The following is a 53,842-nucleotide window of genomic DNA, read 5'->3' on the forward strand; positions in this document are numbered from 1 at the left end:
AGGTTGATGGCGGTACGGAAAATGCGGTCTCGGCGACGCTGCTTTTGCCTTTCCCGAAGCGTGAGCATGGTGAGATTGTACCCGAGTACAATAAATTGCGCTAGTCGGCATCCAGTCGGAAATATCGCTTGCTGGGCACTTCTGTGGAATGTTTTTGAAAAACTTCCCACTTGCTAAATTTCACCATCGGGATGGCTCCTCCAGACCAGCTCCGGCCAACCTGCCCGTTCAGCGTTGTACAGTAGACATCTGCTATGCGCCGTGGTTCCACGTTCAATCGACTCTGGGCTGTGTGGGGCCTGCTCCGACCTCGAGGCCGCCGCAAAAGCGACCGGTTGTGGCTTTTTCTTCTATTTGTGGGCGTGGTGGGCTACCTGGCCTGGGAGACCTACCTTCGCCCGGTTCCACCGGTGTACAGATCGGCCGGTGGCCTCGAGCTGTACTTTGCTCCCCAGCAAGGCCCCACCGCCAAGAGCCGCCTGCTGGGCCTGATCAACACGGCCCAGCAGCAGGTTGAGGTGGCTGCCCTCGAGCTCGAAGACCGTGAAATAGGGCAGGCCCTTATACGTGCGGCGGCCCGCGGTGTGCGGGTGCGGATGCTCAACGACTCGGACTACCGCCGCGAAACCCGCGAGAGCCTGGGCGTGCGCAGCAGCAGCCGGGCCCGCTGCGAAACCTTACAGCGCGTGCAGGTCTGCTACGACAGCCGCCCCCACGCCCTCATGCACCACAAGTTCGTGCTCATCGATAACCTGGGGGTCTGGACGGGTAGCACCAACCTCACCTGGAACGCCTTTGAGCGCAACAACGAAAACAGCCTGTGGCTGCCGGTGCCGGGCCTGGTGCAGGTCTACCGGGCCGAGTTTGAAGCCCTGTTCGCGGGTCAGGAGAATGGGCTGGGCCGTTCTGCGCGCTTCCAAATCGGAAGCACCCTGGGCACGGTTTACTTTAGCCCCGCCGGTGGACAGGAAGCCCGCCGGGCCATCCTCGAGCGGCTGGGGCAGGCTCAGCGGGAAATTTGGGTGGCCGCTTATGTTCTGACCGATACCCGCATCGTGGAGGCCCTGGTCAAAGCCCACCGGCGCGGGGTGCGGGTGCGGGTCGTCATCGACACCCGCAACCTGGAGAACTCGCGGGATGAAACCCTGAAGCAGGCCGGGGTGGAGGTGCGCAAAGACGGCAACCCCTACACCATGCACCACAAAGTGATGGTAGTGGACGGGGAGTGGGTGATTACCGGCAGCTACAACTTCACCAACTCTGGGTTCGGCCGCAACAACGAAAACCTGCTGATCCTGCGGGACAGCACGCTGGCCCAGCGCTATCAGCGCGAGGTGGAAAGCATCTGGCGGGCAGGGAGCCGACTATGAAGAACCTTCCTACCCTGATCCTGGCCTCCGGAAGCCCGCGCCGGGCCGAGCTGCTTAGGCGGCTGGCCCTGCCCTTTGAGGCTCGTCCGGCTGATATAAACGAAGAAAGCCTCCGGCACCTCGAGCCCTCCCAGATGGCCCAGGAACTGGCCGTGCAGAAGGCCCAGGCCGTCTGGCAGCCAGGGCAGTGGGTGCTGGCGGCCGATACCGTGGTCGCGCTGGAAGGGCAGACCCTGGGCAAGCCCCATAACCCCCAGGAGAACAGGCGATTCCTGGAGCAGCTCTCGGGGCGGCGCCACACGGTGTACACCGGCTTTGCCATTCTCAAACCGGACGGGGCTGTGCACCGCGAGGTCGCCCTGGCGCAGGTCACCTTCCGCCCGCTCCAGGCCTGGGAGCTCGAGTGGTATGTGCAAAGCGGCGAGGGGCTGGACAAGGCCGGGGGCTACGGCGCCCAGGGGCTGGGCATGGTGCTGCTGGAGCGCATCGAGGGCGACTTTTACACCGTGATGGGCCTGCCCGTAAGCCGGGTCTGGCAGCGGTTGTATGAGCTGGGCTATTTTGGCCTCGAGCCCCACCGGCCAGACCCAAAGGAGCTGTAAATCCCCTACCCCAGCCGGGCCAGGTTTTCCCGGATGCGCTCGAGCTGGGCCTGGTTCTCGGCCAGCCGCTCGCGCTCGGCCTGCACCACACTGGGGTCGGCCCGCTCCACAAAACCTGGGTTGGCGAGTTTCTTCTGCCCTTGCTCAACCTGTTTTTCCAGCTCAGAAAGCCGCTTGCGCTGACGCTCCAGGAAGCTCGAGAGGTCGCCCTCGGGCTTGAGGTAGACGGTGGTGTTGGCGGTCACCTGGGCAATGGCTTTCTCGGGGCTACCGATAGAGGGCTCTGCTTTGCTGAGGAAGCGGAATAGCGCCCGGTTCTCCATCACCAGCGCGGCCCCCGGCCCATCCAGATAGACCTCGATGGCCTGCTGGGGTGGGATCCCCAGCTCAGCCCGCAGGTTGCGGGTGGCGGTGATGGTGGCCTGCAAGGTTTCGAAGGCTTTTTCGGCCTCGAGGTCGCGCGCGCCGGCCTGGGGCCAGTCCTGCAGGGCCAGCTGGGTGGCATCCCCGGTCAGGGCCTCGTACAGCTCCGAGGTGATGAAGGGCATGATGGGGTGCAGCAGCTTGAGCAGGGTCGCCAGGGTGGTCTTCAGGGTCTCCAGGGTGGCCGGGTTGCCCTCGCGCAGCGCGGGCTTGGCAGCCTCCAGGTACCAGTCGCAGAACTCGCTCCAGACCAGCTCGTAGACCAGCCGGGCGGCCCGGCCCAGGTCGAAGGCCTCGTAGGCCTCGGTAATCTCGGCGATGCCCCGGTTCAGGCGCGAGACCATCCAGCGGTCGGCCAGGGTGGGGGTGGCCGGGGCGCTGGAGAGGCCCACCTGCCGGTTCATCAGCACGAAGCGCGCGGCGTTGTAGAGCTTGTTGGCGAAGTTGCGCCCCTGCTCGTAGCGCCGTTCGTCGTGGCGGATGTCCTGCCCGCCCGTAGCCAGATAATCCCAGGCGAAGCGGCAGGCATCGGCCCCGTATTTATCAATCAGCTCGAGGGGGTCGATGCCGTTGCCCTTGCTCTTGGACATCTTCTGGCCCCTGGCGTCCAGGTACAGCCCGTGCAGCACGATGGTGTGGAAGGGGGCCCGACCGGTGAAGTGGTAGCCCGACATCTGCATGCGGGCCACCCAGAAAAAGATGATGTCGTAGCCGGTCACCAGGACATCGGTGGGGTAGTACTTCCGCAGATCCTCGGTATCGTCGGGCCAGCCCAGGGTGGAAAAGGGCCACAGGGCCGAGGAGAACCAGGTGTCGAAGACGTCCTCGTCGCGCCGCAGCTTGAGGTGGGCGTAGCGGGGATCCTGGTCGCAGTCGAGGTCGGGGTTGGAGGGGTCGGGCACGTAGACGTTGCCCTCCTCGTCGTACCAGGCCGGGATCTGGTGGCCCCACCAGAGCTGCCGGGCAATGGCCCAGTCCTTGATGTTTTCCAGCCAGTCGCGGTTAACCTTCTCCCAGCGCTCGGGCACGAAACGCATCTCGCCTTTATCCAGGCCTTCCAGCACCTTTTCGGCCACCGGCTTCATCCGCACGAACCACTGCTCGAGCAGGAGGGGCTCCACCGGGGCCTTGGTGCGGTCGGAGTAGCCCAGGGCGATGGTGTAGTCGCGGACATCCCGCAGGTGCCCGGCTTCTTCCAGGGCCTCCACCACCCGCCGGCGGGCCTCGAAGCGCTCCAGCCCCCGAAAGGGCTCGGGCACCCGCTCCCCATAGAGGCAGCCCTTCAGGTCGATCACGCTGGGCATCTCCAGGTTATGCCGCTGTCCGATCTCGAAGTCGGTGGGGTCGTGGGCGGGGGTAATCTTCAGGGCCCCGGTGCCGAAGTCCATCAACACCGCCTCATCGGCGATGATGGGAATGTAGCGCTCGGTGAGGGGGATGCGGGCCTTCCGGCCGATGAGGTGCCGGTAGCGCTCGTCGGCGGGGTTCACCGCAATGGCCACATCGGCAAAGATGGTCTCGGGGCGCACCGTGGCGATCTGGATCTCCCCGCCTTCCTCGAGGGGATAGGCCAGGGTGTAGAGCTTTCCGGGGGTGGGCTCGACGTTCACCTCGAGGTCGCTCACCACCGTCTGGGCCACCGGGTCCCAGTGCACGATGCGCTTACCGCGGTAGGCCAGCCCCTGGTGGTAGTACTCGATGAAGGCCCGCCGCACCGCGCGGGACAGCCCCTCGTCCATGGTGAAGCGCTCACGGCTCCAGTCGCAGGAAGCCCCGATGCGCCTAAGCTGGTGCAGGATGGCCCCGCCGTTTTTCTCCTTGAAGGCCCAGACCCGCTCTAAAAACTTCTCCCGGCCCAGGTCGTGGCGGGACAGCCCCTCCTGGGCCAGCTCTTTTTCCACCAGCACCTGGGTGGTGATGCCGGCGTGGTCGGTGCCGGGCAGGTACAAGGCCTCGTAGCCCTGCATGCGCTTGAAGCGGATGATGGTATCGATGATGGTGTTGTCCAGCGCGTGGCCCAGGTGCAGGTTGCCGGTCACGTTGGGCGGCGGGATCACAATGGTAAAGGGGCCCTTGCCCTTGTGGGCGTTGAGTTCGGGGCGAAGGGGATTCCTGGCCCACTCCTCCACCCAACGGGGCTCCACCGCCTGGGGGTCGTAGGCTTTGGGTAGTTCCTTAGGTTCGGTCATTGCTTCTCCTCACGAAAAGGTGGTAGCTTTTTTTCTCGTCATCAAAGACAGCCTCCTCGTAGGCCACCCCCGTGACCTCGGTGTTTTCATCAAAGGTACAGCTCCAGAAGCCCACGGTCAGGCGGTTGCCCTCGAGGCTCACCGGGCCCACCGCAATTTCCTGCCAATCCGGCTCTTCCTCCTCTTCAAATTCAAGGTCTTCATCGTCCTCCAGAAGCTCGAGGGGCTCGAGGTCGTCTTCATCCAGGTCGTCTAGGTCATCCGGGTAGTCCTCATCGAGCTGCGCGAAGTCCATCGCCCTAAGGGTACAGACCCGGCCCACCAGGCTGCGGATGGGGTTGTTGGGCTGGCCGAAGCGGGTGCTGAACTCCGGGCGGAAAGGGGTGTAATCGATGCTGGCGACCAATAGGTAGTCGCCCAGCTCCCATTTGCACGAAAGCAGGAGGAACGGCTCGTCCCGGTCGGGGTCGTAGTCGGGCGGGGGGGTGGCGATGGGGGCGTTGAGCAGATCGATGACCATCTGCTTACGAACACTCTTGCTAGCCTCAATGGGGGCCGGCCGGCCCAGCAGGTCTATCATGTTCCAGTGCTTGAGGCGAGACTTCAGAGCAGCAAGGGCCTCCTCGAGGCTATCCACAATTCGCATGGGTTCGCCGCGCTGAAGAAAGTACCAGCCGGGATACTCCACCGACTCTTTGGCCGGAAGTTCCTTGCCAAATAGCTTAATGGGCCGGGGTTCCCGGCTCAACCAGTAGAGGCCGGGTTCGTAATGGGGCTCGAGCTGCCATTCCTTGGGAATATCGTTCATAGCACCTCCTCAGCGTGGCCGGACAAAAGAGGATCCTCCACCGAAAACCCTCGAGCGTTTGGAATCCTTCATCCTCACCTCACTCTATAAACAAAAACGCCCCTGCAGGCTTTGCTGCACGGACGAGGAAAACCCCGCGGTACCACCGCGCTTCCTGAAGCGCCAGCAAGGGCTTCAGGCACTCAGATGTGCTATCACGGGCACCCCCGACAGGCTCTACTAGGCCAGCTGGCCGTTCTTCCTGCAGGCTCGCGGGCGACGTTCGGCTGGTGCGTTTCCAGGTGCCCTCTCAGCCGCTGGGGCACCCTTTCTGTGGGCGCAGGCAGCCTACTCTTCCCGGTCTACGCCAGAACCCAGTATATATCAGCCAGCGGCCATACAGCATACCGGAGAAAGGGTCATTCAAAGCAAAGACCTCCAGAGGCCATCTTTTGGCATCCCAGAACGCACCCCTCGCTACCCTTGGCGCAGAAAGCCTAGCCCTTCGGCCGCCTTCCGGCGATGAACCAACCGAAATCTGGTATCAAAAGGCCTGGATCAGTTCAAAAATAAGCCAGACCAAAAAGAGAAGCGCTGCAAAAACCGCTATAGTGTGGCGCACCACGGACTCAAGGCGACCAAGCATGCTCTTGAAAAGCTCTGGGGCACGGCCGAACACGCTTCCTCACCTCACTTCAGTAGTACATGCCGGGGAAGGTCTGGTTGCGGCCCGAGCTTTTGGCCTCGGCCTGGAAGTTTTTGGCTCGAGCCAGCACGGCCTGGGCAGTCGGTTGGCCATCGCGGCCGGCAAAGCCCAGGCTGATGGTGACCTTAAGTTCGGGGTGAAGCTGGCCCCAGGGGTACTTGAGCACCGCAACCCGCAACCGCTCGCAAACCCCCAAGGCCCGATCCCCGGTGATACCGCGCAGAATCAAGGCGAAGGAATCGCCCCCCAAACGTCCAGCGACGTCCGAGGCCCGCAGCGTCTTCTGCACCAGCTGCCCCACGCGACGCAAGATCTCATCGGCCAGGGCCTGGCCGAAGCGCTGTGTAATAGTTTGAAATTCGTCCAGATCGAAGGCAACTACAGTAAACGCCTCACCGCTGGCAAAAGCGCGCTCGAGGGCCTGTTCAAAAGCCAACTTAGCAGGCAAACCGGTCAGCGGATCGTCTGTTTCGCGGCCGTAGCCCTCCAGCCAGGGGCTGCGGTGGTTTAGCAGGTTGCGGTTCCGCTCCTCAACCAGGCGCTGCACCGATTCCAAAGCCTGTTTGAGCGAGTCGAGGTTATCGCTGGCTTGCGCTATCTGGCTGCGCATCTGTTCGAGCAGGTGCAGCAGTTTTAGGTCTTCTTCGCGCAGCTTTTCAGCACTCATCTTGTTGCGGATTATATGCATTCCACGGTCTAAACCCTGTGCAATTTGACCATCACTTATGGGCTGGATGTTCCACCAGTCCACCACCGGGCAAATTGTGTTGTCAGTCCCCTGTAATGTGATTCCAGCCCCGTTCATCAAAGCGTTTCCAGGGATATTCTTAATATGAGATGAGTGCGCTCAGCGAAGCCCAGGTACTGGAAGCCCTCAAAACCGTCCACGACCCCGAGCTACACAAGGATCTGGTATCGCTGGGGATGGTTGAGCAAATTGCCGTACAAGGCAGCAAAACCGCAATCAAGATCAACCTCACCACACCGGCCTGCCCCCTCAAAGAGAAAATCGAGGGGGATATACGCCAGGCCCTTAGCAAAATCGGCGCGACCGAGGTCGAGGTGCACTTTAGCGCCCAGGTACGTGGGCCGCAAAACCTACCCCTGCCCGGCATCAAACACATCGTAGCGGTTGGCTCGGGCAAAGGGGGCGTGGGTAAAAGCACGGTCGCGGCCAACCTGGCTGTAGCACTGGCCCAGGAAGGTGCCCGGGTGGGCCTGCTGGACGCCGATATCTACGGCCCCAGCCAGGCCCAGATGTTTGGTACCCAGGGCGAGAAGCTGCGCGTAGACGAGCAAAAGCGGATGGTGCCCTTGAAGCGCTACGGCGTTAAGCTCATCAGCATCGCCAATATCGTGCCACCGGGCCAGGCCATGGTCTGGCGCGGCCCCATCCTGCACGGCACCCTCAAGCAGTTCCTGCAGGAGGTGGCCTGGGGCGACCTCGACTATCTGATTGTGGATCTGCCGCCCGGCACAGGGGATGTGCAGCTTTCGCTTGCGCAGCTCACCCGGCTTTCGGGCGGCCTCATTGTGACCACCCCGCAGGACGTGGCCCGGATCGACGCCGAGCGGGCCCTGGATATGTTCAAGCGGGTACAGGTCAGCATCCTGGGCATCATCGAGAACATGTCGTTTTTTGAGCAAAACGGGCAAAAAACCTACATCTTTGGGCAGGGGGGCGGCCGCAAGATGGCCGAGGCCTACAACACCGCCTTTTTGGGTGAGATCCCCATTGCGCTCTCGGTGCGTGAAGGGGGCGACAACGGTGTGCCGGTGGTGATTGGGGCGCCCGATTCGCCCGAGGCGCTGGCCTTCCGCCAGGTCGCGCGCAATTTAGCAGGTCAGTTGTCGGTGCAGTCCTACATGCTGCTGCCGATGGCGTAGGAGCGTTATGGCTTTGGGGATGGGCGAGACCAAGCTGCGGATTCTGGAAACCCTGCGCTCGAGGGCCTGTTGCGCGGGCTCGCTGGCCGAGTCGCTGGGTATTTCAAAAGTAGCCGTGCACCGCCACCTGGAGGATCTCGAGCGGGAAGGGCTGGTGCGGGCCCGCCTGGAAAAGAACGAGGGCCGGGGCCGCCCCAAACAGGTCTACCAGGCCGTAGACGAGCAGGCCCCGTACGCCCGGATGTGCGCCGATGTGCTCACCCATCTCAAGGAGCTTTTCGGGGAAGGCCTGGTGCTGGAGGTGCTGGCCCGACGCAACAACAAGCTGCTCGAGGAGTTGGCCCCGCATATGGAAGGTCTGAGCCTCGAGCAAAAAATTTACCGCCTGGCCGAGTTTCTGACCCAGCAAGGCTACCAGGCCAGCTTTTACCAGGAAAACGGGGCCTGGTACCTGGAGCAGGCCCGCTGCCCCAAACTGGCGCTTTCCCTCGAGCACGGCGAGCTTTGCCAGAGCGAGCTCGAGCTATACCAGCAGCTCCTGGGGGTGCCGGTGATCCGCGAAGAGCGCATCTCAGCGGGGGGCCAGTGCTGCCGCTACCGCATCGAGGCCCAGGGTTAGACCGCCCAATCGAGCAAAGCTTTTTGGCAGGCCAATATAACCAGATGCCCATCGGTTGAAAAGCCTCGCAAGGGTTTTTGGGTTTCCTATAAAAAATGTTCAGATTCGGTTATTGATGGGAAATCGCTGGTTTTTCCCAAAAAATGCCCTGTGGCTGGCGCCTCTGCAAACATCGCTGCGCGGCTTCTGCAACGGTTCAGATAACCGAAGGGGCGTCATGGGTTTTGCTATCGTTGGATTAGCAGGGGATGGGTTGCATGGCAGCTGCAAGAATGAGGGGCGTTCAGTATGCCTGATTTGAATTTTCACATTAAGGCGAGCCCGGGCCTGGAACCGCTCGACCTATCCCAGGGCATTATGGTGCTACAGACCGACCTCGAGGGGCGTTTTGTCTATGCCAATCGGGCCTACCTGCAGTATATGGGGCTGCAAGCCCTGCCGATTGGGGCCAGCGCGCTGGAGCATACCGACCCCAGGGACGTACCGACGGTTATAGAGGTGGTGCATCGGGCCCTGGAGAACCCCCACCAGACCTTCTGGGTAGAGTTCAGCAAGCCAACCCGCAAACCCTGGAACCGCAGCCGCTGGGAGTTTATGGCGCTGCTGGATCAGCACGGAAAGCCGGTGGGCATACAGTGCATCGGTTTTGATATCAGCGATGCCTACCGCCGGGCCCGTTTCCAGGGGGCCTCGCTCGAGCTGCTGGCCTCGGGGCTCAAGGAGACGCTTTCCCCCGAAGAGGTGCTGCAACGGGCCCTGGAGGCTGCTTTCAAGGTTGTGCCGGTCGCCCAGGCCGGCAGCGCCACCCTGCTCCAGCCCGACGGATGCTTCCGCTTTGTGGCGGCCAAAGGCTACGACCTGGAAGCCCTGCAAAAGGTCTATCTGCACCCGCGGGAACCCCTTTCGCTGAGCCAGCACATCCAGGCCCGGGTGTTTACCCAGATCGACATCGCCCGCTTCAACCAACAGCTCGACCCCGAGCGGCGGGCCATCATAGAAGGCCCTGGGCGCGTCGGTAGCATCCAGGCCATGCTGGCAACCCCGGTGGTGGTTAAAGGGATGGCGCGCGCCTACCTGTACCTCGACCACTTTGAACGCCCCGACGCTTTCGACGAACTCGACCTGCGCCACCTGGAGGGGCTGGCCCACCACGTGGCCTGGCTGCTGTACGGGAACGAGCTGCGCAACGAAGTCCAGTACAGCCGCCAGCATGACCCCCAGACCGGTCTGCTCAATCTGTATGGTCTCAGAACCACGCTGGCCCTTTTATCGCCCGCCCCTCGAGCCCTGCTGGCGCTGCACTGCCGCTCCCTGGAACGCGTCCGGCGGCTCGAGGGCGAGGCCACCTGGCTGGCCGTGATTCACAGCCTCGCCGAGGCGATGCAGGCCGAGCTGCGGTCAACCGATCACCTGGCCTTCGAGCGGGGCATCTTCTGGCTGGTGCTGGAGGGGGTTGATAACCCCACCACCACCCAGGCCGTGCTAACGCGGCTACAGGTGCGCGTGCGCGAACAACTGGCGGCCCGCTGGCCCCAGCTCGACTTCAGCCCACGGGTGGGGGTGGCTTTTGCCCAGCCGGGCAGCACCCCGCTCGAACTTCCTCAAGCCGCCGAAATCGCCCTGGAGCAAGCCCAGCCCGGGCAGGTACGCTTTTACGATCCCGCGCTGGTAAAGAGCACCCTCGAAGAAGACTGGCTGCACCAGGCCCTGGGGCAGGCCCTGCGGCCGCTTAAGTCGGGGGGAACGCCCCTGGGCTTTTTTCTGCACTATCAGCCCATCCGCACCCTGGAGGATCGGCGCCTGCAGCACCTCGAGGCCCTGCTGCGCTGGCAGCACCCCAAGCGGGGCCCGATCTCACCGGCCCTGTTTTTACCCATCGCCGAGGAGGAGGGCTGGATGGTGGAGCTGGGGGGGTGGGTTTTAACCGAAGCCATCGCGCGCGCGGCCCAGTGGGGCATACCGATTGCGGTCAATCTGTCGGGCAGCCAGCTCGAGCCGAGTCTGCCCGAACGCATCGCCGGTCTGCTACAGCGCCACGGCCTGGCTCCCCAGCACCTGATCCTCGAGGTCACCGAGCAGGTAGCGCTGAACGAAACCAACCTTGCGGTGCTGCGCCAACTGGCCCGGCAGGGGCACCCCCTCTACCTCGACGATTTCGGCAGCGGGTTTTCCTCTCTGGAGCGCATCACCAGCCTACCCCTGGCGGCCATCAAGCTGGGCCAGGGATTCGTCAAAAACCTCGGCCCCAACCCCCGCGCCGATACCTCCGAGGCCCGCCTGATGCGCGCCGTGCAGGCCATAGGCAACAGCCTGAGGCTCAAGGTGATTGTAGAAGGCATCGAAACCGAGGCCCAGTATCGCTTTCTTTTAGCCGAGGGTTTTTCCCTTGGTCAGGGCTATCTGCTGGGCCGGCCTACCGCCATCGAATCCAGGGAACAGATATGGGCCATGCAAAGAGGGGATGCATGAACCGGGCCTTCAATTGGTCGGCGGTTAATCTAGTTTACGGCGTAATTGCCGTCTCTTCGCTGACTCTTACCATCTTTTCGGATTTCCTGGGTGCGCAGCCCTCGTACAAGCTCCCCTTCCTCATGATTTTTACAGCGACCACGGCCAGCATCTATGGCCTCAAATGGGGGTTCGCGGCCAGCGCACTGTCGGCCGTGCTGCTGGCCCGCCTCGCCGGGCTTCAGGCGTGGGATGGTTTGCTGCTGTTGCTATCGGTGCTCATCGCCAACGGCATCGGGGGGAGCCTGCGCAGGGCCCACCGCCACGCCAGAATGCTGGCCCGGAGCCATCAGCTTCTTGCAGAGGCCCTGGAGGTTTTGCCAGCCCTGGAACACCGGCAGGCTCTCCTGGCCAGCCTTCCCGAGCACCTTACCAAGTTTGTGTCGGGCGGCCACGCCAGCGTATGGCTGCCCCAAAAACACACCCTGCGCCTGCTCGCCAGCGTCCCGACGCTCGGCGCACAGGAGATCTCGGCCGAGGGGGTGGTGGGCCGGGCCTTCCGCGAAGGCCGGCCCCAGTACGTGCCCGACGTACGCCAGGAACCCAGTTTCATCGCAGCCCCTGGCATCAACACCCTGGCCGAGCTGGCCCTCCCGCTGTTCGAACGGGGCGAGGTGGTGGCGGTGTTCAACCTGGAAACCGAGCGGCCTTTCTGGCCGGAGGAGGTCGATGGGCTGATCCGTTTTGCCGAGACGGTGAGCCTGCACCTCGACCGCCTGGCCGACCTCGAGGCCCGTCGCCTGCTCTCCGACCTCTCGGTGGAGCTGCACAAGGTGACCTCCCTCGAGGAGGCCTCGGAGATGGCCCTTTCCCTCCTGCTGCAGGGCCTGTCGCTCAGGGCCGGGGTGGTCTGGGAGGTGCGGGGGGCGCGGATGCAGGCGCTGGCCCATGCAGGTGTAGACGAGCCCACCCTGCTGGAGGTTTTGCGGGAGGGCCTGCCCTACGGTCAGGGCCGGGCCTGGGACGTGTACGCCTCGGGTAAACCGTTCTTCACCCAGCGCTACGCGGAAGAACCGGGGGGGGTGCAGGCTTTGCAGGCCCTGGGCTGGCGCACCTTTGCGGCGCACCCCATCCCGACCCCTGGCTCCCCGCGCAGCCGCTACATCCTGGTGGTGGGCACACCCCCGGAAAGAAACTGGCGCAAGGCCGAGCAGGAGCTGCTCTTGCTCTTCTGTCGCACGCTGGGCATCGGGTTTGAACGCCTGATAGAGAAGGGCCGCCATGAAGGCGTCAGCCGTCTGGTGCAGGCCCTTTTGCAGCAGCCCTCGGAAAACCTTTACCAGATGGTGCTCGAAGAAGCCATCCAGCAGGTGCCGGGCAGTGAGGCCGGAAGCCTGATGGTGCTCGAGAACGGGCTATACCGCTATAAAGCGGCCGTGGGTTTCGACCTCGAGGGGTTGCAGGCCGCCCCCAGCACGGCCGCCGATATGCTCAACTGGTACGGCCTGGGTGAGGAGCGCTTGCACCAGGGCGAGCCCCGCATCCTGAGCGGCGAGACCACCCCCATTTACGAGGTCAGCCATCGGACTGCGCCGCCCGCAGTTGTGAATGGGGCCGGCAGGGTGCACGAGATTCAGGCCAACCTGTGCCTGCCCATCGTCTTTCGGGGTGAGGTGCTGGCCTACCTCAACCTGGACAACCTGCACGACCCACAGGCCTTCGGCGAGGATAGCCTGCGCGCCGCCCAGTTCTTTGCGGCTCCGCTAGCCACCCTTCTGCACGACAGCAAAACCCACCGCCTCCTGGAGGAGGCCGCCCTCACCGACCCCCTGACCAGACTGCCCAACCGCCGGGCCTTCGACAAAGCGCTGGCGGAAGAGCTCGAGCGGGCCCTCCGGTACGGCTACCCATTGTCTTTGATCGTGATGGATCTGAAAGGGTTCAAGGCGGTCAACGACCGGCTGGGCCACCCCACCGGGGATCTGGCCCTCATCCGGGTGGCCGAGCTGTTGGAAAAGGAGCGTCGCTCGGGCGACTACCTTTTCCGCTGGGGCGGCGACGAGTTCGCGGCCATCTTTCCACACACCGATAAGACCGAGGCGGTGGCGGTCACCACCCGCTACGCCCAGATCATCGAGTCCATCTGCTTCAACGGGCTGCGCCTGGGGGTCAACATCGGTCTGGCCGCCTACCCCGAAGACGGGGGTAGCCCGGAGAAGCTGCTCAGCACCGCGGACAACCGCATGTACGAGGCCAAAGCCATGGGTATCCCGTTGAAGTCCTGACGGGCCCCCGCTTACACGCATTTCGGTCGGCTTGAATCCTTCCCGACTGTGCCTGGCGGTGAAGGATTTATTGCGGGGCCGCTCATCCGTGCTATGCTGCATTTTGTTGGCTCGTCGGAAGACAGCATGAGGCGTGAATTCCAGCTATCGAACGGGGGCCGCCAGCGGCTGATAGGTCGCTGGAATGCCCTGCTCATCTCCCTTGGGCTTGATCCCGACCAGCATTTTTCTGTACTGGACGACCTGCTCATCCGGTATACCGAGCCCCAGCGGTACTACCACAACCTGGCCCATCTCGAGGCCCTGCTGGCGCTGCTGCCAGCCCAGCCGCACCTCGAGCTTGCAGCCTGGTTCCACGACGCGGTCTACGACCCCACCCGCACCGACAACGAGCTGCAAAGCGCCCGCCTGGCCGAACAAAGCCTCCAGCGCCTGGGGGTGGCCCCGGCGCTCATCCAGCGGGTGGTGGGCCTTATTCTTGCCACACAGCACCACCGCTCAGACGACCTCGAGACCGCGCTTTTTTTGGATGCGGATCTTTCCATCCTGGGCGCCGAGGCCAGAACCTATCGGGCCTATGCTCGAGCCGTCCGGCTGGAGTACGCCTGGCTGCCGGAGGCCGTATTCAGAGAACGGCGGGCTGGGGTGATTCGCCAATTTCTCTCGCGTGAGCGCATCTATCAGACCGCGGGGTTTGCCGGGCTGGAGCGGCCCGCCCGCGATAACCTGCAAGGTGAGTTAGAAACGTTGGTTCGTTCCTCATAGGGCCTGCCAGTAGCGCTCGAGGCTCTCCGCCAGCTGCGCCGCCAGCCCCAGGCGGTACGCTGTAGCCACCCGGCGGCCCAGGGCTTGCACCAGCGGATCGGGTGCGGCCTCCAAAGCCCGCAGGGCCTTCTCTGAAAGGGCGATGTAGACCCGCTGGGGATGGGTCGGCCGGGCTGGCAGGCTGAACCAGTATTCGGCCTCTTCGGGCTTCACCACCGAGGCCCCCCGCTCGATAAACCAGCCGGCCCCCTCAGGGTGCACATACACCTTGGCGGCCTGGGTGATGGCCTGGCGCACCGCCTCGGCAAATGGCAGTGGAATAGCCCACCCCGATAGCGGGGCGGCCGTTAATGGCCGGTAGGCCTGGGCCCTCAGCTCGATGCTCTGCTCGCCGTTCCAGCGGTTCAGCACCAGCCCTGCGGCCAGCTCGATGGCCTCGGGCAGGTGTTCGCCATTATCGCGCCATTTGACCACCCGGATCCCGTTCAAGCGGAACGATAGGTGCCTGCCTTCCCCCATGGTACGCACATATTCCGGCTTACCCTGGGCATAAAACAAAGGCTCGGGGTTGCCCTCCCCCACCGGCTCGAGCCGCTCTAAGGCCTGGTAGAGCTCCAGCAGGTCTTCCCCATCCAGCCATCCGTCTAGCACAATCTCGGGTTCTGGCACCGGGAACTGCGCAGCATAGCGATGGATGGCCTGGGTAAAGGCCGGGATCTGGCTTTCTTGAATGGCAAACCCCGCCGCCTGGGCATGGCCCCCAAAGCGCTCGAGGTAGGCCCTGGCAGACTGCAAGGCCCCTACCGCGCTGATACCGGGCGTGGAGCGCACCGAGCCCTTGCCCTCGGCGATGATAAACACCGGCTTGTAGTAGCGCTCGAGCACCCGGCTGGCCACAATGCCCATCACCCCAGGGTGCCCTTCGGCATCGTGGATGACCAGGGCTGGATGGGTGGGGTCGAGGGTGGGCCCGATACGTTCCAGCATGGCCTCCTCGATGCGCTGGCGCTGCACATTAAGCTGGTCTAGGCGCTCCGCCAGGGCATGGGCTTGCAAAACATCCTGGGTGGTGAGGAGCTCCAGGGCAATCCCAGCCTGCCCCAGCCGCGAGGCTGCATTAATACGGGGTGCGATGCGAAAGGCGATCTCGCTGGCGCTGAATTCCTGGCAGTGTTGCGCCGCCAGCACCCTGAGGCCCAGGTTGGCGGAATCGCGCAGGCGACGAAGCCCCTCCTGAACCAGGGCCCGATTAAAGCCCTGCAGAGGGGCTACGTCGGCCACCGTGCCAACAGCGGCCAGGTCGGCGTACTCCAAGGGTGGATCCCGACCCAGCAGCTCGTAAACCTGCCACAGCAGCAAGAAAGCCACCCCCGAGCCGGTGGGGTGCACCTGGCCTTGCAAACCAGGCGAGAGGGCCGGATGCACAATCAGACCTGGCGGCGGCGCAGCACCCGGCGAATGGTGGTCGGTGACCAGCACCGAGACCCCATTCTCCACCAGCGCGCGCAGTTCGGCGTGGTTGGTGATGCCGCAGTCTACTGTGATGAACAGGTCGCAGGCCTCGAGGTGCTCCGGCACCCGATCCATCAGCACCCCGTAGCCCTCCTCCAGGCGGTGAGGGATAAAGGCGTGAATCTCGGCCCCCAGTTTCCCCAAGCCATTCAGCAGCAGGGCCGTGCCGGTCAGGCCGTCGGCGTCGTAGTCGCCGTGAACCCGTATGCGCTCGCGTTTTTCCAAAGCTTCAATGATGCGCAAAGCCGCCCGCTGGAGGCCATCGATGGGAAGGCATACCAGGGGGGGCTCGAGGTCTTCCTTGCGCCGGAACCCCCGGTTCCAGAAAACCGCCGCCGCCAGCGGCGGTATACCCAGTTGTTCAATCAACGGCCGAAGCTCGGCCACATGGGGCCATGTACGGAGTGTCCACTTCATCCAGATCTCCTACCACCGCACACCCGATCAGCCCAGGGCCCCCAGTGGATAGGCGGGCTGGGTCTCACTCTCTGCCCATCGAGGGGGCTTGCCGGCATCTGAACGGCGCTTTTACTCAAGCTGGCCGGTCTGGTATGACCGGAGTTTCTTCAGGGTGCTGTTTTCTGAGGGCCTCGAGTTCAGCCCTAAGCTGACGCAGTTCCAGGTTGCGCTGGCGCAAAGCAGCCTGGGCCTGCATCCAGCCGGTCAGCACGTATAACCCCATCACGGCCAGGCCCAACCCGAAGGCCCCCACCCACAGCAGGCTCAGGTGAACCAGGCCCCAGGGTGTACCGATCAACAGCCCAGGCTGCAGCGCATACAGAACCCAGGCCACCGCCGCCACCCCCAGCACGATCGCGAAGGCCAGCGCACTCAGAACTTTCATGCTAGAAGTCTACCGCAGCCTTGGGTGAGAAAAGCGCCCTGGCCCGTGCAAACCCCTCCTGAACCCCGAGGGGGTCGAACGCTCGATTAGTTTACAAAAGTTGTAACTTATGCTAGCCTACCCTTCACCAGGCGGCCGTGCCTGGTATCAAGGCTCTAGGCCTTATCCAGAGCAGCGGACAGGGCAACTGCCCGACGGGAACGGCCCGATGAAGCTGCGGCAACCTGCCAAAGGCAAGGTGCCAATTCCGGCCCGGCCTCTGTGCTGGGAAAGATAAGGGGGTTTGAATATCTTGGAAAACTCGAGCGCCATCTCCTCAAGCCACACCACAGGTTATTCCGCTCCAGCCAGCAGCAGGAGACCCGGAGGGCAGCACCGCAAGCCATCGCTTGCATCGGGGGCTGTCATCTGGTTCACCGGGCTTTCTGGAGCCGGTAAAACCACCCTGGCCCGGGCCCTGGAGGTGCTCTTATACGAAGCCGGATACCCGGTGGAGCATCTCGATGGCGATGTGGTGCGGGAGCATTTATCGAAAGGCCTGGGCTTTAGCCGAGAAGACCGCGATACCAACATCCGCCGCATCGGTTATGTGGCCAACCTGCTGGCCAAACATGGGGTGCTGGTGCTGGTAAGCGCCATCAGCCCCTACCGTTCTACCCGCGAAGCCGTGCTGGCCGAAGCCCCCAGGAAGCTCGAGGTCTACGTGGACGCACCCCTGGAGGTGCTGATCCAGAGGGACGTAAAGGGCCTGTACGCCCGGGCCCTGCGCGGCGAGATAGCGCACTTTACCGGGATTTCAGACCCTTACGAGCCCCCTCTGAACCCCGATTTGCACCTGCGCACCGATCAGATGAGCCTGCAGGAGTGCCTCGACCGTCTGCTGGCAGCCCTGGCCCCTTTGGGTGTTAGGGAGGTGGGCAGGCGGTGATCCCTGAGCACTGGAACCCCCAGACCCCGCCCCTCGAGGTCATCCAGTGGGCCCTGGAGCACTACCCCGACCTTATCATCACCAGCGCCTTCAACCTCAATGGGGTGGTGCTGCTCGAGCTGGCCGCGCAGGCCGGCTATACCGGTGAGGTGGTGTTTGTGGACACCGGCTATCATTTCCCGGAAACCCTCGAGACCCGCGACCGCCTCTCGGCCCGCTACCCACAGATGCGCTTTGTGACCCTCAGCGCCGGGCTGCCGCCCGACCCCTGGGGAGAGGAGCGCTTCCGCAGCGACCCCGACGGCTGCTGCAACGTGCGCAAAGTGGCCCCCTTGCGCGCCTACCTTTCGGAAAAAAACCCCTCGGCGCTGCTAAACGCCCGCAGCCGGGATCAGGCCCCCACCCGCCAGGGGCTGGGGTTTCTGGAGCCCGGCCAGCGGCTGCGCATCAACCCGCTGGCCTACTGGCATCGCGCCCAGCTCGAGGCCTTCGCACAAACGCACCAGCTTTTCGTCAACCCTCTGTACTGGTCGGGCTTTCTCAGCATCGGTTGCTGGCCCTGCACCCGCGCCGTGCGCCCCGGCGAGGAGGCCCGGGCCGGCCGCTGGGCAGGCCGGGGCAAAACCGAGTGCGGCCTGTGGCAGGGTGAACAAGCTTTGTAGGAGTTTTTTTATGGCTGAAAAACTTACAAATGTTGTAAGCTTACCATCACCGCACGGGGGCACCCTGGTTGAACGCGTGTTGGAGGCGGATCCACAAGAGTTCGCCCACCTTCCGGCCCTCGAGCTAGACGCCCAGGGCTACGCCGACCTGGAGCTGATCGCCACCGGGGTCTACTCGCCCCTGCAGGGGTTCATGGGGGAGGCCGATTACCGGCGCGTGCTGGAGGAGATGCGGCTCTCTGGTGGCCTGCCCTGGAGCATTCCCATCACCCTGGCCGTCCCGCGCTCGCAGGCCGTTCTGTACCGCCGGCGCGTGCGCCTGGTCTGGAATGGGAAAACGGTGGGCCTGCTCGAGGTAGAGGAGCAGTATCAGCCCGACAAAAGGCAGGAAGCCCTGGCGGTCTACCGCACCGCCAACCCCGCCCACCCCGGGGTGGCGGCTTTGCTGGCTCGAGGCGAGGTCTACCTGGCCGGGGGCGTGTATTTGTTGCACCTGGATCGGGGGCCCTTCCCCGAGCACCACTACACCCCCCGCGAGACACGGCGCATTTTTGCCCAACGGGGCTGGAAAACGGTGGTCGCTTTTCAGACCCGCAACCCCATCCACCGGGCCCACGAATACCTGCACAAAGTAGCCCTGGAACAGCTCGACGGGCTGTTCCTCAACCCCCTGGTCGGTGCCACCAAGGCCGACGATGTCCCGGCTTCTGTGCGCATGGAGGCCTATAAGGTGCTCCTGGAGCACTACTACCCCAAGGAACGGGTTCTGCTGGGGGTCTATCCGGCAGCCATGCGCTACGCGGGGCCCCGCGAAGCGGTCTTGCATGCCATCAGCCGAAAAAATTACGGCTGCACCCATTTCATTGTGGGCCGCGACCATGCCGGCGTCGGCCAGTACTATGGCCCCTACGAAGCCCAGGAAATTTTCTCGGCCTTCAGGCCCGAGGAGATCGGCATTCAGATAGTCAAGTTTGAGCACTCTTTCTACTGCCGGGCCTGCCAGGCCATCGTCACGCCCCGCACCTGCCCCCACGACAGCCAGCACCACCTGGTGCTCTCCGGCACCCGCGTGCGCGAGCTGCTGCGCGCAGGGGCCCCGCTGCCTGCGGAGTTTACCCGGCCGGAGGTGGCGGCGGTGCTACGCTCCGCTTATCAGGCCAAGGCTGTAGAACATCGCTAAGGCTCTGGGGAGGTCTCGGCTTCTCAGATATCCGGGGGTCTCTACTCAAACCCCTCACCGGTATATATCCAGGCAGCTACCAGGCTGGAGGTAAGTTGGATGCTCGAGGTTGTCATAGGTTTCGTCATCGCCCTGTGCATCGGCCTGACCGGGGTCGGCGGGGGCACCCTCACCACCCCGCTGCTGATCCTGGCCCTGGGGGTTCCACCCGAGGTTGCCGTTGGCACAGCGCTGCTTTTCTCTATGCTGGCAAAGATTCCCGCCGGGTGGGTTTACTGGCAAAAACAAGGGGTCAACTGGCAAGCCCTGCGCCTTTTGCTAATCGGCGGGCTGCCAGCCGCCGCGGCCGGCAGCCTGCTGCTGCACTCCCTAAAGGTTCACAAAGAGGCGGTGCTGGTCGGCATAGGCTTGATTATTTTGCTCGTGGCGATCATCAACCTGGCCATCACCCTTAAGAGGCTACCCCCTCGGCCCCTGGCCCCCCAGTGGATCGTGGCCATCGCCGCCTTCATCGGCCTGGAGGTGGGCTTTTCCTCGGCAGGGGCCGGGGCCCTGGGTATTTTGCTGCTGATGAGCGGAACCCGCCTGCCCCCCAGGCAGATCGTGGGTACAGATCTCTGGTTTGGCCTTGGGCTATCCGCTTTTGCCGGTGGGCTGCACGCAGCGCTGGGCCAGACCGACGGGCTGCTGCTGGCCAAGCTGGCCTGCGGTGGTTTGCTCGGCTCTTTGCTGGGGGCCTGGCTGGGCCAGCGGGTCAACCAGCGGCCTTTTAGAATAGGCCTTTTGCTCTGGCTGATGCTGATTGGTTCGCACCTGATTCTGCGCGGCATACCCGCCCTGGCGAGGTGAGATGTGTATCCGGTAATGCTCAATCTGCAAGGCAAAAAAGTGCTCTTCATCGGGGGAGGCCTGGAGACGGCCAGCAAGGTACAAAAGCTTTTGGAGCAGGGGGCCTGGGTTCGCCTGATCTCGCCTCTGCATCACCCCGAACTGGAAGAGGCCCTTCGCCAGGGGCGGCTCGAGTGGCAGCAACGCAGCTACACCTACGGGGATCTGGCCGGCTTCGTGCTGTGCTTTTCCCATCCGGTGGATCCGAGCCTCAACTCAATCATCGCCCAGGAGGCAAGGGAGCGCGGCGTCTGGCTCAATGCGGTCGACGATCCCCCCCACTGCGACTTCATCCTGCCTTCGGTACACCGCCAGGGCGATCTGGTGCTGGCCGTCTCTACCAGCGGCGTTGCCCCGGCCTTGGCCGTGCGCATCAGGGAGCGCCTGGCCGCCGAGTACGGCCCCGAGTATGCCGAATACCTGGAGCTGCTGCGCTCTTTCCGCCCCCTGGTCAAACAGGCCTATCCCCATAGCTTCGAGGCCCGTAAGGCCGCCTGGTATCGCATGATTGACAGTGAGGCACTGGATCTGATTTTCCTGGGCGAGCACGAGCGGGCTCGAGCGGTTCTTTTACAATCCCTGTACGATCCAAACTCCGTTCGGCAGATGGGCAAACCAACCCCTAGCGTGGAGGTGGTATGAGTCCAGTTTACCTGGTGGGGGCCGGGCCCGGCAGCGCCGATCTTTTGACCCTGCGGGCCGCCCGGGTTCTGCAGGAAGCCGAGGTGGTTCTCTACGACCGCCTGGTAAGCCCGGAGGTGCTGGCTCTGGTCAACCCCCAGGCTGAGCTCATCTATGTGGGCAAAACCAAGGGTGAGCAGGATAAACAGCAACAGATTTTGCAGCTGCTCCTATCCCACGCACGGGCCGGGCGCAAGGTCGTGCGGCTCAAGGGGGGGGATCCCATGGTTTTTGGGCGTGGGGCGGAGGAATGGCTCCACCTGGCTCAAGCAGGCCTCCCGGTCGAGCTGGTGCCCGGCCTTAGCTCTGCTGTGGCTCTACCGGGGCTGTGGGGCATCCCTCTTACCATGCGGGGCCTGGCCAGCGGCTTTGCCGTCATCTCCGGGCAGATCCAAGAGGGGGCCGCCCCCAACCTGGCTGCCTATGCGCGGGTGGATACCTTGGTCATTCTCATGGGCGTCGAGCGGCGCGTAGAGCTGGCTCGAGCCCTTATCCGGGCCGGACGGCCGCCCCAGGAGCCGGCGGCCTTCATCGAAAACGGAACCACCCCCAGCGAGCGCCTTTTGCTCACGGATCTGCAGAGCATCGCCCAGGGCCGGGTAGAGGTGCAGGCCCCTGCGGTCTGGGTGCAAGGGGCGGTGGTAGGGGTTCACCAAAGGCTGCGCAAAACGAAGGAGGAGTATGTCGCCGCAATCTAAAATCTCCAAGGTAGAAAGCATCAAGCTGGCCAGCCGCAACCTGCGCGGGCCGGTGGATCTCGAGCTCAACAGCCCCAGCGACCACTTCAGCGAAGAAGGCTACCAGATCCTCAAGTTTCACGGCATCTACCAGCAAGACGACCGCGACGTGCGCAAGGCCCGCAAGGCCCAGGGCCTGGGGCCCGATTACTCTTTTATGATCCGGGTCGCCATACCCGGCGGTGTGCTGCAACCCGAGCAGTATCTAGCCCTCGACCGTCTGGCAGACCAGCTCGGAAACGCCACCTTACGCATCACCACCCGCCAGGCCATCCAGTTTCACGGTGTGCGCAAGGGGGGTCTGAAACCCCTGATCCAGGTGCTTAATCAGCATCTCCTAACCAGCCTATCGGCCTGTGGGGACGTGGTGCGCAATGTGGTGGCCTGCCCCGCTCCCTTTTCAGACCGCCAAAGAGCGGAGATATCGCAGTATGCCAAAGCCCTGTCCGACCGGCTCAAGCCCAGGAGCCGCGCTTACTACGAGATCTGGCTGGATGGCGAAAAGGCCGCCAGCCTGGAAGAAGAAGTCGAACCCCTGTACGGCCAGACCTATCTCCCGCGCAAGTTTAAGATCGCCTTTGCTTTCCCTGGCGACAACTGCGTGGACGTCTATACCCAGGATATCGGCATAGTGCCCTGGCTTGAAAAGGATGTGCTAAAGGGATTCACCCTCCTGGTAGGCGGTGGGCTGGGGCAGAGCCACGGGGCTAAGGATACCCATCCGGTGCTGGCCAAACCCCTCACCACCATCAAACCCGAGCAGCTGTTTGAGGTGGTGGAGGCCATTGTCCGGGTTCAGCGCGATCATGGCCGGCGCGACGAGCGCAAACTGGCCCGCATGAAATACCTGGTGGAGGCCTGGGGCCTGGAGCGCTTTAAGGCCGAGGTTGAGCGCTACGTGGGCTACAGCCTGCCCGAGGCCCAGCCCCTCACCTGGCAGTGCGCCGACGACCACCTGGGCTGGCATGAGCAGGGCGATGGGCAGCTTTTCTTCGGGCTTTTTGTGGAAAACGGGCGGGTCAAGGATCACCTTCGCGTAGCCATCCGCGAGGTGGTCAGGCGCCTCAACCCGGAAATACGCCTTACCCCTCAGCAAAACATCCTGTTCACCAACATCCGGCCGAGCGATCAGGCTACCCTCGAGGCCATCCTGCGCGAGCACGGTGTGGAACTACCTGGGAGCATCCCCCTGGTGGTGCAGCAAGCCATGGCATGCCCGGCCTTGCCCACCTGCGGCCTGGCTATTACCGAAAGCGAGCGGGTTATGCCCCAGGTGATCCGCGAGATTGACGCCCTGCTCTCCAGACTGGATCTGCAAACCGGCCCCGTTCCGCATGTGCGCATGACCGGCTGCCCCAACGGCTGCGCCCGCCCCTATACCGCTGAAATTGGCCTGGTGGGCCGAAGCCTCAACTCGTACACCATATACCTGGGCGGCAGCCCCCTGGGGGATCGGCTCGGCGAGGTGTACCTGGACAACGTCAAGCGCGAGGATATAGCCGCCCGCCTCGAGCCCGCCCTGATGGCCTACCGGCAGCAGCGACGGGAAAATGAAACCTTCGGTGAGTTTTGCCATCGAGTAGGGATCGAGTTTATACGCAGGCAGATCGACCCATCGGATCAGCCGACCCCTGCAGGCTGAGGCTTGTTGAGTGGCGCCAGGGCGGGCTTACAAACGCGGCCGCAGGTGTTGCGGGACAGCCTTCCTCATCAAGCGACCCTCGCTTTGTACCGGATTCCAGAGGCTATCTTTTGGCATCCTAGGGCACACCCCTCGCCACGCTCGGCGAAGAAAGCGTATCCCTTCGGTCGCCGGTATTACTTCACCCAGGACGACAGGCTGATCCGCCCTTCGTAGAGGGCCTTGCCGGTAATGGCCCCCTCCACACCCAGGGCTTGCAGTCCATGTAAATCGGCATCCGAAGCGATACCCCCTCCGGCGATCAGAAAGCCGGGCCAGGCAGCGCGCACCACCCGCACCACCTCGAGATCCAGCCCCGCCAGGGTTCCGTCCCGCCGCACATCGGTGTAGATCAGGGTACGAACGCCCATCTCCCATACCCGCGGGCCCAGTTCCTGCACCATCAGGCGGGTGCCCTCAGCCCAGCCCGAGACCACCACCTCCAGCCCCCGGGCGTCCAGGCTCACCACCACCCGCTCGGGGCCGAAATCATGGAGCATCTGGCCCAACACCTCTGGGGCCTTTACCGCTATGGTACCCACCACCACCCGGCTGGCCCCCAGGGCCAGGATTTCCCGGGCCACCCCCAGGCTGCGGATGCCGCCGCCCACCTCAAACGGGATATCGATAGAGGCAGCCACCTCGCGCAACACCGCACGGTTGTTCCCCCGACCCGTCGCCGCGTCCAGGTCAACCAGGTGCAGCATCCGGGCCCCTTGCTTTTGCCAGTGCAGGGCGGCCTCCACCGGGTTTTCGTAGTAGACGGTTTCCTGGTTGGGGTCGCCCTCATAAAGCCGGACGGCCCGTCCAGACTGGATATCCACCGCAGGAATGACCAACACCCGAGGATTGTATCAAGCCAGCCCGCACCGGGTCATCAGTAGATTTTCTTTCCCAACAGGCTGCTAGCCAGTTCCACCATTATCTTGGCAGTGCGGTTGGCGATATCCAGAATGGGGTTCACCTCAACCATATCGAGGCTGGTAACAATTTTTGCATCGGCCAGCAGTTCCATCAGAAGGTGTGCTTCGCGGTAGGTCAGCCCGCCAGGAACCGGGGTTCCAACCCCCGGGGCTATCTCCGGATCGAGCACGTCGGCATCCAGCGAGACATGCACCCTGGAAAAACCCTTGAACTTGGCGGCGACCTGCTGGGCAATGGCCGGAATTCCCTGTATATCCACCTCCTTCATGGTATAGACCATAACCCCACGCTCGCGTAAGAGTTGAACCTCGCCCGGATCCAGACTACGAATGCCAATTAGCACCACGTCCTCGGGCCGCACCTTAGCCCCAGGGCGGCCCAGGTGCACCAGACGCGGGTCGCCCAAGCCACACAGGTGGGCCAGGGGCATCCCGTGGATGTTGCCGCTGGGGCTGGTCTCGGGGGTGTTGAAGTCGGCGTGGGCATCCACCCAGATCACCCCGATGCGCTCCCCCCGGCTGGCCCCCGTAACCGAGCCCATGGCGATGGAGTGGTCGCCTCCCAGCACAATTGGAAACACCTCGGCGGGCATCTGATCGATGGCAGCTATGGTATCCAAACAGACCGTGCGAATGGCCTCGAGGTAGCCCATCCCCCCCGGTTCCTGCTGGGTGTGGCGCAGGCTCTCGACCACCGGCACCCGCACATCGCCGTAGTCGTGCACCCGGTGGCCCAGGCCCTCGAGCACCTCCTGCAAACGCCCATAGCGCATGGCGCTGGGCCCCATATCCACCCCGCGCCGCCCTTGACCCAAGTCCATCGGAACGCCCAAGATACCAATATCCTTCATACCCACACAGTCTACCGTTCGCGCAGGCCCATTGACCCCAAGCCTCCTCGAGGCTAATATGAAGAGCTACGCCTAAGGCGCAAGCATTGGGTAAAGATGAAGCAACGTCCAATACCAAGCATCAATCTCTCGCGGCTGATCCGCGAGGGTGGCAGCACCACTGCTAGAGATGAAATCTGGGATTACATCGCCCTGCCCAACGAGCGCATCCCGCTGGTAGGCCCGGCGGTCTGGAAGGTCAGCGTTGCCAAGATGGAGGGGGAGGGAGGGGTGGATTTCTGGCTTTCAGGCGAAATTGCCGGCAACGCCCTGATGGAGTGCCGCCGCTGCCTTGCCCCAACCCCCGCAGCCGTGCGGGCCCATTTTCAGTATCTGCTTCGCTATCAATCGGGCTTGGCGCACCTCGAGGCCATCGAGGAAAATGAAGAGGAAATCCTGCTTTTTGGTCATCCCGACCTGGACTTAGAGCCCCTGTTGAGCGAGGCTTTTGCCCTCGAGCTGCCCTACACCGTGCTGTGCAAAGAAGACTGCAAAGGCCTGTGCCCGGTCTGTGGGGCCAACCTCAACGAAGTAGACTGCGGCCACCAGACCAGAGCCCAGAGCAGGCTGGGCGCCGAGCTATCAAAGCTATTGGACGGCCTGAAGGACTGAGGCCGCCAGCTTGGGTTGAGGTAAGCCTCCCCGGCAGCGTGCAGGTGCTAGGCTGATGGCATGTCGACCATTGGCTTAGATCGCTGGCTGCAGCACCTGCGGGAGCACCTGCCCATCGCCAAAGAGGGCCGTGACCCCGAGGGCGTGCACCAGGTGCGGGTGGCGGTACGGCGGCTGCGGGTGTGGCTACGGCTGGCCGGGCTGCGGGTGTTGGAGGATGACCTGGCCTGGCTGGTGCGGGCAGCCGGGGAGGTGCGCGACCTCGAGGTGCTGCTTCAAAATAACCGCCTACCCAAAGCGTTCCGCAGATGGGCCGCGTCCAGGCTCAAAGAGGCTCGAGCCCGCTTTGAACCCCTGCTGGAGACACCCCGGCTGGCCGGATTGCTGCAAGCCCTTTCCAACCTGCCCCCGCTGGATACCACGCTGGCCCAAGCCCGGCTCAAACGCTTTTTTCACCAGGTTGAAGGAAAAGCCGAGGAGTGGCGTTACCAAGAAAGCCTCGAGAGCCTGCACGCCCTGCGCCGGGCCCTGCGGCGGCTGCGCTACGCCAGGGAGTGGCTCGGGCAGGAGAGCCAGCCCATCAAGCAGCTGCAGGAGGTCTTCGGTCGGGTGGGCGACCTGAGCTTCACCCTGCGCTACCTAGCCACCTACGAGTCCGAAGGGGGCCGGGGGGCCGCGCTCTATAAAAAGCAGCTCGAGACCCAGCTAAGGCAGGCCCTCGAGGCCGCCCGGGAAGCCTGGCAGGCCCACCAGGCCGGCCTGGGGTAGGCACAAAAAACCGGAGGAATCCCCTCCGGCAAAACACCGCAACGGATGTTACTTCTTGCGGGGACGGTATTTGCCGTAAGTCCCACGGAAAATTTTGCCGCGACGGGTACGACGGTCACCTTTGCCCATGCTGTACTCCTAGGCTTTAGCTCCGCTCAGAAGCTGGTGCACTTTGCTCATCAGGCGGGACTTGCGCCGGCTGGCCGCGTTCTTGTGCAGGGTCGAGCCCTTGGCGGCCTTGTCAATCAGGCTTTCGGCATAGCGCATAACCCGCACTGCCTCGCTGGCGTTGCCTTCTTTAGCCAAAGCCACCGCTTTCTTGCTAACGGTCTTGATGGCCGACATCTTGGACTTGTTGCGAGCCCGACGCTTGAGCGACTGGCGGTGGCGCTTCATGGCCGAGGGATTGCGTGCAGTTTTTTTCTGTGCCATAGTTCTCCAATATTGCCCAATTGGGGGGCTACCGCGTTCGCACCAATGGCGAAAGAGCAGCCTCGAGGCAAACCGCTCACAAGTCTAGCATAAGGCCCGCTTCCGTGCCTAGACCCTAAAACTCGTTGCGGGTCGCCACCCAGTCCATGCGCACCTGGCCCCGCGCATCCTTTATGCGGAAAATAACATCGTACAAATTGGCCTCAACCGGGTAGCGTATTTCCTCGGAGAAGCGGCCCCGGTAGCGCTTGACCAGGCCCGGATTGTTCTGCCCCGAGCGGCGAATCTCCACCTCGAAGCTCCCCTGCCGCAGCTCACCGCTCACCGTCACCTTGACAAAGGCCCGGATGCCCGTGGCCCGTACCTGGTTGCGCACCTCGCCACTGTAGTTCCAGTAAAAAACCGGGGTAAAAGGCGCGTAGCCCACCGCAAGACCGAAGCGCTCCGCGTAAAAGTACACCCCACCGGCAATGAGCGCCAGAATTAGAAGTGTTCGCACGGTTCAAGTATAAGCCAAGCCCGGATTGGCTCGAGCACACCGCTCACGCCCAGCCTGTCAGCCCCGGTCAAATCGGTATACTTGAGGGCATGACGGCGGAGGAAGCATTCAGCCTGCTGCGGATGGGGGCGGTGGAGATCATCCCCCAGGAAGACTTACTCAAAAAGTTGCAGTCGGGGAAAAAGCTCACAGTTAAGCTAGGCCTCGACCCCACCCGGCCCGACATTCACATCGGCCATGCCGTGGTGCTGCGCAAGATGCGGCAGTTCCAGGAGCTCGGCCACAAGGTCGTTCTCATCATCGGCGACTTTACCGCCATGATCGGCGACCCCTCGGGCCGCAGCAAGACCCGCCCACCCCTCACCCTGGAAGAAACCCGGGCCAACGCCAAAAGCTACGTGGAGCAGGTGGGGAAGATCCTGATCACCAACGACCCCGCGCGCTTCGAGCTGCGCTACAACTCGGAGTGGCTGGAAAACCTGGGCTTCAAAGAGGTCATCCGGCTCACCTCGCTTTTGACCGTGGCCCAGATGCTCGAGCGCGAAGACTTCAAAAAGCGCTACACCGAGGGGGTGCCCATCTCCATCCACGAGTTCCTCTATCCCTTTGCCCAGGGCTACGACTCGGTGCCCATCGCCTGCGATGTGGAGATGGGCGGCACCGACCAGAAGTTCAACCTGCTGGTAGGGCGCGAGGTGCAGGCGGCCTATGGCCTGGAAAAGCAGGTGGCCTTCCTGATGCCGCTTCTGGTGGGGGGCGACGGGCAGAAGATGTCCAAAAGCTACGACAACTACATCGGCATCACCGAGGAGCCCAGCGAGATCTTCCGCAAGCTGATGAAGGTGGAAGACCCCTACCTGCCGACCTACTTCGAACTCTGCACCGACCTTGCGCCGGAAGAAATTCAAGAGGTGCTGGAGCAAGGCGGGCCGGTGGGCGCCCACCGGGTGCTGGCCCGGCTGCTCACCGGGGCCTACGCCCAGCCGCTGATTCCCGCCCGACTGGACAAAGCCCTGTACGAGTCGCTGGGGTATAGCTGGGAAGCCCACGGGCACGACCAGGGCGGCGCGCCGGTGGTACAGCAGGCCGAGGCCCGCTACTACGAGATCGCCCACGGGGGCATCCCCGACGAGATGCCCGAAGTGACCCTGCACCCCGGCGAGCTGCAAGAGGGCAAAATTGCCGTGGTAAAGCTCTTCACCCTGGCCGGCCTGACCGCCTCCAACGGCGAGGCCCGGCGGCTGATCGAGCAAAAAGGCCTGCGGCTCGACGGTGCGGTGCTCACTGACCCCAAGCTGGAGGTGGTGCTGAGCCAGCCCGTGGTGCTGCAACGCGGCAAGGATAAGTTTGTGCGGGTGATACCGGGCTAACCCGGCTCGAGCGGGCGGAAGGGGGTCTCGTAGCCGGTGGCATAGAGCACCCCGTTCTCCTCCTCGAGGCGCAGGCGGGGCAACGGGAAGCGGGGCGGGCCGTACACCGCCTTGCCCCCTTGCAAAGGCTCGTAGGCCCCAAAGTGGCAGGGGCAGCCCAGGAAGGGGTGGTCGGTGCGGTAGTTGTAGGCGATGGAGCCCAGCTCGGGGTTGTCCACGTAGTTGACCACACAGCCCTGGTGGGTGCAGATGCGCGACAGGGCCAGAAAGTGGGCCTCCCCTACCGTGAGGCCCCCCACCACCGGTTGCGGAAGCCGGAAGACCACGGCCTTGAGGGGGCTGCCGCTGTACTCGTAATCGAAGTACTTGAAATGCCAGGGGGCCGCCAGCTCATCCAAAGTAGCCACCGCCCGGCGAGGCCCCTCGCGCCAGACAGGCTCACTCACACCGGCTTTGGTGAAGTGGATGAGGTAGGTACGCCAGGCCAGCCAGCCAAAAAAGCCGGTGGTGATGGCGCTCGGAACAATCCAAAGCAAATCCCGCCGGTTGATGCGGCGCAGGTTTTGCGGGTTGGGCTTGTCCATAGACCCTCTACAGCCCCCCCAGGTACTGCAACAAAGCCTGCATCTCGGCCTCGTTCAGGGCCACCGCCGGCATCTGGCCCCGGCCCTTGAGGACAATCTCCCGCACCGCCTCCGGCACCTTGCGGATGGGGTTGCCCTGCAGGCGCGGCCCCGTACCCCCCTGGGCCTGGGCCCCGTGGCAGGCCGCGCACCGGGCCAGGTAGACCTGCTGCCCCAAGGAGGTGGCGCCAAGCTGGTTTTTAGCAGTCTGGATCAGGTTCTGCACCTGCTCCCGGGCCTCGCCGCCGGCCTTCAGGTAGCCCTCCCAGGCCGCAATGGCCTGGGCCGGGCGGCCCAGTTGAAAGTAGGCGTTCCCCAGAAACAGCCAGCCCTCGGGCACCTCAGGCTCGGCCCGCACCGCGAGCTCGAGGGCCTGGGCCCCCTCCTCGGGCCGGCCGCTCATGAAGAGCAGGATGCCGATCCGGCGCACGGCGGTGGCGTTGCGGGGCTCGAGCTCGATCACCTTCAGGTAGCCCCGCACGGCCCGCTCGAAGTCCTGCAGCTCGTAGGCTTTGTTGGCGTAGGCCAGCCAGTCGGCGGCCTGGCCGCTCTGCTCGGCCCGGCGTTGCAGGCGGCCCAGCTCGCGGGCCTCGCCCCGGCTGGTGATGATGGTCTCGCCCGGCAGGCGCGGCACCGTGTAGGCCCACAGCCCCACCCCCAGGGCCAGCAGGCCCAGGGTCACGGCCCCCAGCGTGAGCGGGCTCAGGCGGCGCGGGGTGGGGTTTTCCTGGCCCAGCTCGGCCAGTTGGCGCTCGAGGCGCACCGCCTGGGCCAGGAGGCGCTTGCGCTCCTCCCCTTCGGCCTCCCGGGCCAGCGATTTGAGCACCTCGAGCTCGGCTCGCAGCTCCTCGGGCCGGGGGCTCTCGGGAAAGGGCTGGGCCGGGGTGCGGAAAAAGGGCCAGAGGGCATAGGCCAGGGCCAGTACAAAGAGCAGGGCAAGGATCAGGTAGGCCAACATCATGGTTGTCGCTCGGGGGATTGCAGCTCGGCCTCGAGACGGGCCATCTCTTCCTCGGAGACCTCGGAGGCAGCGGTAAGGGCTCGAGCCCGCACCCGCGCCAGGTAGCGCCACAGGCCAAAGCCCAGCAGGCCCAGCCCAAGGAGGGGCGAGAGCCAGACCCACAGGGTGAGGCCGCGGGCGGGCGGCTCGTAGAGAATCCAGTCGCCGTAGCGCTCTACAAAAAAGGCCCGGATCTCGGCCTCGCTTTTGCCCTGGGCCAGTTGCTCGGCGATGATGCGGCGCATCTCCACGGCAATGCCGGCGTTGGACTCCGCCGCCGACTCCCCCTGGCAGACCGGGCAGCGCAACTGGCCGGCAATTCTGAACACCTCGGGCGAAAAATCCGGGGGTGGGGTGTTGGGGCTGGGCTGGGCCAGGGCCCAGGCCAGCAGCAAGAGCCCGCCTACCCACCAGGTAATCGCTCGCTTCATCCTCATCGCAACACCTGCTCGATATAGCCCCGCAGCTGCGCCTCGCTCAGCTCGCCGGCATGCCGGGCCAGCACCACCCCGTGGCGGTCTATCACAAAGGTCTCGGGCACGCCGTAGTAGCCGTACTCGATGCCGATGCGCCCGCGCGCATCGTAGACGCTGGGGAAGGTCAGGCCATACTCCTGGACAAATTTCAGGGCCTCGGCCTCGCTGTCCTGCACATTAACCCCCAGGATGAGCACCTGGTCTTTGTACTGCTGGTGGAAGCGCTCCAGGAGCGGGGCCTCGCTGCGGCAGGGGATGCACCAGCTGGCCCAGATGTTGAGCAGCACCGGCTTACCCAGGCCTTCGCGGATCCCCATCTCGGCCCCGTACTGGGCCCGGTAAGGCGCTAGAAGCGGCAGGCTAAAGCTGGGCGCCGGCTTCCCCACCAGCACCGACTTCAGCTCGCTCTTGTCGGGGCGCTGCAGGCCCCAGTAGAACAGCCCCCCCAGCAGCAACACCCAAATCGGCCAGAATCTAAGCACAGCCCCCCTCTCCTCGCACCGGTATCAGTCCCCCGCCATGGGGGATGCCTGCCGGCTGGTTACCCTGGCCCCCGCCGGCCAGAGGATATAGAGCGTACCCAGCACGATGATCAAACCGGCCACCCACAGCCACAACACCATAGGGGTAACGATCAGTTTGATGGTCGCCCACTGGCCTTTTTCCTGGTCGAACTGCATCAGGACGAAGTAGTAGTCGTTGTACAGGGAGTATCGGACCACCGGCGTAGCCAGCGGCGAGCTCATCTGCGGGTAGAAGTTGAGCCGGGTCTCGTAGCGCCCATCGGCCCCCCAGCCCTCGCGGCTGGTGGAGCGCACCTCGAGGGGCGCAATGGCCGCGAAGCGGTTGGCCTCCTCCCGCGCACCGATGGAAAGCAGGCGGATCTCCAGGCCCCGGGTCTGCCAGGTCTCCCCTACCTGGAGGGTCTTCTGCTCGGTCACCCGGTAGGTCTGGCTGAAGGCGATGGTCAGGGCGGCCAGCGCCACCCCGAAGTGCACGATGTGCGAGCCAAAGCGGCGCTTGTGGCTGGCCGCCAGCTCCCACAGGGCCTGCCCCGCCGGGATCCCGAGCGACCTCGAGCGCGCCCGCACCCCCTGGGCCACCATCAGCCCGATGGCGGTCAGGTTGTAGGCAAAAAGCCCAATGGCCAGCGAGACACCCAGGCTCAGGCCCAGCCCCAGGCCCAGCAGGGTGCCCACCCCCAGGGCCAGCAGCATGGCCGCCAGGTGGCGCACCACCTCGGCCTGGGTGTTGCGCCAGGGCAGCACCGGCCCGATGCCCATCAGGAGCAGCATGAAGATGCCCAGGGGCACCGAGACCTGGTTGAAGAAGGGGGCCCCCACCGAGACCTTGGCCCCGCTCACCGCCTCCACCACCAGCGGCCACAGGGTGCCCAGCACCACCACAAAAGCAAAGGTGCCGAAGAACAGCGCCCCGGCCAGCAAGGCCCCCTCGCGGCTTCTCCAGCGCACCTCGCCGGCCTCGTGAATCTCGGAGGAAACCCGGGCCAGAAGCCCCAGCCCCAAGGCCAGCACCCCCAGCAAAAACACCAAGAACCAGGCCCCCACCGGCCCGCTGGCGAAGGCATGCACCGACTGAATCACCCCCGAGCGGGTCAGGAAGGTGCCAAAGACCGTCGCCGCGAAAGCCAGGGTGATGAAGGCGAAGTTCCAGCCCTTAAAAAGCCCTTTGCGCTCCTGCACCTGGGCGGTGTGAAGGAAGGCCGTGGCCAGCAGCCAGGGGATGAGAGAGGCGTTCTCCACCGGATCCCAGGCCCAGTACCCCCCCCAGCCCAGGATCTCGTAGCTCCACCACTTGCCGGTGAAGATGGCCGCGGTGAGGAAGCCCCAGGCCACCAGCGTCCACCAGCGGGTCTCGAAAATCCAGCTCTGGTAGCGCCGGGCCACCATGGCCGCCACCGCGTAGGCAAACGGCACCGAAAGCCCCACAAAACCCAGGTACATCAGAACTGGGTGCACTGCCATCATCCAGTGGTTTTGCAAAAGGGGGTTGGTGCCAAGGCCATCGGGGGGCGGGTTGGGCACGGCATCGAAGGGGTGGGCCACAAAAACCATCACCGCGAAGAAGAACACCTGCACCGCAAAGAGCGTGCCCAGCGCCACCGGGGCCCGCCAGAGATCCAGGCTCTGGCCGGCCCGCAGGCCCACCAGCCAGGTGTAGGCGGTCTGGAGCAGGGCCCAGAGCAGAATGGAGCCCTCCAGGGCTGCCCAGGGCGTGACCAGCTTGACCCACAGGGGGTTGCTGGCCGAGCTGTGGTTGGCTACGTAGGAGACGCTAAAGTCGTCGGTGAGGATGGCCCACTCGAGCGCGGCAAAACTGGTTGCGGCAGCCAGCAGGGTGAGGAGCGAGAGGCGCTTGGCGGCCTCGAGGTAGCGCCCATCCCGCAGGCTGTAGGCCAGCACCGCCAGCACCAGGCCCAGCACCGAAAGAACCAGGGCGGCGACAAGGGAGACCCCACCCAGTAGACCCGGTGTCAAGCGAACCTCCCCTTCATCACTGGGTCTCCTCGATCAGCTTGCGCACCTGCTCGGGCGTCCAGCCCTCCTTGGGGGCCTGGTAGGTCTCGGAGTGCTTGACCAGCAGGTTCTGGCTCACAAAAGTCTCGCCCTCAAAGCGGCCCTCCACCACCACCCCCCGGTTCTCACCAAAGAGGGCCGGTGGGGTGGTACCCGAGGAGCGGATGGGAATCTCCTTGACCCCATCGGTCACCACAAAGCGCAGCTCGAGGGTCTGGGGGTTGTAGTCAAGCGTACCCGGCTTGACCAGCCCACCCAGCCGCACCGGGCGGTTCTGGTAACGGTCTACTTGCTGAAAGTATTCGCTGGGGGTGATGAAGTAGACCAGGTTCTGGCCCAGGCCTCCAAAGATCAGGTAGGCCAGGGCACCCACCACCAGCAGCAGTCCTACAACATACTTTGGTTTCATGCGCACCTCAAAGGCCTCTTCAGCGGTTTTTCTGGTAGCGCCAGATGAGGTAACCCAGATAGCCAAAGACCAAAGCGTACACCAGCGCGTATGTCCAGATCACAAAAGGGTTGGCTGGGTTCCACAGGGGGTTATCGGGCATCTCAGGCCTCCTCCCGGGCCGCTTCGCGGGCGGCAATAATAGCGCGGAGCCGCACCAGCCCGATAAACAGCAGCGTAAACGCCGCCAGGTTCACCAGCATGGGGATCAGGATGGCTGCGTCCACGTTGATCTTGCCGGTGGTGAGGTCGATGGACTGGGTCTGGTGCAGGCTGCGCCACCACTTGACCGACATGTAGCTGATGGGCACATTAATCGAGCCCAGAATAGCCACCCCCGCCGCGGCCTTGGCCCTGAGCTCGGGGTCTTCGATGGCCCCCCGCACCACCACGTACCCCACATAGATGGCAAACAGGATGGCGGTGGTGGTGAGCCGGGGCTCCCAGTCCCAGTACACCCCCCAGGTGGGCCGGGCCCAGAGCATGCCCGTAATCAGCGCTAGGGCCATAAAAATGAGGCCCACCTCCACCACAGCGGCGGCCACCCGGTCGTGGTGGGCTTTGCGCCGCACCAGGTAGGCTACCGAGTAGCCCAGCGCACCGAAGCTAGCCAGATAGGCCATCCAGGCTGTGGGAACGTGCATATGGAAGATACGGGCCACAAAGCCCTGGCTCTGGTCGGGGGGGGAGCCCATAGCCAGGATAAATCCCACCACCGCACCCACCCCCCCCAGGCCTAAAAGGCCCAGGGTCAGGCCATCCAAGCGGTTGATTTGATTGGAGCGAGCGAGTTGCATTCCAGTCCTCTCCTTTGTCTTCTATATGTATTCTGTACTGAAATAGATTAAACGCCGTAAACCACGTTACATCATCGGCGAACCGGGGTATTTGACCACGCCCTCCAGCACGTCTAGATTACCCCGGTAGGGTAAGCTGGCACTTTACTCGCAGTAATAACGGCCATAACCTACCCCTCGAGCATGTACGGGAAGACCATCGCGCACACCGTCACATAAATCACGTCGAAGACCAGCAACAAGCGCAGCCAGTCCAAAAGCTCGGCCACCGGAACCCCCTCGGCCAGGCCCTGGGTAAAGCGCACCGCAGCCAGCACCACCGGAATTACCAGGGGAAAAAGCAGCAGCGGCAGAAGCACCTCACGTCCCCGCAGGCGGGCCAGCATTCCAGCATAGAAGGTGGAGATGGCCGCATAGCCCAGCGAACCCAGCAGCAGCACCACCAGGTACCAGCCCCAGTGCTGCAGCGGCAGATAGAATAACCCCGCCGCCAGGGACAAAAGCACCACCCCGACCAGGAGCATTAGAGCAAACTGAAACAGCAGCTTGCCGAAGTAAATCCACTCCCGGCTACCGGGGGTGAGGAGCAGATCGTCCAGGGTACCGTCCTCGACCTCGAGGCCAAAGGCCCGCCCCGCCAGCAAGCTGCCAGCAAAGGCCAGGGCCACCCACAACACCCCAGGGGCCGCTTTTCGCAGATCTTGGGGGTTGGGGCCAAAGGCCATGGCTAAAATAAAAAGCATCACCGCCAGAAAAAATACCGCCGAAAGGAGGCCCGTACGCCCTCGAAACTCCAGCACCAGGTCGCGCCAGGCCAGCCAGAAAATGCGCTGCACAGGGGTAAGGGTATCGGTTTGGCTGCCGCACGTAAAGGGTCAGGGTTCACTTCCCCCCACATAGCGGAAGCGGGGTACCCGCCGGCCATCTACCTCCACGTCTTCCAAAAACATCGCCAGCGGGCGCACCCACAGGGTCTCGGGCTCCACGCCGTAGCGGGTCTCGTAGACCACAAACCACTCCTCGGTCTCGGAGTGGCGGGCCAGGCCGTGTACCCAGTAGTACTTGCCCTTGTAGTGTTGGTACAGCCCCGGTTGCAGATGCACCCGCCCACCTCGATGTTTAATATTAGCGCGAAGCATCCCCCAAACCCCTTAGCTCCAGTAGGGCCGCACCGACTCGAGCATCCGCTCGGTCACCTGGCGGTTGCGCCGCTCGATCTCGGCCTTGCGGGGAATCTCGGGGTAGGCGCCTTCGGGGTCGAAGAGGGTATGGGTCAGGAAGTGCCCGAGCTGGGTTCCCCAGCGCCTAAGCCAGGGTTCGGGGAGGTGATCGGGCAGGGGCAGGCCTTGCAGCGTAAGGTAGAGCAGGGCCCAGATGCGGCTGGTGGCATCCAGGCTGTAGCCGCCCCCCAGGGTGTAGACCGCCCGCCCCCCGGCAAAGGCCGCGGCGTACTGCCGCAGCAGGGGGAAAATTTTGGCGTAGGCCTGGGTGGTCAGCAGAATTTCGGCCAGCGGATCCTGAAAATGCGCATCGGCCCCGCACTGCACCACCAGCACGTCCGGGCGGAACCAGCGCAGGGCGGGCTCGAGGCCCATCTGCAGAACCTCGAGGTAAGAATCATCCTCGGTAAAGGGCTCCAGGGGTATGTTCAGCTTGCGTCCGGTGCCCTGGGCCTTGCCGATCTCGTGGGTATGGCCGGTGCCGGGATAGAGGTAGCGCCCCGACTCGTGAATCGAGAAGGTGAGCACGTTGGGCTCATCGTAGTGAATCCACTGCACCCCATCGCCGTGGTGCACGTCTATGTCGATGTAGGCCACCCGCAACCCCTGCTCGGTCAGGTAGCGAATCGCCACCGAAAGGTCGTTGTAGACACAAAACCCCGAAGCCAGATCCTTTTGCGCGTGGTGCAGCCCGCCCCCAAGCTGCAAGACTTCCTTGGCGGCCCCGCTAAAGACCATCCGGGCTGCGGTGAGCGTGCCCCCCACCAGCCAGCGGGCCGCCCCGTCCATGCCGGGAAAGATGGGGGTGTCGGCGGTTCCCAGGCCGTAGTGGTCGAAGTCGGGCAAAGGCTCACCCCTTCCAGCGGCCTCCACCCGGCGCACAAACGATTCCAGGTGCACACTGCGCACCTCCTCGCGGGTGGCCTGTGCAGGCTCGACAAACTGCAGCGGGTGGCCCAGGTGTTCCAGCAAGTCCAGTAGCATCTCCAGGCGCAGCGGACTGAAGGGGTGCTGAGGCCCAAAGTTATAGAGATGGTACTGGGGGCTGTAGACGACCGGAACGCTCATAAGCTCTTGCTGGGGATTTCGGGGGGCCACTGTACCACAAATCCTTTTTGGCGCAGCTCCCGAGCTATCCTGCGGGTGTCCAGGGTGCCCACCCGCACCACGGTGGTCACGGTGCCCTCGCCGCAGGGGTAGGTCAGCAGGGAGTGGATGTTGATGTGCTGCTGGGCCAGCTCGCTGCTCAGGCGGGCCAGCTCGCCGGGCCGGTCGTCGAGGCAGACCTCGAGCCGCCCGCTGGGCTTCTCCACCCCGGTCAGCCGCAGGAGCGCATCCAGCAGGTCAATCCCGGTCACGATGCCCACCAGGGCCTCACCCTCCAGGATGGGCAGGGCCCCAATTTTGCGCTGGCGCATGACCCGCGCGGCCTCCTCCACCGGGTCGAGGGGATCGCCCGTTATCACCGGCTGGGCCATCACCCGCCCCACCGGGGTGTCGATGGGCTGGGCGCCCCCGGTGGCAAAAGGGCTGGTGGCCAGCCGGATATCACGGTCGGTGATCATCCCCACCAGGCGGCCCTCCTGGGTTACGGGGATGTGCCGGATGTTGCGCTGCAGCATGAGGTGGTAGGCCGCCTCGAGGGTCACCGCAACGTCCACGGTTAGCACCGGGCTATTCATTACGTCTCTGACCAACATTTGCCTAAAGTCTAACGCAAAAGCCGGGCCAGATTGAGCGCAACCCGGCAGCAAACGCACCGAGCACCCCGCCGGGGTGGTCTAGACTGTGGATGGATGTTGCGCCTGCGCTTGCAGCTGCTGTGGAACGGGTTCCGCCAGGCCCCGGCCTCGGCCCTGGTGGGGTTGCTGCTGGGGGCGGTGCTGGCCTATGGGGCCTGGGCTGCCACAAGCTGGTTTCTGAACTTCATCTCCAACGAGCTCTTTGGCAGCAATACCTTTGTAAACCGGCTGGCCGCGGCCTTCACCCGCGAGGTGTTGGTGGATCGCATCCTGGGCAGCCTGCTGCTGGTGCTCTCGAGCGCGGTGGTACTCTCGGCGCTGCCCAACGCGGTGGCCGTCCTCTACACCTCGGAAGACCTGCCCCTGCACCTCACCCTGCCGCAAAAAGCCAGCCGGGTGTTTTTGTTCAAGGTGGGCGAGGTGTTCGTGACCACCGCCCTCCTGCCCATGCTGCTGGTGCTGCCGGTGCTCTTCGCCTATGGTGCCCACTACGGCGCACCGCCCATCTTCTTCCTGGGGGCTGCCCTGCTGATGCTGGCCCTGTTCGCCTTTCCGGTGGTGCTGGGGGTGGGGCTGGCCCTGCCGCTGGTGCGCTTCGCCCCGGCGGGCCGGGCGCGGGAGTGGGCCGCGGCCCTGGGCGCGGTGCTGGGTGGGCTGCTTATCTTTCTGTTGCGGGCTTTACGCCCCGAGGTGTTGCTGCAGACCAACTTCGCCAACCCCGAGGAGTTCGACCGCTTCCTCCAGACCTTCCGCGACCCCAGCGCCCCCTTCCTGCCCTCGGCCCTGGCCCAGCAGGCCCTCAAGGGGTTGGTGCGGGGCGAGCTTGAAGCGCAGTTCTGGCTCCTGCTGGCCCTCTCGGGGGGGCTGCTGCTCCTGGCGGGGCTGGTCGCGGGCTATGCCTACCAGCAAGGCTGGGTACGGGCCCTGGAGGGCACGGTGCGCGAGCGCGGCCTGGTGCGCCCCGGCCTATTGGATCGCTGGGCGATGAACAGCCGGGTGGGCGCTCTGTGGGCCCGCGACCTGCGGCTCTTCTTCCGCGATGCCAACCAGGCCGCCCAGCTCATCCTGGTGGGGGTGCTGGTGCTCCTGTATACCACCAGCCTGCAGTACCTGCCCCTGGGGGATACCCGCTTTCAGGTGGTGGCGGGCTTCCTGCACCTGGCCTTCCAGGGCTTCGTGATTGGCGGGGTGGGGGTGCGGCTGGCCTACCCGCTTTTGAGCCTCGAGGGCCCCGGCTACTGGATGCTGCAAACCGGCCCGGTCGCCAAACACACCATCCTGCTCACCCGCTTTGGGCTGGCCCTCTTTTTCCTGCTGCCGCTGGGCCTGGCCCTGGGCTACTTCTCGCCGCGGGTGATTGGCCTGGACGACAACCTCACCCAGGTATCGGTGGTGCTGGGCCTGGCCTCGGCCCTGACGGCGGCAGCTTTGGGGGTGGGGCTGGGGGCCGCCTTCCCCAAGTTCGACGCCGCCAACCCCGCCGAGGTGCCCATCGGGATGGGGGGGTTTTTGTACATGGGCTTCATGCTCCTGCACGCCGGGTTTCTGGTGCTGCTGGCCAGCCGCCCGGCCTACCTGGCCATCACCCAGCGCCAGGCCAACTACCTGGCCAGTGGCGAGGGCCCCCTGTGGTTGTTGATGGTGGCCGCCGCGACCCTGGTTCCCCTGGTGCTGGCGCTATGGTTCGGCTACCGCCGAATGGGCGAAAGGTGAAGTTCTCTGTCTGGCCCAGCGGGACTGCAACCGCGAGGACTGTCCAGCAGGCCTCGAGATCCCAGGGGCTGGGGGGCCGGAACCCCGGCAGATGCGCCTGCCCTGAACCTTGGGGTGCCAATCCAGCTTAGAAAGGCCATAGCTGAAGGGCCTCGGCGGGGTCGGATAGGGCGCTGTACACCCTCCGGCTGTGGGTCGCCACAAACAGGTACTCGTGGTTTTGGGTGTGCGAGATCTGGCCCACTTTTTCGCCCTGGGGGTTGTAGATGCCGATGCGGGCCCCCACATAGCGGACGTGGGGGCGGGTGAGGCGGCGCACGAAGCCCCAGTGCCGGAGCATCTCCTCTATTTCCTCGGCGGTAAAGAACCCCTCGTTGTTGAACGAGACCACCAGATGCTGGGCCTGGATGCGCCCTAGCAGGGTTTGCATGGCTTCCCTGGCCTCGCGCTTGGAATTGAAGGGGCTTTTGCGTTCCTGTACGTCTTTGCGCTTGTTGGCTACGCCGTAGGTCTGGGGCCTGTCCCAGCGCACCAGGGTCTCCCAGACGTGGTAGTTGCCCAGGTACGAATGCTGGTTATAGGGGGGGTCGAGGTAGAAGAGGTCGGCTTCCAGGTGGGCAGCCACCTCGAGCGCATCCCCCTGCAGGGCCTGGCCCTCCCCCGGAAGCAAGGGGGGGTACTCCAGGCGCAGGTCGTTGTACGAACGGGGCGACCACCGCTTGAGGTAGGCCATCTGGATGCCGGTGGTGGAGTCTACCCGGTCGGCCGCTAAAAGCAGGCTGGTGAGCAGGATGGCCCGCAGCAGGGGGTCACCTTCAGACTCGGCCTCGAGCCCCTCGCGGATGGCCTCGATGCGCGCGCCGTTTTTGGGCTGAAAATAGCGGGCCTTTTCGCAGTAGTCCTGGGTAAACCAGCCCCGGCGCGGGGGCAGGGATTGCAGCCTGTCCAGGATGGGCTGAACGCGCTCCCGGCTGTAGGTGCGTGCGTCGGCTTCGACCAAGGCCTGGGCCAGCACGTGGGCATAGCTCATGAGGTCGTTGCTGATCACATAAAACCCTTCAGACTTCAGGGCGTGCCCCACCCGAGCACTGCCGGAAAACAGATCCACCACCCTACGGATGGGCGCTTGCTGGTGAATGGACTGGATGGTTCCAATAATCCAGGGAAGCAAAGCCCGTTTTGAGCCGATGTACTTGATCATGCGGTTCCCTCGATACAGGCGAATCTGGAGATTTCACCATGCCACAATACCACGCTGCGGTTGCGGTAGAATTGGCCCTCGAGGTCTCCTATGTTCGACTTTTACCAGGTAGCCGAGCTGCTTACCCCCGAAGAGCGCGAGATTCAAAAAGCCGCCCGAAAGTTCCTCGAGGCCGAGGCTTTGCCCTACATTGCCGAGTGGTGGGAGCAGGCCGAGTTTCCGGTGCACCTGATCCGAAAGTTCGGCGAGATGGGCTTTCTGGGCACCACCATCCCCACCGAGTACGGCGGGATGGGGGCCAGCGCCGCCGCCTACGGGGTGATTGGCTACGAGCTCGAGCGCATCGACTCCGGCCTGCGCAGCTTTTGCAGCGTGCAGAGCAGCCTGGTGATGTACCCCATCTGGGCCTATGGCTCCGAGGAGCAGAAGCGCGAATACCTGCCCAGGCTGGCCACCGGCGAGTACGTGGGCTGCTTCGGCCTGACCGAGGCCGACGGCGGCAGCGACCCCGACAGCAACATGAAAACCCGCGCCCGGCGCGACGGCGGCGATTACGTGTTGAACGGCTCCAAGATGTGGATTACCAACGGCAACCTGGCCCACATCGCCCTCATCTGGGCCAAGGACGATGAGGGCGTGGTGCGCGGCTTTATCGTGCCCACCGATACCAAGGGCTTCAGGGCCAACAAGATTCAGCACAAAGCCTCGCTAAGGGCCTCGGTTACCAGCGAGCTGGTGCTGGAAGACGTGCGCGTGCCGGCCAGCGCCATGCTGCCGGGGGTGAAGGGCCTCAAGGGGCCGCTCTCCTGCCTCACGCAGGCCCGCTACGGCATCGCCTGGGGGGCCCTGGGGGCCTTAGAGGCGGTGTATACCGAGGCGCTGGAGTTCGCCCGAAGCCGCAGCACCTTTGGGGCGCCCATCGCCAGCCGCCAGCTGGTGCAGGAAAAACTGGTGCGCATGGCCGCCGATCATACCAAGGGCCTTTTGCTGGCCTGGCGCTTAGCCCAGCTCAAGGACGCCGGAACCCTCAAGCCCGCGCAGGTGAGCCTGGCCAAACGCGACAACGTGCGGGCCGCCTTGAACGCCGCCCGGATGGCCCGCGAGATCCTGGGCGGCAGCGGGATCACCCTCGAGTACCACAGCATCCGCCACATGCTGAACCTCGAGACCGTGGACACCTACGAGGGCACCCACGACATCCACACCCTGATCTTAGGCCGCGAGCTGACCGGCGAGAACGCTTTAGGCGAGAGCCCCAGGAAGGAAGCGGTGGGCTCGAGGTAACCGCCCAGCCCACGCGGAGGGCGGGTGTTTTCGCTCTAATCCGGGGCTGCTATACTGCTGGGAATATGCTCGAGACCCCTAGCAAACCCCGCCCCAGAACAGGAAAAATCCAGCAAGAAGGCCTGACCTTCGACGACGTGCTGCTCATCCCGGCTTACTCGGAGGTTCTGCCCCGCGAGGTGGACACCCGCACCCGCCTGACCCGCAAACTCTGGCTCAACATCCCCATCATCTCGGCCGCCATGGACACCGTCACCGAGGCCGAGATGGCTATTGCCATGGCCCGCGAGGGCGGCCTGGGGATCATTCACAAAAACCTGAGCCCCGAGGAGCAGGCCGCCATGGTGCGCAAGGTCAAGCGCAGCGAGGCCGGCATGATCCAGGACCCGGTCACCCTGGCCCCCAACGCCACCCTGGAAGACGCCGAGCGCCTGATGCGCGAGTTTAAGATTGGGGGGCTGCCGGTGGTGGACTTCTACGGCAGGCTGCTGGGCCTGGTCACCAACCGCGACCTGCGCTTCGAGCGCGATATGGGGCGGCTGGTCTCCGAGGTGATGACCCCGGTGGAGCGCCTGGTGACCGCCCCACCCGGCACCATCCTGGAGGAGGCCGAGCAGCTATTGCGGCAGCACAAAATTGAAAAACTGCCCCTGGTAGACCACGAAGGGCGGCTCAGGGGCCTCCTGACCCTCAAAGATCTGACCAAGCGGCAGAAGTTCCCCTTCGCGGCCAAGGATGCCCAGGGCCGCCTGCTGGTAGGGGCCGCGGTGGGGGTCTCGAAGGATCTGGAGGCCAGGGCCCGGGCCCTGGTGGAAGCCGGCGTGGATGTGCTGGTGCTGGACAGCGCCCACGGCCACAGCCGGGGCATTCTGGAGGCCCTCAAGCAGCTCAAACAAACCTTTGGCGAGGCCGTGCAGATCATCGCAGGTAACGTAGCCACCGCCGAGGGCGCCCGCGCCCTGGCCGAGGCCGGGGCCGACGCGGTTAAGGTGGGGATTGGGCCGGGCTCCATCTGCACCACCCGGGTGGTGACCGGAGTGGGGGTGCCGCAGATTACCGCCATTATGGAGGCGGTGGCGGGCCTCGAGGGCCTGGATGTGCCGGTGATTGCCGATGGCGGCATCAAATACTCCGGCGACGTGGCCAAGGCCCTGGCCGCCGGGGCCCACAGCGTGATGCTGGGCTCCATGCTGGCCGGCACCCAGGAGGCCCCTGGCGAAGAGGTGCTCAAGGAGGGCCGCCGTTACAAGCTCTACCGGGGCATGGGCAGCCTGGGAGCCATGCGCCAGGGCTCGGCCGACCGCTACTTCCAGGAGTCTGGCAGCAGCGCCAAGCAGCTCGAGGCCAAAAAACTGGTACCCGAGGGCATCGAGGGCATGGTGCCCTACAAGGGGCCGGTGGGCGACGTGCTCTACCAGGTGGTGGGGGGCCTGCGGGCGGCGATGGGCTACTGCGGTGCGCCCGACCTCGAGACCTTCCGCACCCAGACCCGCTTTACCCGCATCTCCAACGCCGGCCTGATCGAGAGCCACCCGCACGGGGTGATCATTACCAAAGAAGCCCCGAACTACTCGAGGTAGTCTAGCGGTTGCTTTGCGCCCGCAGGTTTTGCAGAGCCGTGGCCGCCTCGAGGTAGCCAGGCCGGTAGCGCAGGGCCGCCTGAAAGTCGGCCCTGGCCCCTTCCAGGTTGCCCTGGGCCTGGCGGGCCAGGCCGCGCCAGTAGTAGCTCTCCTCATGGTCGTTGATGCGGCCCAGCACGTCGTCGGCCAGGGCGATCACCTCCTGGTAGCGGCCGGTTTTGAAGTAGGCCTCGTAGGGGCCAAACTGGTACCACAACATCCGCCAGGGCCAGTTGTGTAGCGCGTTGGCCGGGCGGCGGGGGTCGAGGGTGCGGCTCGGCGCAATCTGCCGCGAACGGTCGTAGGCCCGGGCGGCTTCCTGGGCCTGTCCCAGCCGCAACAGGGTGCTGCCCAGGTTGAACCAGGCGAAGGCGTTGGAAGGGCTGGCCTGGGTCTCGCGCCGGGCAAGCTCGAGGGCCATCTGTAGCTCAGCGGACTCGTTCATACGCCGGCCCAGAATGGCCGCCACCTGGGCCTCACGACCTTTGGGGTAGACCACCAGATAGGTGCGGTTGAACACCTGCCACAAAGCGTCCATCTCGCCATAGCGCAACGTCACCTTGGGGCCGTAGTAGCTATCGAAGGCGTTGAAATGGCCCTGGCTATCGTTGTAGCCCACCAGCAGGCGGTAGTGGCCCATCCCGCCATGGTCGGGGGTCACAAACCAGGTCTCGATAATCACCGGAAAGCCCCCGGCCAGAAGGCGCTTGAGCAGGCCCAGGTCGCCGGCCAGCCCCAGGTGCACGCCGAAGCCCTTCCGGCGGGCAAAGGCCGCCAGCTCCTCGGGGCTTACGTTTTTGTCGTTTTTGTTGGGCTTGAGCACGGGGGCGATCTGGTACTGCGTGAGGTTGCTGCCCCAGTAGCTCAGGGCCATCCCCAGGGTGGCCGGGCCGCAGTTGTTGTAGCGCTGATACTCGTGCTTTGCACCCGACAGGAAAACCGAGCCGGGCTGGGCCAGGGCCAGGCTTAGGAAAAGCGGGAGGAGGGCGGCTCGAGGTGGGAGCACCCGTGTATTATGGCAGACCCCGCTCGCCACACATGCAAGCCAGAACACCTAGCCTTGTCCACCTCAGCCATGCGCATCCTCAAGCGCACCCAAGGCCCCTTCAGCAGCCCTGGCCAGCTCCTCCTCGCCGGGGAGTTTCCCCTGCTTAAGCGCGGAAACCAAGAAATTGCTCATTCTGCCGATGGCATCCCGCACCCTGCGCCATTCCTCCAAACCCTTACCCGAAGGGTCGGGGAAGGACACATGCAGCCGGTGGGTTTTGGCCGGATAGGCCGGGCAGTTTTCGGCGGCCGCGTCGCAGACGGTGAGCACCAGGTCGAAGTTCCAGGGGTCGGGCAGGTCGAAGAGGGTTTTGGAGGTATGCCCGCCCAGGTCTATGCCCACCTCCTGCATGACTGCCTTGGCCTCGGGTTTTACAAAGGTCTTTTCGGTGCCCGCCGACCAGACCTCGCAGGGAAAGCCCAGGCGGCTGGCCCAGTAGCGCAGCCAACCTTCGGCCATCTGGCTGCGGGCCGAGTTGTGGGTACAGAGCACCAGAATACGCACTGTTGAACATTATCGCCCAATTGTCAGGCCCATGTCACAGGGCGGTCAGGCTGAGGGGACAGGCCTGGGCTGGGCCTGCCCAATGGGCAGGGCCCAGGCAATACGCCAGCCATAAAAGGCCAGAGCGAGGGCCTTAGGCTTCGGATGGGGGTGTCAGCGGAAGGGTCATGGCGATGGCGGTATCGGGGCAGGCACCCTGGAGTTCCTGCGAAGCCTGCAAGGCAGCGGGTAGCTCGGCGCGTGGAACCACAGCAAAACCGAAGCGGATGAAAAAATCCGCGGCGGTCTCGGTGAGGAGCGAGAGCGAGGTGAGGTTTTTGTAGCGGGCCAGATCCAGCATACCCTCGGTGAGCTTGGCCCCGATCCCCATCCCGCGGTATTCCTCGGCCACCGCCAGGGAGCGCAAAAGGCCGCTGCCCTGGTGCACCTCGAGGCCTGCGCAGCCCACCACCTTATGGCCCTCGAGGGCCAGCATAAAGTTCAGGATGTGCTCTTCCAGGCCCGCTTGCGACAGGCCAGCAGCGGCCAGCAAGGCCCGCACTTCGGGTAGGTCGCTCGAGGTCGCGGTGCAGTAGGTAATCATGGTTCCCCCAGGGTATAGCATCAACCATCCGCCCGGCGCATCCAACGCCAGCCCCGCCTACCGGTTTTTAGCCTCCCACAGCTTACGGGTGGTAATTACCTGGCCGGCGTGGTGCTGGGCATGGGCCGCAATGTGATCAAGCACGTACACCGCCTTGACCGGGTGGGGGCCTACCTGAACGGTGCGCATGAGATCCTCGTCCCGGAGGGCCTGCAAACCTTCCCGCACTCGCTTTAGGTTTTGCGCGAACTCGGCCAGCACCTCCTCCGGGGCCCGTCCGCTGGGGGCCATCTCCTCGGCCGGCCGGATGCGCAGGGCCTCGGGGATCTCCTGGCCCGTGCCCCGCAACAGCAGACGGTAAGACGATCCGCCGATGTGGCGCACCAGGCCTCCAATGGGGTTGGCCTGGGGGGCCGGCACCCACCAGAAACCCTCGGGTGTAAGGCCCCCGGCCCATTTCTGTACGGTCTCCTCCACTTCTTCCAGGTTTCGCAGCCAGACCGATACCAGCCAGTGCACGCCTTCTATATCGCCGCGCAAAAAGGGAGCCAGCTGTGAGGGTGTTTGCATACACCCCCATTGTACGCCTTCCCGTAGAATCCCCCCATGCAACCCCTGGCCCCAAATCAGCGGGATGTTTTCCTGGACGCCGTGCGGGGGCTGGCCCTGGTGGGCATCCTGGCGGTCAACCTCGAGCACTTCGCCGGGGTTGGCCTGTATGCCGCTCGGTATGGCAGCTCACCGCCCTACACCCTGGGCCGCGAGATTCTGGCCTTCTTCTTCAGCGGCAAGTTCTACACCATCTTCGCCATCTTGTTCGGGCTGGGGCTGGCCTTGCAGTACCGGCGTTTTGTCGCGGCCGGCCTGGATGCTCCCGCCCTGCTGCGCCGCCGCCTGGGGTGGCTCCTGGGGGTGGGGGCGTTGCACGGCCTCTTGCTGTTCGACGGCGACATCCTGGGCACCTATGCCATCCTGGGCTTTTTTACCCTGCGCTACCTGGGACAAGAACCCCGGCTTTTGGACATCGCCAGGTTCTTGCTGGCAGGGTATGTCCTGTATGGCCTCTTCGTGTTCTTTTTGCGCGATATGGCGCCCGTTCCGGGCAGCGCCGAGGTATTTGCCAGCGGAAGCTTCTGGGCGGTCAGTGCGGCCCGGCTCGAGACCTGGCTAGCTAGCACGGTGCTGGGCTCGCTCCTCTTCGGGGCCGAGCTGGTGGGCTTATTTTTACTGGGCATCTACCTGGCCCCGCGCTGGCAGAGCATCGGGCCGGCCACCCTCTGGCGGGTGGTGGCGCTGGGGCTGCTGGTGGGCATCCCGGTCAACTGGTACAACGCCCAGCACCCCGATCTCCAGCCCCTGCGCGGGCTGGGCGGGCTGGCCTTCGCGCTGGTTTATATGGCCTTGTTTCGTCTGTTCTGGCCCCGGCTCGGCCTGCTACACCCCCTGCGCTACGCAGGCCGGATGCCCCTCAGCAACTACCTGCTGCAATCGCTCGCCATGAGCCTATTGTTCTACGGCTATGGGCTGGGGCTGTACGGGCAGGTCAGCCCCATCTGGTTCCCGCTCATAGCGGTGGGCTTTGTGGCGCTCCAAGTGGCCCTGAGCCGGTGGTGGCTTTGGCGCTTCGGGCAGGGGCCGCTGGAATGGTTGTGGCGCAGGTTCACCTACGGCCCAGCAGCAAGCCCCCAGTAAGCCCACACTCAGTACTTGCGGCTGGTTTTTACCGCGGTGCCGGAGGCCGTGACCATCAGCATGTTGCCCTGGCCCACGGTCTCGTAGTCTACGTCAATGCCGATGACCGCATCAGCCCCGCGGGCGATGGCGGCCTGCTCGAGCTCGGTTAGGGCAATCTCGCGGGCCTTGCGCAGCTCGGCCTCGTAGGCCCCGCTGCGGCCCCCCACGATGTCCCGCACCGAGGCCAGAAGGTCGCGGAAGATGTTGGCCCCCACGATGGCCTCGCCAAACACCACATCCAGGTACTCGGTAATCTGGTAGCCCTCGAGCTGGCTCGAGGTGGTCAGGGTGATCTTGCGTCGCATGCTCTTCTCCCCCGGCTATAATCTACAGCATCATGCAAGTGGCCCTTTTCGTCACCTGTCTGACCGACCAGTTTTTCGCCGAGGCGGGGGTGGCGGCGGTGCGGCTTTTGCGCCACCTGGGCTGCACGGTTCACTTTCCCCAGGGCCAGACCTGCTGCGGACAACCGGCCTACAACGCGGGCTACTGGGCCGAGGCCCGGCAGGTGGCCGACCATACCCTGGGGGTGCTCGAGGACGCCCCGTACGTGGTGCTGCCTTCGGGCTCCTGCACCACCATGCTGCGGGCTTTCTACCCCGAGCTGTATCGCGACCGCCCCAAGATGTTCGCCCGGGCCCTGGCTTTGAGCCAGAAAACCTACGAGCTTTCCGAGTTTATCGTCAAGGTGCTGGGGAAAACTCACCTGGGCTCGGGCCTGACGGGCAAACGCATCGCCTACCACCACGGCTGCCACGCCCTGCGCGAGCTGGGCCTCAAGCAGGAACCCCTGACGCTTTTGCGCAACGCCGGGGCCGAGGTTGTGGACTGGGCCGCCGCCGAGGAGTGCTGCGGTTTTGGTGGGCTCTTCTCGGTCAAGCTGCCCGAGGTGGCCCTGGGCATGGCCGACCGCAAGCTCTCCACCCTGCCCAACGGACAGGTGGATCTGCTCACCAGCGGGGACGCCGGCTGTATGCTGCACCTGATGGGGCGCATGCAGAACCAGAACCTTAACCTGCCCGTGCGCCCGCTGGCCTCGGTGCTGTGGGAGGCGGTGGGATGAAGCCAGCAGCCAACCGGTACCCCCAGGAAGCGGCTCGAGTTTTGCGCGAAGAGCCCCAGGTGCGCGAGTCGGTGACGGGGGCCACGCTCAACTTCGACAGCAAGCGGCGGCAGGCCTACGCCGAGGTGGACGCCGAAGCCTGGCGGCACTGGGCCGAAGGGGTCAAGAACCATCTTCTGATGCACCTGGATCAGTACCTGGCCCAAGCGGAAACCAGCCTGCAGCGCAATGGAGTGCAGGTGCACTGGGCCGAGGACGCCGACGACGCCCGGCGCATCGTGGCCGGGATCGCCCGCAAGGGCGGGGTGCGCAAGGTGGTCAAGGCCAAGAGCATGATCTCGGAGGAGCTGGGCCTCAACCCCATGCTGGAAGGGATGGGCCTCGAGGTGCTCGAGACCGACCTCGGCGAGTACATCATCCAGCTCCTGAACCAGCCCCCCTCGCACATCGTGGGGCCGGCCATCCACCTGAACCTCGCCCAGATTCGCCAGCTCTTCCACCAGCGCTTCCAGACCCCCCCCGAGGCCAGCCCCGAGGAGCTGGCCGCCGTGGCTCGTAAGGTCTTGCGGGAGGGTTTTCTAACCGCCGATATGGGCCTCTCGGGGGCCAACTTTGTGGTGGCCGAGACCGGTACCCTGGCCCTGATCGAAAACGAGGGCAACATAAGGCTTTCTACCTCGGCCCCGCGCATCCACGTGGCTTTGGTGGGCCTCGAGAAGCTATTGCCCCGCTTTTCCGACCTTGCGATTTTCTTGCAGCTCACCGCCCGCGCCGCCACCGGGCAGCGCCTGGGAACCTTCGTCTCGCTCATCCAGGGGCCGCGCCGGCCCGGCGAGCCCGACGGCCCCGAGGAGGTGCACGTGGTCTTTGTGGACAACGGGCGCAGCAGCCTGCTGGCCGACCTCGAGGCCTGGGAAACCCTGCGCTGCGTGCGCTGCGCCGCCTGCCTGAATGCCTGCCCGGTTTACCGCCAGACCGGCGGGCACGCCTACGGCTACGTCTACAGCGGCCCTATCGGGGCCATTTTGTCGCCGGGGCTGTTGGGGCTGGAAGAGACCAAACCCCTCCCCTATGCCTCCTCGCTGTGCGGGGCCTGCTTTCAGGCCTGCCCGGTGCGCATCCCCATCCCCAAGCTGCTGCTCACCTGGCGCCACCGCGCAGTAGCGGAGGGCCTGATGCCACGGCTCGAGGCCGCCGCCATCAAAGGCTATGCCCTGGCCATGACCCAGCCCTGGCTGTACCGCCTGGCCAGCAAGGCCCTGCGCCTGCTGCCCGAAAAAGCCCTGGACAATAGGGTTGTGCCGGTGGTCAGGGCCTGGGTGGAGGGCCGGGCCGGGCTCAAACCCAGCCCCAAAAGCTTTCAGCAGATGTGGGAGGCCGGAGAGGTCTAGCCCTAGCGCCGGTAAAGCTGGCGCAGGCTGGGCAGCAGGGAAATCCCCTCCGGGCCTGGCAGTTTCAGGTTTTGCGTCCCCTGCACCACCGAAAGTGGCACTCTGACGTTGCTGGCGGTAGGGCGTACCAGGAGCAGATCGCCATCGGCATTGGTATAGCCTCCAAGGTAATCCCCCGGCGTGATATCTTGGTCGCCATCCAGATCCTTCCAGGCAATCACAACATAATCGCCGCCCGCCAGGTTTTCGATCCGATAGGGTGCGGTCTGGCCTGTCTGAGCAATGGTCACAAACGCCGATTTGTTGGGGTCAATGTCGTTGCCTGCAACGTACAGGGCAAAAACCACCGTACCCTGCACGCTGGGCGGGGGCGCAGGCGTGCCCACCGTCAGGGCCAGCCCCACCGAGCGGTTGATGCTGCCGCTACTGCCGTTGATGGTGAGGTTGTAGGTTCCAGGGGTCGGACTACCGCTCACCTGCAGACGCAGGGTGCTGGTGCCGCCGGTAACGCTGCTGGGGTTGAACTGCCCGTTTATCCCGACCGGCAGGCCGCTCAAGCTCAGGTTGACGGCATTGCTAAAACCCGCAATGCGTGCGATGCTGACGTTTATATCCACGCTGCTACCTGGGGTGGGGCTGAGGGTGGCCGAGGTGGGATTGAGCAGGAGGGTGTAGCTCGGCGTTGCGCTGCCCGCCGCGCTGACGGCTGCTTGCGCATTGACCAGGCCCGCGCCACAGTCACTGCTGGAGAGGGTTGGGAAGTCGGCCGGGATCGCATCCGATGGGCGGCCCGTGCAACTGGCCCCACTCAGCGGCACCGCCGTGCGCTTGAGGATGTCCAGCGCCTCCGAATAGGTCAGCTCGGAGCGGCGCGCTTTCATCAGGGCCACCAGGCCCGCCACATGCGGAGCGGCCATAGAGGTGCCCTGATAGAACTGATAGATGAATTGATTGGCTCCTGTTGCATTATCGTCCTTGAGCGGACTCAGCACCCCGTCTGCGTAGCCATCTGCGTTACGGTCAATGGTTATATCCCCACCCGGCGCCATCACGTCGATGCGAGGGCCATAGTTGGAGTAGTAGGCGCGAAAACCCCGGGTCTCGGTCGCCCCCACGGTAATGACCCCGCTACAACTGGCCGGGGTGAAATCGGAGGCATTTTCGGCACTGTTGCCAGCCGCCACCACAATGATGGGGCGCTGGGGCTGGTTTGAGGCCTGGTTGATGGTATCCTGCCAGGCCGGCGCACAAGTACCCCGGCCCCCCAGGCTCATATTGACCACCGCCGCCGGGTTGGCATTGTTGGGCACGCCCGAAACCGGAAGCCCCACTGCCCAGCGAAGGGCCGCAATAATGTCGGCGTCGCTGCCCCCGCCCACGCCCAGGGCCCGGATGTGCAGCAGGCGGGCCCCCCAGCTGACCCCAGCCACACCCCGGTTGTTGTTGGTGGCCGCCGCGACCGTTCCGGCCACGTGGGTGCCGTGATAACCGGTCAGGGCCTCGGGGGGCACGCCGGGCGCCACGTTGCCCGTATCTTCGGGATCGTTGTCCCGCCCGTTCCCATCGTTGGCAATCTGCGGGTTGGAGATAAAGTCATATCCCAGGATGGGTTGGGGAATATCGGGGTGGGCGCCCACGATACCCGAATCTATAACCGCCACCGTCACCACCCGGCTGGTTCCATCCTCGATATCCCAGGCGGCCGGCAGGTTGATGGCCGGATAATGCCACTGAAAGTTATAGAACGTATCGTTGGGGGTCTTAAAAGCCTGGCGGATGTAGTTGGGCTGGGCGTAGAGCACATCGGCCCGGCGGGACAGGGCCTGGACGACCTCGAGGGTCTGAGGCTTGCCGGCAACGCCCCGGAAGAGTGCCATGCCCTGGGTGTCCAGGTCTTCTACCCGCTGTAGCTCCACCCCGGCTACCTGGAGGCTCCCCACCGTTTGCAGGCTCACCCCCGGCCGAAACTTGACAATCACCTCTCCGGGCACAAAATCGGTTTCACTGGTCTGGGCAAAGGGCTTTTGCGAGACCTGGATGGCCCCGGCACCACCCGAAAAAAAGCCCACCTGACCCGAGATGCTGCCAGGGCCCCCATCCCCACAAGCAGCCAACATAACAACCAGCAGCATCCACACACGCAACATCTTCATCGGCCCGCCTCCTGAGCTCTAACCACAGTTACATTGCACAACAGCTTTATTGCACACCTGCCGTTATTTCACCGTTACATTGAGCCCCTCATGTGATTGAGACAATTGAGACAAAGGTAAGGTATGAGACACTAAAACCCATGGTACGTGCCAAGATTTGTGGGATTACCCGGCTAGAAGATGCCCTGCTGGCCGAGCAGCTCGGGGCCTGGGCCCTGGGCTTTATTCTGGCCCCCGGAACCCCGCGCTACCTCGAGCCCACGCAAATTCGACCCATCAGCAGCGCCCTGGGGCCTTTTGTCGTTCGGGTCGGGGTTTTTGTGGACACCCCGCCCGAAAAGGTCTTAGAGCAGATGGAGGCCGCCCGGCTCCAGGTGGCCCAGCTCCACGGCCACGAACCCCCCGAATGGGCCGAGCACATCCGCCGCTTCTACCCGGTTATCAAGGCCTTCAAGCTGAAAGGCCCGGCCCAGCCCGACTGGCTAGGCTACCCCGCCGACGCCCTCATGGTGGATGGGGTGAATCCCGGAAGCGGGCAGGGCTACCCGCTGGACTGGATCGCGCCCCTGCGGCAACACCCCCGACTGATTATCGCCGGGGGCCTAAAGCCCGAGAATCTGCCGGCAGCCCTGGAGCTAGCGCCCTATGCCGTGGACGTGAGCAGCGGGGTGGAGGCCGCCCCCAGGCTCAAAGACCCCCACAAGCTCCGGGCTTTTTTGGCTCAGGTCGCATCTTTCAACGGAATCAGCCGAAACCAGTACACATAGCGGCGCTCGGCTTCTTCCAGCCGATACTCCACGCTTTCTACAAGAAACCAACCGCAGTCGCGCCAGCAGTTGGTTCGCTCACGCCGGTACACCCGCAGGGGTGTCTGGGCAGCCATAGCCAGAAGCAGAATCCGGTTCCCCCCCGTTGGCTGCTGGTTTCCCGCAAGCCCCTCACCCGGATACAGGATGGAGCCATCGGGCAGGAAGCGGTTTTTGTAGCCGGACTCGCCCCGATCCACCAAGAGGCTGTGTGGGCCTATCCCCCGCAGGGTTTTGTGTTTGGCGAGTACTTCTTTCCAGGTCATCATGCTTGACACCCAACAGGCCAACCGCTATTATCCTATGTGCCTGTTCGGACGACTCCGACGCAGTGCTACAACCTGCTCCGGTGGTGTAGTTGGTTAACATACCCGCCTGTCACGTGGGAGATCGCGGGTTCAAGTCCCGTCCGGAGCGCCAAATTTACGCCGAGCGCAAGCAAAAACTGTGCTCGGCGTAAACCACGCCAAGGTAGCTCAGTCGGTAGAGCATGCGACTGAAAATCGCAGTGTCGGCGGTTCGATTCCGCCCCTTGGCACCAGCCCAGGACGCAAATAGCCCGAGGTGTGCACCCTCGGGTTTTGCTTTTGACCCCATAGCGCTCAGGAGCCGCATCCAGCCCTCGCCCCCTTGGTTTAGGTTGTTGCAATCATTTGCACATCGAACAAGCGCTTCCTCTAGCTAAGATAGACAAGTTGAGGTGGTTCATGGCCCTGACTTCCCCTGCGCGCATTTCGAAACGTTCTCTACGGAAGAAGTTGCTCGAGCTATTCAGTGCCGCACTCAAGCCCCTGTACTGGTGGTACGAAAAGCGCATCGAGGCCGAAGTGCGGAGGGGGCATATACCCAGGCACCTGGGCTTGATCTTGGACGGCAACCGCCGCTTCGCCAGGGAGCTGGGCCTGGAGGATCATCAGGGCCACGAGTTTGGGGTGCAGAAGGCCTACGAAGTCTTGGAGTGGTGCCTCGAGCTCAAGATTCCCACCGTGACCATCTGGGTTTTTTCCACCGACAATTTCAACCGCAGCCAGACCGAGGTCGAAACCCTCATGCAGCTCTTCGTGCAGGAGGCCAAGCGCATGGCCCACGACCCCCGCATCCACGCCAACGAGGTGCGGGTGCGGGTAATCGGGCGGCACGACCGCTTCCCCCCCAAGGTGTTGGAGGCCCTGGAAGAACTGGAGAAGGCCACCGAGCACCACAACGGCATGC

At 64.2% G+C, this 53,842-nt stretch carries 56 protein-coding genes, 2 tRNA genes and 1 riboswitch (2 of these 59 running past the window's edge); of the genes, 27 read left to right on the forward strand and 31 right to left on the reverse strand.

Translation table 11 applies throughout. The features are described from left to right. Positions 1-68, reverse strand: the start of a protein-coding gene (locus MTAI_RS10980; RefSeq protein ID WP_027886368.1) for a TetR/AcrR family transcriptional regulator. Its footprint begins 568 nt before the window's first position; 68 of the gene's 636 nt are visible here — the first part of the coding sequence; it begins with the start codon at positions 66-68; its stop codon lies beyond the left edge, outside the window. Positions 69-254: 186 nt separating this feature from the next. Between MTAI_RS10980 and MTAI_RS10985 the strand changes: the two genes are divergently transcribed. Beyond that, the gene (locus tag MTAI_RS10985; protein WP_223299716.1) at positions 255-1,370 is read left to right on the forward strand and encodes a phospholipase D-like domain-containing protein; all 1,116 of its coding nucleotides are present in this window, start codon (positions 255-257) and stop codon (positions 1,368-1,370) included. Continuing rightward, entirely contained in the window at positions 1,367-1,972 is a 606-nt protein-coding gene (locus tag MTAI_RS10990; protein WP_027886370.1) for a Maf family protein, read from the forward strand. The genes MTAI_RS10985 and MTAI_RS10990 overlap by 4 nt, the downstream gene beginning before the upstream one ends. A 5-nt stretch (positions 1,973-1,977) precedes the next feature. On the opposite strand, the gene MTAI_RS10995 is transcribed toward MTAI_RS10990, so the two are convergent. The 3 genes from MTAI_RS10995 to MTAI_RS11005 all read right to left on the reverse strand — a co-directional run bounded on the left by MTAI_RS10995 (position 1,978) and on the right by MTAI_RS11005 (position 6,744). After that, complete coding sequence (locus MTAI_RS10995) at positions 1,978-4,584, reverse strand: valine--tRNA ligase (protein WP_027886371.1); 2,607 nt, start codon at positions 4,582-4,584, stop codon at positions 1,978-1,980. After that, positions 4,571-5,392 carry a hypothetical protein gene (locus MTAI_RS11000; protein ID WP_027886372.1) on the reverse strand — a complete coding sequence of 274 codons (822 nt, stop codon included), beginning with the start codon at positions 5,390-5,392 and terminating at the stop codon, positions 4,571-4,573. The genes MTAI_RS10995 and MTAI_RS11000 overlap by 14 nt, the downstream gene beginning before the upstream one ends. A gap of 674 nt (positions 5,393-6,066) precedes the next feature. After that, positions 6,067-6,744: a GGDEF domain-containing protein gene (locus MTAI_RS11005; RefSeq protein WP_027886373.1), complete on the reverse strand. Its 678-nt coding sequence runs from the start codon at positions 6,742-6,744 to the stop codon at positions 6,067-6,069. 170 nt (positions 6,745-6,914) lie between these two features. Between MTAI_RS11005 and MTAI_RS11010 the strand changes: the two genes are divergently transcribed. The 5 genes from MTAI_RS11010 to MTAI_RS11030 all read left to right on the forward strand — a co-directional run bounded on the left by MTAI_RS11010 (position 6,915) and on the right by MTAI_RS11030 (position 14,081). Next, a complete protein-coding gene (locus MTAI_RS11010) occupies positions 6,915-7,964 on the forward strand; it encodes an Mrp/NBP35 family ATP-binding protein (RefSeq protein WP_027886374.1) in 1,050 nt (349 codons plus the stop codon). Between the two features lie 7 nt (positions 7,965-7,971). After that, positions 7,972-8,583: a helix-turn-helix transcriptional regulator gene (locus tag MTAI_RS11015; RefSeq protein ID WP_027886375.1), complete on the forward strand. Its 612-nt coding sequence runs from the start codon at positions 7,972-7,974 to the stop codon at positions 8,581-8,583. A gap of 288 nt (positions 8,584-8,871) precedes the next feature. After that, positions 8,872-11,052, forward strand: a complete 2,181-nt coding sequence (locus MTAI_RS11020; RefSeq protein ID WP_187388549.1) for an EAL domain-containing protein — start codon at positions 8,872-8,874, stop codon at positions 11,050-11,052. Beyond that, positions 11,049-13,316: a sensor domain-containing diguanylate cyclase gene (locus MTAI_RS11025; RefSeq protein WP_187388550.1), complete on the forward strand. Its 2,268-nt coding sequence runs from the start codon at positions 11,049-11,051 to the stop codon at positions 13,314-13,316. Before MTAI_RS11020 ends, MTAI_RS11025 begins: the two co-directional genes overlap by 4 nt. Positions 13,317-13,442: 126 nt before the next feature. Continuing rightward, positions 13,443-14,081, forward strand: coding sequence for an HD domain-containing protein (locus tag MTAI_RS11030; RefSeq protein WP_245453115.1), 639 nt, complete (start codon positions 13,443-13,445; stop codon positions 14,079-14,081). Here the strand turns inward: MTAI_RS11030 and MTAI_RS11035 are convergent. Further along, positions 14,076-16,010: a single-stranded-DNA-specific exonuclease RecJ gene (locus MTAI_RS11035; protein ID WP_027886379.1), complete on the reverse strand. Its 1,935-nt coding sequence runs from the start codon at positions 16,008-16,010 to the stop codon at positions 14,076-14,078. The two genes, MTAI_RS11030 and MTAI_RS11035, sit on opposite strands and share 6 nt — an antisense overlap. Positions 16,011-16,125: 115 nt before the next feature. Beyond that, a complete protein-coding gene (locus MTAI_RS11040) occupies positions 16,126-16,437 on the reverse strand; it encodes a LapA family protein (RefSeq protein WP_027886380.1) in 312 nt (103 codons plus the stop codon). Positions 16,438-16,596: 159 nt separating this feature from the next. Beyond that, positions 16,597-16,717, forward strand: a riboswitch (SAM riboswitch). A 3-nt stretch (positions 16,718-16,720) separates the two neighbouring features. Between MTAI_RS11040 and cysC the strand changes: the two genes are divergently transcribed. The 7 genes from cysC to MTAI_RS11075 all read left to right on the forward strand — a co-directional run bounded on the left by cysC (position 16,721) and on the right by MTAI_RS11075 (position 23,155). After that, positions 16,721-17,365 carry an adenylyl-sulfate kinase gene (cysC, locus tag MTAI_RS11045; protein ID WP_027886381.1) on the forward strand — a complete coding sequence of 215 codons (645 nt, stop codon included), beginning with the start codon at positions 16,721-16,723 and terminating at the stop codon, positions 17,363-17,365. Then, positions 17,362-18,027, forward strand: coding sequence for a phosphoadenylyl-sulfate reductase (locus tag MTAI_RS11050; protein WP_027886382.1), 666 nt, complete (start codon positions 17,362-17,364; stop codon positions 18,025-18,027). The genes cysC and MTAI_RS11050 overlap by 4 nt, the downstream gene beginning before the upstream one ends. A gap of 10 nt (positions 18,028-18,037) precedes the next feature. Next, the gene (gene sat, locus MTAI_RS11055) at positions 18,038-19,207 is read left to right on the forward strand and encodes a sulfate adenylyltransferase (RefSeq protein ID WP_027886383.1); all 1,170 of its coding nucleotides are present in this window, start codon (positions 18,038-18,040) and stop codon (positions 19,205-19,207) included. Between the two features lie 99 nt (positions 19,208-19,306). Then, entirely contained in the window at positions 19,307-20,056 is a 750-nt protein-coding gene (locus tag MTAI_RS11060) for a sulfite exporter TauE/SafE family protein (protein WP_027886384.1), read from the forward strand. A 3-nt stretch (positions 20,057-20,059) separates the two neighbouring features. Next, positions 20,060-20,737 (forward strand): precorrin-2 dehydrogenase/sirohydrochlorin ferrochelatase family protein, encoded by a 678-nt coding sequence (locus MTAI_RS11065; protein WP_223299720.1) that lies wholly within the window; start codon positions 20,060-20,062, stop codon positions 20,735-20,737. Further along, positions 20,734-21,474: a uroporphyrinogen-III C-methyltransferase gene (cobA, locus tag MTAI_RS11070; RefSeq protein ID WP_027886385.1), complete on the forward strand. Its 741-nt coding sequence runs from the start codon at positions 20,734-20,736 to the stop codon at positions 21,472-21,474. The genes MTAI_RS11065 and cobA overlap by 4 nt, the downstream gene beginning before the upstream one ends. Further along, the gene (locus tag MTAI_RS11075) at positions 21,458-23,155 is read left to right on the forward strand and encodes an NADPH-dependent assimilatory sulfite reductase hemoprotein subunit (RefSeq protein ID WP_027886386.1); all 1,698 of its coding nucleotides are present in this window, start codon (positions 21,458-21,460) and stop codon (positions 23,153-23,155) included. Before cobA ends, MTAI_RS11075 begins: the two co-directional genes overlap by 17 nt. 176 nt (positions 23,156-23,331) lie before the next feature. Here the strand turns inward: MTAI_RS11075 and hisA are convergent, their stop codons facing one another. Together hisA and rocF are read right to left on the reverse strand one after the other, a co-directional pair. Continuing rightward, a complete protein-coding gene (gene hisA, locus MTAI_RS11080) occupies positions 23,332-24,036 on the reverse strand; it encodes a 1-(5-phosphoribosyl)-5-[(5-phosphoribosylamino)methylideneamino]imidazole-4-carboxamide isomerase (RefSeq protein ID WP_027886387.1) in 705 nt (234 codons plus the stop codon). Between the two features lie 35 nt (positions 24,037-24,071). Further along, positions 24,072-24,968, reverse strand: a complete 897-nt coding sequence (gene rocF, locus MTAI_RS11085; RefSeq protein ID WP_027886388.1) for an arginase — start codon at positions 24,966-24,968, stop codon at positions 24,072-24,074. A gap of 96 nt (positions 24,969-25,064) precedes the next feature. On the opposite strand from rocF, the gene MTAI_RS11090 reads away from it, so the two are divergent. After that, positions 25,065-25,619: a DUF177 domain-containing protein gene (locus MTAI_RS11090; RefSeq protein WP_027886389.1), complete on the forward strand. Its 555-nt coding sequence runs from the start codon at positions 25,065-25,067 to the stop codon at positions 25,617-25,619. A 60-nt stretch (positions 25,620-25,679) separates the two neighbouring features. Further along, positions 25,680-26,387 carry a CHAD domain-containing protein gene (locus MTAI_RS11095; RefSeq protein WP_027886390.1) on the forward strand — a complete coding sequence of 236 codons (708 nt, stop codon included), beginning with the start codon at positions 25,680-25,682 and terminating at the stop codon, positions 26,385-26,387. A 48-nt stretch (positions 26,388-26,435) separates the two neighbouring features. Here MTAI_RS11095 and MTAI_RS11100 read toward each other — a convergent pair whose 3' ends face one another. From MTAI_RS11100 to MTAI_RS11110, 3 genes are all read right to left on the reverse strand, one after another. Then, entirely contained in the window at positions 26,436-26,516 is an 81-nt protein-coding gene (locus tag MTAI_RS11100; RefSeq protein WP_081439944.1) for a 30S ribosomal protein THX, read from the reverse strand. A gap of 9 nt (positions 26,517-26,525) precedes the next feature. After that, entirely contained in the window at positions 26,526-26,819 is a 294-nt protein-coding gene (rpsT, locus tag MTAI_RS11105; RefSeq protein ID WP_013013131.1) for a 30S ribosomal protein S20, read from the reverse strand. A 115-nt stretch (positions 26,820-26,934) separates the two neighbouring features. Continuing rightward, a complete protein-coding gene (locus MTAI_RS11110) occupies positions 26,935-27,318 on the reverse strand; it encodes a hypothetical protein (protein ID WP_027886391.1) in 384 nt (127 codons plus the stop codon). Positions 27,319-27,407: 89 nt separating this feature from the next. On the opposite strand from MTAI_RS11110, the gene tyrS reads away from it, so the two are divergent. Next, positions 27,408-28,688, forward strand: a complete 1,281-nt coding sequence (gene tyrS / locus MTAI_RS11115) for a tyrosine--tRNA ligase (protein WP_027886392.1) — start codon at positions 27,408-27,410, stop codon at positions 28,686-28,688. Here tyrS and MTAI_RS11120 read toward each other — a convergent pair. The 12 genes from MTAI_RS11120 to MTAI_RS11170 form a co-directional block, all read right to left on the reverse strand. Further along, complete coding sequence (locus MTAI_RS11120) at positions 28,685-29,272, reverse strand: Rieske 2Fe-2S domain-containing protein (RefSeq protein WP_081698334.1); 588 nt, start codon at positions 29,270-29,272, stop codon at positions 28,685-28,687. The genes tyrS and MTAI_RS11120 overlap by 4 nt on opposite strands. A 7-nt stretch (positions 29,273-29,279) precedes the next feature. Beyond that, on the reverse strand, positions 29,280-30,269 hold the full coding sequence (locus tag MTAI_RS11125; RefSeq protein ID WP_027886394.1) for a c-type cytochrome: 990 nt from the start codon (positions 30,267-30,269) through the stop codon (positions 29,280-29,282). Continuing rightward, the gene (locus MTAI_RS11130) at positions 30,269-30,742 is read right to left on the reverse strand and encodes a cytochrome c-type biogenesis protein (RefSeq protein WP_027886395.1); all 474 of its coding nucleotides are present in this window, start codon (positions 30,740-30,742) and stop codon (positions 30,269-30,271) included. Before MTAI_RS11130 ends, MTAI_RS11125 begins: the two co-directional genes overlap by 1 nt. Before the next feature lie 2 nt (positions 30,743-30,744). Beyond that, a complete protein-coding gene (locus MTAI_RS11135) occupies positions 30,745-31,269 on the reverse strand; it encodes a TlpA family protein disulfide reductase (RefSeq protein WP_027886396.1) in 525 nt (174 codons plus the stop codon). Between the two features lie 24 nt (positions 31,270-31,293). Next, a complete protein-coding gene (locus MTAI_RS11140) occupies positions 31,294-33,285 on the reverse strand; it encodes a heme lyase CcmF/NrfE family subunit (RefSeq protein ID WP_027886397.1) in 1,992 nt (663 codons plus the stop codon). Between the two features lie 16 nt (positions 33,286-33,301). Further along, positions 33,302-33,733: a cytochrome c maturation protein CcmE gene (ccmE, locus tag MTAI_RS11145; RefSeq protein ID WP_027886398.1), complete on the reverse strand. Its 432-nt coding sequence runs from the start codon at positions 33,731-33,733 to the stop codon at positions 33,302-33,304. 19 nt (positions 33,734-33,752) lie between these two features. Further along, positions 33,753-33,875 (reverse strand): hypothetical protein, encoded by a 123-nt coding sequence (locus MTAI_RS15615; protein WP_280938735.1) that lies wholly within the window; start codon positions 33,873-33,875, stop codon positions 33,753-33,755. A gap of 1 nt (position 33,876) precedes the next feature. Further along, positions 33,877-34,569 (reverse strand): cytochrome c biogenesis protein CcsA, encoded by a 693-nt coding sequence (ccsA, locus tag MTAI_RS11150; protein WP_027886399.1) that lies wholly within the window; start codon positions 34,567-34,569, stop codon positions 33,877-33,879. Positions 34,570-34,739: 170 nt separating this feature from the next. Continuing rightward, positions 34,740-35,405 (reverse strand): heme exporter protein CcmB, encoded by a 666-nt coding sequence (locus MTAI_RS11155; protein WP_027886400.1) that lies wholly within the window; start codon positions 35,403-35,405, stop codon positions 34,740-34,742. 39 nt (positions 35,406-35,444) lie between these two features. Beyond that, positions 35,445-35,672 carry a DUF1653 domain-containing protein gene (locus tag MTAI_RS11160; protein WP_027886401.1) on the reverse strand — a complete coding sequence of 76 codons (228 nt, stop codon included), beginning with the start codon at positions 35,670-35,672 and terminating at the stop codon, positions 35,445-35,447. A 48-nt stretch (positions 35,673-35,720) separates the two neighbouring features. Next, positions 35,721-36,857, reverse strand: coding sequence for an acetoin utilization protein AcuC (locus tag MTAI_RS11165; protein ID WP_027886402.1), 1,137 nt, complete (start codon positions 36,855-36,857; stop codon positions 35,721-35,723). Next, positions 36,854-37,489, reverse strand: coding sequence for a CBS and ACT domain-containing protein (locus tag MTAI_RS11170; protein ID WP_027886403.1), 636 nt, complete (start codon positions 37,487-37,489; stop codon positions 36,854-36,856). The genes MTAI_RS11165 and MTAI_RS11170 overlap by 4 nt, the downstream gene beginning before the upstream one ends. A gap of 96 nt (positions 37,490-37,585) precedes the next feature. Between MTAI_RS11170 and MTAI_RS11175 the strand changes: the two genes are divergently transcribed. Continuing rightward, positions 37,586-39,244, forward strand: coding sequence for a putative ABC transporter permease subunit (locus MTAI_RS11175; RefSeq protein ID WP_027886404.1), 1,659 nt, complete (start codon positions 37,586-37,588; stop codon positions 39,242-39,244). A gap of 127 nt (positions 39,245-39,371) precedes the next feature. Here the strand turns inward: MTAI_RS11175 and MTAI_RS11180 are convergent, their stop codons facing one another. Then, positions 39,372-40,445, reverse strand: a complete 1,074-nt coding sequence (locus tag MTAI_RS11180; RefSeq protein ID WP_027886405.1) for a DNA adenine methylase — start codon at positions 40,443-40,445, stop codon at positions 39,372-39,374. A gap of 90 nt (positions 40,446-40,535) precedes the next feature. Between MTAI_RS11180 and MTAI_RS11185 the strand changes: the two genes are divergently transcribed. Both MTAI_RS11185 and guaB read left to right on the forward strand, forming a co-directional pair. Beyond that, the gene (locus MTAI_RS11185; protein ID WP_027886406.1) at positions 40,536-41,729 is read left to right on the forward strand and encodes an acyl-CoA dehydrogenase family protein; all 1,194 of its coding nucleotides are present in this window, start codon (positions 40,536-40,538) and stop codon (positions 41,727-41,729) included. Positions 41,730-41,794: 65 nt separating this feature from the next. Next, positions 41,795-43,309 (forward strand): IMP dehydrogenase, encoded by a 1,515-nt coding sequence (guaB, locus tag MTAI_RS11190; protein ID WP_051349773.1) that lies wholly within the window; start codon positions 41,795-41,797, stop codon positions 43,307-43,309. Position 43,310: 1 nt separating this feature from the next. Here the strand turns inward: guaB and MTAI_RS11195 are convergent, their stop codons facing one another. From MTAI_RS11195 to MTAI_RS11210, 4 genes are all read right to left on the reverse strand, one after another. Then, entirely contained in the window at positions 43,311-44,354 is a 1,044-nt protein-coding gene (locus tag MTAI_RS11195; protein WP_027886408.1) for a C39 family peptidase, read from the reverse strand. Between the two features lie 63 nt (positions 44,355-44,417). Further along, positions 44,418-44,900 carry an arsenate reductase ArsC gene (locus tag MTAI_RS11200; protein WP_027886409.1) on the reverse strand — a complete coding sequence of 161 codons (483 nt, stop codon included), beginning with the start codon at positions 44,898-44,900 and terminating at the stop codon, positions 44,418-44,420. Between the two features lie 133 nt (positions 44,901-45,033). After that, positions 45,034-45,483, reverse strand: a complete 450-nt coding sequence (arsN2, locus tag MTAI_RS11205) for an arsenic resistance N-acetyltransferase ArsN2 (RefSeq protein WP_027886410.1) — start codon at positions 45,481-45,483, stop codon at positions 45,034-45,036. 57 nt (positions 45,484-45,540) lie between these two features. Further along, positions 45,541-46,053, reverse strand: a complete 513-nt coding sequence (locus MTAI_RS11210; protein ID WP_027886411.1) for a DinB family protein — start codon at positions 46,051-46,053, stop codon at positions 45,541-45,543. Positions 46,054-46,089: 36 nt separating this feature from the next. On the opposite strand from MTAI_RS11210, the gene MTAI_RS11215 reads away from it, so the two are divergent. Next, positions 46,090-47,175 carry a DUF418 domain-containing protein gene (locus MTAI_RS11215; RefSeq protein WP_027886412.1) on the forward strand — a complete coding sequence of 362 codons (1,086 nt, stop codon included), beginning with the start codon at positions 46,090-46,092 and terminating at the stop codon, positions 47,173-47,175. Positions 47,176-47,183: 8 nt separating this feature from the next. On the opposite strand, the gene MTAI_RS11220 is transcribed toward MTAI_RS11215, so the two are convergent. Then, a complete protein-coding gene (locus MTAI_RS11220; protein ID WP_036196722.1) occupies positions 47,184-47,522 on the reverse strand; it encodes a heavy metal-binding domain-containing protein in 339 nt (112 codons plus the stop codon). A 32-nt stretch (positions 47,523-47,554) separates the two neighbouring features. On the opposite strand from MTAI_RS11220, the gene MTAI_RS11225 reads away from it, so the two are divergent. Next, on the forward strand, positions 47,555-48,280 hold the full coding sequence (locus MTAI_RS11225) for a (Fe-S)-binding protein (protein ID WP_027886414.1): 726 nt from the start codon (positions 47,555-47,557) through the stop codon (positions 48,278-48,280). Further along, positions 48,277-49,671 (forward strand): LutB/LldF family L-lactate oxidation iron-sulfur protein, encoded by a 1,395-nt coding sequence (locus MTAI_RS11230; RefSeq protein WP_027886415.1) that lies wholly within the window; start codon positions 48,277-48,279, stop codon positions 49,669-49,671. Before MTAI_RS11225 ends, MTAI_RS11230 begins: the two co-directional genes overlap by 4 nt. 2 nt (positions 49,672-49,673) lie before the next feature. Here MTAI_RS11230 and MTAI_RS11235 read toward each other — a convergent pair whose 3' ends face one another. Continuing rightward, the gene (locus MTAI_RS11235; RefSeq protein ID WP_027886416.1) at positions 49,674-51,824 is read right to left on the reverse strand and encodes a S8 family peptidase; all 2,151 of its coding nucleotides are present in this window, start codon (positions 51,822-51,824) and stop codon (positions 49,674-49,676) included. A gap of 140 nt (positions 51,825-51,964) precedes the next feature. Between MTAI_RS11235 and MTAI_RS11240 the strand changes: the two genes are divergently transcribed. Next, complete coding sequence (locus tag MTAI_RS11240) at positions 51,965-52,591, forward strand: phosphoribosylanthranilate isomerase (RefSeq protein WP_027886417.1); 627 nt, start codon at positions 51,965-51,967, stop codon at positions 52,589-52,591. Here MTAI_RS11240 and MTAI_RS11245 read toward each other — a convergent pair. Beyond that, a complete protein-coding gene (locus tag MTAI_RS11245; protein ID WP_027886418.1) occupies positions 52,546-52,899 on the reverse strand; it encodes an SRA domain-containing endonuclease in 354 nt (117 codons plus the stop codon). The genes MTAI_RS11240 and MTAI_RS11245 overlap by 46 nt on opposite strands. A 74-nt stretch (positions 52,900-52,973) precedes the next feature. Between MTAI_RS11245 and MTAI_RS11250 the strand changes: the two genes are divergently transcribed. The 3 genes from MTAI_RS11250 to MTAI_RS11260 form a co-directional block, all read left to right on the forward strand. Further along, positions 52,974-53,050 (forward strand) — tRNA-Asp (locus MTAI_RS11250). Between the two features lie 45 nt (positions 53,051-53,095). Next, a tRNA-Phe gene (locus MTAI_RS11255) sits at positions 53,096-53,171 on the forward strand. A 166-nt stretch (positions 53,172-53,337) separates the two neighbouring features. Further along, positions 53,338-53,842, forward strand: partial view of an isoprenyl transferase gene (locus MTAI_RS11260; protein WP_081698336.1) — the 5' portion only. 338 nt of this gene lie beyond the right edge of the window; 505 of the gene's 843 nt are visible here — the first part of the coding sequence; the start codon lies at positions 53,338-53,340; its stop codon lies off the right edge, out of view.

The sequence above is a fragment of the Meiothermus taiwanensis WR-220 genome (genome assembly GCF_003568585.1).
Classification (GTDB): domain Bacteria; phylum Deinococcota; class Deinococci; order Deinococcales; family Thermaceae; genus Meiothermus; species Meiothermus taiwanensis.

What these genes read in the sequence shown, in the direction of transcription:
- MTAI_RS11245 (WP_027886418.1), bottom strand. Translation starts at nt 52,899, where the DNA reads ATGATGACCTGGAAAGAAGTACTCGCCAAACACAAAACCCTGCGGGGG.
- MTAI_RS11220 (WP_036196722.1), bottom strand. Translation starts at nt 47,522, where the DNA reads ATGCGACGCAAGATCACCCTGACCACCTCGAGCCAGCTCGAGGGCTAC.
- MTAI_RS11000 (WP_027886372.1), bottom strand. Translation starts at nt 5,392, where the DNA reads ATGAACGATATTCCCAAGGAATGGCAGCTCGAGCCCCATTACGAACCC.
- MTAI_RS11175 (WP_027886404.1), top strand. Translation starts at nt 37,586, where the DNA reads ATGTTGCGCCTGCGCTTGCAGCTGCTGTGGAACGGGTTCCGCCAGGCC.
- MTAI_RS11180 (WP_027886405.1), bottom strand. Translation starts at nt 40,445, where the DNA reads ATGATCAAGTACATCGGCTCAAAACGGGCTTTGCTTCCCTGGATTATT.
- rpsT (WP_013013131.1), bottom strand. Translation starts at nt 26,819, where the DNA reads ATGGCACAGAAAAAAACTGCACGCAATCCCTCGGCCATGAAGCGCCAC.
- MTAI_RS11010 (WP_027886374.1), top strand. Translation starts at nt 6,915, where the DNA reads ATGAGTGCGCTCAGCGAAGCCCAGGTACTGGAAGCCCTCAAAACCGTC.
- MTAI_RS11005 (WP_027886373.1), bottom strand. Translation starts at nt 6,744, where the DNA reads ATGAGTGCTGAAAAGCTGCGCGAAGAAGACCTAAAACTGCTGCACCTG.
- MTAI_RS11130 (WP_027886395.1), bottom strand. Translation starts at nt 30,742, where the DNA reads ATGAAGCGAGCGATTACCTGGTGGGTAGGCGGGCTCTTGCTGCTGGCC.
- cobA (WP_027886385.1), top strand. Translation starts at nt 20,734, where the DNA reads ATGAGTCCAGTTTACCTGGTGGGGGCCGGGCCCGGCAGCGCCGATCTT.
- MTAI_RS11035 (WP_027886379.1), bottom strand. Translation starts at nt 16,010, where the DNA reads ATGAAGTGGACACTCCGTACATGGCCCCATGTGGCCGAGCTTCGGCCG.
- MTAI_RS11230 (WP_027886415.1), top strand. Translation starts at nt 48,277, where the DNA reads ATGAAGCCAGCAGCCAACCGGTACCCCCAGGAAGCGGCTCGAGTTTTG.
- MTAI_RS11120 (WP_081698334.1), bottom strand. Translation starts at nt 29,272, where the DNA reads ATGGACAAGCCCAACCCGCAAAACCTGCGCCGCATCAACCGGCGGGAT.
- arsN2 (WP_027886410.1), bottom strand. Translation starts at nt 45,483, where the DNA reads ATGATTACCTACTGCACCGCGACCTCGAGCGACCTACCCGAAGTGCGG.
- guaB (WP_051349773.1), top strand. Translation starts at nt 41,795, where the DNA reads ATGCTCGAGACCCCTAGCAAACCCCGCCCCAGAACAGGAAAAATCCAG.
- MTAI_RS11015 (WP_027886375.1), top strand. Translation starts at nt 7,972, where the DNA reads ATGGCTTTGGGGATGGGCGAGACCAAGCTGCGGATTCTGGAAACCCTG.
- MTAI_RS11210 (WP_027886411.1), bottom strand. Translation starts at nt 46,053, where the DNA reads ATGCAAACACCCTCACAGCTGGCTCCCTTTTTGCGCGGCGATATAGAA.
- MTAI_RS10985 (WP_223299716.1), top strand. Translation starts at nt 255, where the DNA reads ATGCGCCGTGGTTCCACGTTCAATCGACTCTGGGCTGTGTGGGGCCTG.
- MTAI_RS11185 (WP_027886406.1), top strand. Translation starts at nt 40,536, where the DNA reads ATGTTCGACTTTTACCAGGTAGCCGAGCTGCTTACCCCCGAAGAGCGC.
- MTAI_RS11225 (WP_027886414.1), top strand. Translation starts at nt 47,555, where the DNA reads ATGCAAGTGGCCCTTTTCGTCACCTGTCTGACCGACCAGTTTTTCGCC.
- MTAI_RS11240 (WP_027886417.1), top strand. Translation starts at nt 51,965, where the DNA reads ATGGTACGTGCCAAGATTTGTGGGATTACCCGGCTAGAAGATGCCCTG.
- MTAI_RS11060 (WP_027886384.1), top strand. Translation starts at nt 19,307, where the DNA reads ATGCTCGAGGTTGTCATAGGTTTCGTCATCGCCCTGTGCATCGGCCTG.
- rocF (WP_027886388.1), bottom strand. Translation starts at nt 24,968, where the DNA reads ATGAAGGATATTGGTATCTTGGGCGTTCCGATGGACTTGGGTCAAGGG.
- MTAI_RS15615 (WP_280938735.1), bottom strand. Translation starts at nt 33,875, where the DNA reads ATGCCCGATAACCCCCTGTGGAACCCAGCCAACCCTTTTGTGATCTGG.
- MTAI_RS11020 (WP_187388549.1), top strand. Translation starts at nt 8,872, where the DNA reads ATGCCTGATTTGAATTTTCACATTAAGGCGAGCCCGGGCCTGGAACCG.
- MTAI_RS11100 (WP_081439944.1), bottom strand. Translation starts at nt 26,516, where the DNA reads ATGGGCAAAGGTGACCGTCGTACCCGTCGCGGCAAAATTTTCCGTGGG.
- MTAI_RS11075 (WP_027886386.1), top strand. Translation starts at nt 21,458, where the DNA reads ATGTCGCCGCAATCTAAAATCTCCAAGGTAGAAAGCATCAAGCTGGCC.
- MTAI_RS11215 (WP_027886412.1), top strand. Translation starts at nt 46,090, where the DNA reads ATGCAACCCCTGGCCCCAAATCAGCGGGATGTTTTCCTGGACGCCGTG.
- MTAI_RS11030 (WP_245453115.1), top strand. Translation starts at nt 13,443, where the DNA reads ATGAGGCGTGAATTCCAGCTATCGAACGGGGGCCGCCAGCGGCTGATA.
- MTAI_RS11040 (WP_027886380.1), bottom strand. Translation starts at nt 16,437, where the DNA reads ATGAAAGTTCTGAGTGCGCTGGCCTTCGCGATCGTGCTGGGGGTGGCG.
- MTAI_RS11165 (WP_027886402.1), bottom strand. Translation starts at nt 36,857, where the DNA reads ATGAGCGTTCCGGTCGTCTACAGCCCCCAGTACCATCTCTATAACTTT.
- MTAI_RS10995 (WP_027886371.1), bottom strand. Translation starts at nt 4,584, where the DNA reads ATGACCGAACCTAAGGAACTACCCAAAGCCTACGACCCCCAGGCGGTG.
- ccmE (WP_027886398.1), bottom strand. Translation starts at nt 33,733, where the DNA reads ATGAAACCAAAGTATGTTGTAGGACTGCTGCTGGTGGTGGGTGCCCTG.
- MTAI_RS11125 (WP_027886394.1), bottom strand. Translation starts at nt 30,269, where the DNA reads ATGTTGGCCTACCTGATCCTTGCCCTGCTCTTTGTACTGGCCCTGGCC.
- MTAI_RS11095 (WP_027886390.1), top strand. Translation starts at nt 25,680, where the DNA reads ATGTCGACCATTGGCTTAGATCGCTGGCTGCAGCACCTGCGGGAGCAC.
- ccsA (WP_027886399.1), bottom strand. Translation starts at nt 34,569, where the DNA reads ATGCAACTCGCTCGCTCCAATCAAATCAACCGCTTGGATGGCCTGACC.
- MTAI_RS10990 (WP_027886370.1), top strand. Translation starts at nt 1,367, where the DNA reads ATGAAGAACCTTCCTACCCTGATCCTGGCCTCCGGAAGCCCGCGCCGG.
- sat (WP_027886383.1), top strand. Translation starts at nt 18,038, where the DNA reads ATGGCTGAAAAACTTACAAATGTTGTAAGCTTACCATCACCGCACGGG.
- MTAI_RS11025 (WP_187388550.1), top strand. Translation starts at nt 11,049, where the DNA reads ATGAACCGGGCCTTCAATTGGTCGGCGGTTAATCTAGTTTACGGCGTA.
- MTAI_RS11170 (WP_027886403.1), bottom strand. Translation starts at nt 37,489, where the DNA reads ATGTTGGTCAGAGACGTAATGAATAGCCCGGTGCTAACCGTGGACGTT.
- tyrS (WP_027886392.1), top strand. Translation starts at nt 27,408, where the DNA reads ATGACGGCGGAGGAAGCATTCAGCCTGCTGCGGATGGGGGCGGTGGAG.
- MTAI_RS11090 (WP_027886389.1), top strand. Translation starts at nt 25,065, where the DNA reads ATGAAGCAACGTCCAATACCAAGCATCAATCTCTCGCGGCTGATCCGC.
- MTAI_RS11235 (WP_027886416.1), bottom strand. Translation starts at nt 51,824, where the DNA reads ATGAAGATGTTGCGTGTGTGGATGCTGCTGGTTGTTATGTTGGCTGCT.